Genomic DNA, 43,312 nt, shown 5'->3' on the forward strand with positions numbered 1-43,312 from the left:
GGCCTTAGGGCAGCCTTTTTTGTATCTGGAATCAAGAATAGAAATGCGATATGACGCTTCACCCATCTCAAGAACTACCCTGTATATGCTTTATAGCTTTATAGCTTTATAGCTTTATAGCTTTGTAGCTTTGTAGCTTTGTAGATTAGTAGCTAGTTAGCACGGAAGCCAAAGACACACTGGTTGAATGAGTTGGTGGAGAATGGTTGCGTACGACAGTACTGAAGGATTTTTTAAGTGCTAGCCCATAGTGATACGGTTTGCTGAAGTCGTTAGCAGATAACGCTTTGATTCGATAAAAAAAGAGTAGATACGAAAAAGCCCGTAACAGTTGTTACGGGCTTTTGTTTAACTCGGTGGTGATTAAGCGGTTAGGCCTAGAACCAAACCTGGAACCACAAGGAATACTAGAGCTAGATAACCGAACACAACACTCTTGTTTTTAATCGCTTGGTCAGAAATCCAATCAGCACCTTTCACTGGGATTTCACGTAGAACTGGAACACCGAAGATGAACACAGTTGCTAGAATGTTGAACACTAGGTGAACTAGAGCAATTTGCAGTGCAAATACTGCGAACTCACCAGATACTGCCGTTGCTGCGAGTAGAGCGGTAATACAGGTACCGATGTTTGCACCTACAGTGAACGGGTATACGTCACGTACTTTTAGGACACCTGAGCCTACAAGTGGAACCATTAAGCTTGTTGTCGTTGATGATGACTGAACCAATACAGTGACAACAGAGCCAGAGAAGATGCCGTGTAGAGGGCCACGACCAATTGCACCTTTTAGGATTTCACGAGCACGGCCAACCATTAGGCTCTTCATTAGCTTACCCATCACAGTGATAGAGATGAATAGCATTAGCACGCCAAGAGCAATCATAAGGCTGCCACCTACTTGTGGGCCGAAAGTCATCATTGGCTCTTTGATAGCACCAGCGACAGGCTTAGTCAGTGGACCGATTACGTCCATGCTCTTCATGCTTAGGTTACCCGTTGATAGGAACGGTGATACTAACCATTCTGAAGCTTTAGCTAGAACGCCAAACATCATTTCTAGTGGTAGGAAAATCGCAACCGCCAATAGGTTGAAGAAGTCGTGAATAGTTGCACTTGCGAAAGCACGCTTGAACTCTTCTTTATTACGGATATGACCAAGGCTAACAATAGTATTGGTTACTGTTGTACCAATATTTGCACCCATAATCATAGGAATAGCGATGGAAACCGGTAATCCGCCGGCCACAAGGCCAACAATAATAGAGGTTACCGTACTTGATGATTGGATCAGCGCCGTAGCAACCATACCGATCATTAAGCCAGCAACAGGGTGAGATGCGAAAGCGAATAGCTCTTTAGCGTGCCCACCGACAGAAACTTTAAAACCACTACTTACTAGTGAAACTGCAAGAAGTAGAAGATAAAGCATGAACGCCAAGTTAGCCCAGCGCAGCCAACGAGTAGTGCTCGAAATCGGTGCCGCTGTAGTAGTAGCTTGGTTCATAGTTGTTTTCTCCATGCGACCGTTTGAAATGTGTTTGGTCTGTTGTTGAATCTGGAGCCGATACTAGAGATGAAATATTTCAGTAATATGACAATCCTGTGTCATTCGTTTTTTTTTGCGGACCATAACTAAAGGGCGCTATTTGTATGCTTTTTTATTTAACTTAAGTTGTTGAATTTTATTGTTTTTTGTTGAGGTTTTGATGTTGTGAAGTTCCGCGGGTTTTTACGATTTTTTTCTCTAATATAGCGACTGGTTCATGAGAAATATGACACTCTGTAATAAAAGAAATCTAAACCTGTAGGAAATTACGAACTATACAATTGATAATTTCGTAAATACCGAACCTTTGAGCGATAATCAAAGTGTGATATATCTATCGGCTAATTTTCTAAAGCGGTAATTTACCCAAGTGGTCTGAAATTCATGTCTCATTTAAACTATAACCATCTCTATTACTTTTGGATGGTGTGCAAACAAGGCTCAGTAACAAAAGCGGCAGACGCGCTTTTCCTCACGCCTCAAACGGTCACAGGCCAGATCAAAGCACTTGAAGATAGAATGGATGGTAAGTTGACTAAGCGTAATGGCCGAAGCATTGAGCCAACGGAACTTGGCCAGCTCGTCTATAAGTATGCTGACCGTATGTTTGGTTTGAGCTATGAGATGCTCGATATCGTTAACTACAGCCAACGTTCCAACCAGTTGTTTGAAGTTGGTGTGGCTGATGCGCTGTCAAAACGTTTGGTGAGCAAGATTCTAATGACCACTGTGCCAGAAGATAACAGCATTCATCTACGCTGCTTTGAATCAACCCATGAGATGTTGTTGGAGCAGTTGTCACAACATAAGTTGGACATGATTTTGTCCGACTGCCCAGTGGATTCAGGTAAGAGCCCGGGTTTATACAGCAAGAAACTTGGTGAAAGCCGTATGAGTTTTTACTGCACAGGAAATATCGCCGAAGCGGATTTTCCCGCGATTTTAGAACAGCGTAAGTTACTTGTACCAGGAAGTCGCAGTGCGATGGGCCGTAAGGTATTCCAATGGTTTGACAGACAGGGCTTGCAGCCGAACATCTTAGGTGAGTTCGATGATGTTGCTTGATGAAAGCCTTTGCTCGCTACCACAAAGATGCGATTTTCTTAGCGCCTTCATTATATGTAGAAGAAGTCGAGAAAGACTTTCCTCTGCAGTTGATTGGTGACATCGAAGAACTGCGTGAAGAGTACTATGTGATCTTTGCTGAGCGCATGATTCAGCACCCTGCAGTAAAGAATGTTTGTGACGCGGATTTTACAGATCTGTTTCTATAGTGGCTATTTATTAACCATGAAATTAATATAAGTATATGAATGACTCGATTGTTGCGTGTAATCGAGTAAAATCAAACGATTATTGTTGTTCGATAAGGGTTGTTGATGAATCTGCAAGATATGGAAAAGAATTCAGCTGAAGCCGTCGTATTGCTCAAAGCAATGGCCAATGAAAGGCGATTGCAGATCTTATGCTTGTTACACAACCAAGAGCTTTCTGTAGGGGAACTGTGCGGAATGCTTGAGCTAAGCCAATCTGCTCTATCGCAACATTTAGCTTGGTTAAGACGAGATGGATTGGTGAATACTCGCAAAGAGGCTCAAACCGTTTACTACACGTTGAGCAGCCACGAAGTGCGCGCCATGATTGAGCTTCTTCATGGTTTGTACTGCGGCGACGAGTAATAGTCTAGTTTGATGATGTTTTAAAAAGATGCAGATATAAAAAAACCGGCAAAAGCCGGTTTTTTTGTTCTCTTAGAAATCGAAACTCTATTAAAGAGCTTTGATCGCTGCAGAGAAACGAGACTTGTGACGAGCTGCTTTATTCTTATGAATAAGGCCTTTAGTCGCCATACGGTCTAGTAGTGGTGTAACTGCAGCGAATGCAGCAGTTGCAGCTTCTTTGTCGCCAGCTTCGATAGCAGCGATAGTTTTCTTCATGTAAGTGCGCATCATAGAACGACGGCTAGCGTTGTGCTGGCGACGTTTCTCAGCTTGGATAGCGCGCTTCTTAGCAGATTTACTGTTTGCCAAGGGTCTAACTCCCAAAAACTTAGTTCGGTGACAATTTAAGGGCGAGGAATATCCCTCATTTGCGCCTTATTGTCAAATGATTTGTGCAAAAACCCATCTAAGCCAAACAAATTTTGGAATGAAAAGGTTATCGCGGTTAAGATGGCGTGGATTCTAACAGTATTTTTATACCAATGCTAATACTTATCTTATCTGTGGCTGACATTCTCTCAGGGATTAGAAAGATAATGATTGGATGTATGTGTCTACAGAGGTTTTTGTGAGTAAACGTCTTCTCAAGTCGGGCATGATTGTCAGTGCTATGACGCTGATTTCTCGTGTATTAGGTCTCGTTCGAGATGTGGTGGTAGCCAACCTAATGGGGGCTGGTGCCAGTGCCGATGTTTTTTTCTTCGCCAATAAAATCCCTAATTTTCTTCGCCGTTTATTTGCCGAAGGGGCTTTTTCTCAAGCATTTGTCCCTGTTCTAACAGAATATCACGCCGCTGGAGATATGAACAAAACTCGCGATTTAATCGCAAAAGCCGCTGGTACGCTCGGAGTCATAGTCTCTATTGTTACCTTATTGGGTGTTTTGGGCTCCGGGGTTGTTACCGCGCTATTTGGCTTCGGTTGGTTTTTAGATTGGATGAATGGCGGCCCTTCGGCTGAGAAGTTCGAACTCGCCAGCTTCATGTTGAAAATTACCTTTCCTTATTTATGGTTCATCACCTTTGTCGCCCTATCTGGCGCTATTTTGAATACCTTAGGTAAGTTTGCCGTTTCTTCCTTTACCCCTGTGTTTCTCAACGTGATGATCATTCTCTCTGCTTGGTTCATCGCTCCGCAGCTGTCTCAGCCGGAAGTGGGCTTGGCGATCGGGGTATTTCTTGGTGGTTTGGTGCAGTTCCTGTTTCAAATGCCTTTCCTTATTAAAGCGGGCGTCTTAGTAAAACCAAAGTGGGGATGGCGCGATCCGGGGGTCGTTAAAATTCGAACCTTAATGATCCCGGCACTGTTTGGTGTTTCAGTCAGCCAGATCAACTTGCTGTTTGACACCTTTATTGCCAGTTTTCTTGAAACGGGATCGATCAGTTGGCTCTATTACTCTGATCGTTTATTGGAGTTCCCGCTTGGGCTATTTGGTATGCTATCGCGACCGTTATTTTGCCAGCACTTTCTCGTAAACATGTCGATGCGCAGAGCCAAGCTTTGCCAATACTATGGATTGGGGCATAAAGGTTGTCACACTGCTGGGTATACCGGCAATGCTGGGATTAATGGTGTTGGCTAAGCCTATGCTAATGGTTCTATTTATGCGCGGTGAGTTTTCACCGCAAGATGTCCATTATGCTTCTTTATCTTTGCTGGCCTACGCATCCGGCTTACTCAACTTCATGTTGATTAAAGTGCTCGCGCCTGGCTATTACTCAAGGCAGGATACCAAAACGCCTGTTAAGTACGGCATCATCGCGATGGTGAGCAACATGGTATTCAATGCCATTTTCGCGTGGTTCTATGGCTACGTGGGGCTTGCAATGGCAACCGCTTTGTCTGCGTTGGTCAACATGGTGCTCTTATATCGCGGTTTGCATATTCAAAACGTCTACCGATTAACTCGTTCTACCTTGCTGTTTATTGTGCGACTGGTGGTTGCTGGTGGTGCCATGGTTGCAGCTATATTGTGGCAGCTTGAAGAGATGTCGGTGTGGCTGACTTGGAGCTTTATGGAGCGCGTCTTTACGCTAGCGATGTTGATCGGTTTCGGTGCTGTCGTCTATTTAGTCAGTTTGCTGGTTATGGGGATTCGTTTAAAAGACTTAAAAGCCGCGACAGAGTAATGCAGATTAGTATATAATCCGTCGGTTTCACGCTATTGACATTCGAGCTCGACAAGTATTTAGTGCATTCTAATGGAATTAATTCGCGGTATTCACAATATACATGCTAAGCATCACGGTTGTGTGCTTACCATAGGTAACTTCGACGGTGTTCATTTAGGACATCAGCAGGTACTCAATCAAGTATCTGAACAAGCAAAGCTTTTAGGTTTGCCGTCGGTAGTTATGACGTTTGAACCTCAACCATTAGAGTTATTTGCTCGAGATAAGGCGCCTGCTCGTTTAGCGCGCCTTCGAGATAAATACGTGCAGCTAGGTAAGCTTGATATCGACAGGTTGTTGTGTGTTAACTTCAATCGCCACTTCGCTGACTTGACCGCTGAGGCATTTATCTCTGAATTGCTGGTCGAAAAATTGGGTGTTAAATTCCTAGTCATTGGGGATGATTTTTGTTTCGGCAAAGGTCGAAAAGGCAACTTTGAAATGCTAAAACAAGCGGGTGAGAAGTTTGGCTTTGAAGTCGTGAGTACTCAAAGCTTCTGCCTGCAGCAGTTAAGAGTAAGCAGCACAGCAATTAGGCAGGCATTGGCCGCAGATAAACTTGATGAAGCGGCGTCGATGTTGGGGCGTGAATACAGTATCAGTGGCCGTGTGTCTCATGGCCGAAAGCTTGGGAGAACCATTGGGTTTCCTACGGCGAACATACCTTTAAAAAGGTGTGTGTCTCCAGTATCAGGTGTTTATGTCGTTAAAGCGCAAGGTATTGGAGAACAAGCGATTGGTGGCGTTGCGAATATAGGCCAACGTCCAACGGTGAACGGGGTTCGCCAACAGTTAGAAGTGCACCTGTTTGACTTTAAAGGTAACTTATATGGCAAACAGCTAGAAGTGTCACTTCTGCATAAGCTTCGCGAGGAGATTAAGTTCGAGTCGTTTGAAGCTCTGAAACAACAAATAGAATTGGATGCTGAAGCAGCAAGGGTGTGGCTGCGTCAGCTAGACTGAGTGGTTTAGTTCGCCACTTGGCATAATGTCTAACCGTCACCCAACACAACGGAATTAAGAATCGATGAGTGAGTATAAAGATACCCTGAACTTACCTGAAACAGGGTTTCCAATGCGCGGCAATCTGGCGAATCGTGAGCCAGAAATGCTTAAGCGTTGGTACAAAGAAGACCTTTACGGCGCAATCCGTGAAGCGAAGAAAGGCAAAAAATCTTTCGTTCTACATGATGGTCCTCCATATGCGAATGGTGACATCCATATTGGCCACGCGCTAAACAAGATTCTTAAAGACATTATTATTAAATCCAAAACACTTTCTGGTTTTGATGCACCATACATTCCTGGTTGGGACTGTCATGGTCTACCAATCGAACTAATGGTAGAGAAAAAGAAAGGCAAAACCAGGCCAAAAAATCTCTGCGGCTGAGTTCCGCGAAGAGTGTCGTAAGTACGCGGCAGGTCAGGTAGAAGGTCAAAAAGAGAGCTTCAAACGCCTTGGTATCATGGGTGAGTGGGACAAGCCTTACCGCACTATGGATTTTGCTACTGAAGCAAACATCATCCGTGCACTGGGTAAGATTGCTGACAATGGCCACTTGCTGAAAGGTTTCAAACCTGTTCACTGGTGTACAGACTGTGGTTCTGCACTTGCGGAAGCAGAAGTCGAGTACAAAGACAAAGTATCGCCGTCTATCGACGTTCGCTTTAAAGCAGCAGATGAATCTGCGCTTCTGTCTAAGTTCTCATTGAGCGACGGTCATGAAGGTGAAGGCGATATCTCAATCGTTATCTGGACAACTACACCATGGACTCTGCCAGCAAACCGCGCGGTATGTCTACGTGATGATCTAGAGTACGTACTGATTCAAGTAGAAGGTGAGACGAAAGAGCGTATCATCGTTGCTTCTGAACTAGCGAAAGATGTTATGGATCGTGCCGGTATCGAGCACTTCCATAACCTTGGCTTTGCGAAAGGTGCTGATCTAGAGCTATCTCAGTTCAACCACCCATTCTACGATTTCTCTGTGCCTGCGATCCTTGGTGATCACGTGACAACAGAATCTGGTACTGGTGTGGTTCATACCGCTCCTGGCCACGGTCAAGAAGACTTCGCTGTCGGTCAAAAGTACGACCTAGAAGTAGCGAACCCAGTCGGTTCAAACGGTGTTTACCTGCCAGATACTGAGCTATTTGCTGGTCAGCACGTATTTAAAGCAAACGATGTAGTTGTTGAGACGCTAAAAGAAAAAGGCGCGCTTCTTCACCATCACGCATACGAGCACAGCTACCCGCACTGCTGGCGCCATAAAACGCCAATTATTTTCCGTGCAACACCACAGTGGTTCGTATCAATGGACCAAGCTGGCCTACGTGCAAAAGCACTAGAGTCAATTAAAGGTGTTGAGTGGATGCCTGAGTGGGGTCAAAGCCGTATCGAAGGTATGATTGAAGGTCGCCCTGAGTGGTGTATCTCTCGTCAACGTACTTGGGGTGTGCCGATTGCTTTGTTCGTTCATAAAGAGACTGCAGAGCTTCATCCAAACACCATTGAACTTGTTGAGAAAGTCGCTCAGCTCGTTGAAGAAAAAGGCATTCAAGCTTGGTGGGATCTAGAAATCTCTGATCTTCTGGGCGAAGAAGCAGATAAGTACGAGAAAGTACTGGATACGCTAGATGTATGGTTCGACTCGGGTGTCACTCACTACTCTGTAGTAGACGCTCGCGAAGAGTATAACGGTGCGTCAGCAGACCTTTACCTAGAAGGTTCAGACCAACACCGTGGTTGGTTCCAGTCTTCACTGATTTCATCTATCGCGATGAAAGATGAAGCTCCATACAAGCAAGTGCTAACGCACGGCTTCGTGGTTGATGGTCAAGGCCGTAAGATGTCAAAATCTATCGGTAATGTGGTTGCACCAAAAGATGTCACTAACAAGCTAGGTGCTGACATCTTGCGTCTATGGGTGGCTTCAACTGACTACACGGGTGAAGTGGCGGTTTCTGATGAAATCCTAAAACGCTCGGCTGACGCTTACCGCCGTATCCGAAACACATCGCGTTTCTTCCTAGCGAACCTTAACGGTTTCAACCCAGAAACGGATTTGGTACCTGCGGATGAAATGGTTGCACTTGATCGTTGGGCAGTAGGTCGCGCATTGGCTGCTCAAGAAGAGATCATCAAAGCGTACGGCGAGTACAACACGCACGCAGTAACGCAGCGTCTAATGCAGTTCTGTTCAATTGAAATGGGCTCATTCTACCTAGACGTAATCAAAGACCGTCAGTACACAGCGAAACGAGGCGGCCACGCTCAGCGTAGTTGTCAATCGGCGCTTTACTACATCGTAGAAGCACTGGTTCGTTGGATGGCACCTATTATGTCTTTCACTGCAGATGAAATCTGGAACGAAATGCCAGCAACTCTGCCAAGTGGTGAAAGCCGTGATAAGTTCGTATTTACTGGTGAGTGGTACGAAGGCCTGTTCGGTCTTGCTGAAGGTGAAGAGCTAAACAACGAATTCTGGGCTCAAATCCAAACTGTTCGTGGTTCAGTGAACAAGCTTCTTGAAGATGCACGTAAAGAGAAGACTATTGGTGGCGCACTTCAAGCTGAAGTGGCTCTGTTTGCTGATGACGCATTAGCGGCAACTATCAACAAGCTAGAAGACGAGCTTCGTTTCGTTCTACTGACGTCAGCTGCAGTTGTGAAACCTTTAAGCGAGAAGTCAGACAGCGCACAAGCGACTGAGCTAGAAGGTCTATTCGTAGAAGTGAAAGCAACAGAAGCGAAGAAGTGTGACCGTTGTTGGCACCACACACCAGACGTTGGCACAATCGAAGGTCATGAAACTATCTGTGGCCGTTGTGTATCAAACGTAGATGGTGAAGGTGAGGTTCGTAAGTTCGCGTAATCTTACGTGAAATTGACTTCGACATACTGAACTTTTTATCAAGTTTGCAGCCCCAGTTATTACTGGGGCTATTTTTAGGTAAAGTAATGAGCAATCAAACGTTTACATGGAAAGAATCAGGCATTCGCTGGCTATGGTTAGCGTTCGTGATTTTTATCGCTGATATCGCTATTAAATTTTATGTATTGGAAAATATTGGTTATGGCTGGGCAAACCGCATCGAAGTCTTGCCTTTCTTCAACATTCTCCATGTACATAACTATGGTGCAGCATTCAGTTTTCTAAGTGAGCAAGCAGGATGGCAGCGTTGGTTCTTCACCGGTATTGCCTTTATTGTCACTGGATTACTGACTTACTGGATGAGTAAGTTACCCGCGAAAGAGAAGTGGAATAACCTCGCATATGCCATGATTATTGGCGGTGCGGTTGGTAATGTATTCGACCGTGTTGTACATGGCTTTGTTGTTGATTACTTAGACTTTTTCTGGGGAACCTACCATTGGCCTGCATTCAACTTGGCAGATTCAACCATCTGTATTGGCGCAGCAATGATCATCTTGGATGGTTTTCGAAAGAAAGAATCTGAAAGTTAGAGTCAGGTAGATAAACTGATAACCCTAAGAGCTGTCCGTTGATTCGGTCGGCTCTTTTTTATATAACGGTGTGTCAATAATGATAACTAGATTGCCGCATGGCAGCACAAGGAAGAATAAACGTGACAACAATAGCCCAAAACTCCGCAGTAACCCTACATTTTACGATTAAACTAAAAGATGGCTCAGTGGCGGATAGCACTCATAATATGGGGAAGCCAGCCAAATTCGTAATGGGTGATGGTAGCCTGAGTGAGAATTTCGAATCTTGTTTGTTGGGCCTGACTGTAGGTGACAACCAAGTGATTGAACTAAAAGCACAAGATGCATTTGGACTGCCAAATCCAGATAACATCCACCATATGGACAGAGCTAAGTTTGTGGGTGATGCGGAAGTGGAAGTCGGTACCATCATGGCGTTTTCTGGCCAGATGGCGCTGAAATTCCTGGCATTATTACTGAGGTCGCTGGTGATTCAGTCACTGTTGATTTCAATCACCCGTTAGCGGGGCAGGATGTCAGCTTTGAAGTTGAAATTTTGTCTGTCGACTAACTTGACGTAGAATAGCCGCCCAGCAAAGAACATACCTCACAGCAGCAAATAAAGAGCAGCAAAGTAAAGAGTAGTGAAATGAAAATCTTATTAGCCAACCCTCGCGGCTTTTGTGCAGGCGTTGACCGTGCGATTAGCATTGTTGAGCGTGCACTAGAGATGTACCAGCCCCAATTTATGTTCGTCACGAAGTGGTGCATAACCGTTTTGTTGTGGAAGGCTTAAAGCAGCGCGGTGCGATATTTGTTGAAGAGCTCCATGAAGTGCCTGACGACAATATTGTTATCTTTTCTGCTCACGGTGTTTCTCAAGCGGTAAGAAAAGAAGCCAAAGATCGCGACCTGACCGTATTCGACGCAACCTGCCCATTGGTAACAAAAGTTCACATGGAAGTTGCGCGCGCCAGCCGTAAAAATATGGAAGTGGTGTTGATTGGCCATGCGGGCCATCCAGAAGTGGAAGGAACCATGGGTCAATATGCCAGTAATGATGGTGGCATGTACCTTGTCGAAACACCTGCTGATGTTGAGCCTTTGAAAGCGAAAGTGAAGAACCCTGAAAATCTTCACTATGTAAGCCAAACCACGCTTTCTGTGGATGAAACGGCTGATGTCATTGATGAGCTGCGCCGAGTGTTCCCTGATATCCAAGGACCACGAAAAGATGATATTTGCTACGCGACGCAGAACCGCCAAGATGCCGTACGCGAACTGTCGAGTGATGTTGATGTGATGGTGGTTGTGGGTTCTAAAAACTCCTCGAACTCAACTCGTTTGAAAGAGCTAGCAGAGAAACTCGGCACGCCGGGTTACTTAACGGATTGTCCTGAAGACATCAAACCGGAATGGTTTGAGGGTAAGGTCAAAGTGGGTGTGACCGCAGGTGCATCGGCGCCAGAAGAGCTGGTTGACCAAATTCTTGAGCGCATCAAGCAACTTGGTGCAGACTCGGTCGAAAATGTTCTGGGCCGTGAAGAGAACATGTTCTTCGAAGTGCCTAAAGAGCTGCAAATCAAACAAGTCGATTAACGGGTTTGATACGTATTAATTAGCCTCATGCTTGGTAAAAGTGTGAGGCTTTTTTGTTTTGAGTAGAAGAAAATGGCATGGCTCTGATAGTGTTATCAGTTTCATAATTGGTAGTTATGGGTCGCATTTTTATTGAAATTTCACGGATGTTTCACAGTTGAGGTGAGCTAGCCGTTATAGTGCTCTAAGTTATTGGACTAGGAGATGTTCATGCAAGTAGCTAAAAAATGGCTTTTTTTATTTGTAGTACTACTTATTGTCGGCTGTAACACACAGCTGGACACCCCAATTCCAGAAGATGAAAACTGGACCCATCATCAGCTCGACAACGGGCTAAAATACCACCTATACCCAACCGACGATGACGAAATATCGATCCGACTGATGATTCATGCGGGCTCAATGCAGGAGTCTGAAGAGCAAAAAGGTTACGCCCACTTTGTTGAGCATATGGCATTTAATGGAAGCCGTAACTTCACTGGCAATGACGTCATCAAACTATTTGAGAAAACAGGTGGCAGCTTCGGCGCTGATATCAATGCATTCACGGGTTATCAATTGACCAACTACAAGATGGATCTATCTGACAAAGAACATCTTGAGTTAGCAATGACATGGATGCGCGACGTTGCTGATGGCATCGCGTTTGCTCCAGAGCAAGTAGAAAAAGAGAAAGGCGTGATACTGGGAGAGTTTCGATTCTCACGCCCAGAAGATAAGCCGCTATTTTTCAAAGCTTATGAAGCATCGGTTGAAGGTACGGTGCTAGAACACCTCGATCCACTGGGTACCAAAGAGTCTGTTCAGCAAGCAACGTCTGAGGGGCTGAAGGGCTATTATCACAAATGGTATCAACCACAGAATGCTGAGCTGATTATTGCAGGTAACATCAGCAAAGACGAAATTGCTAAGCTAATCGTAGCTCAATTCTCAAGCTGGAGAAACAGCGGAGATCCAGCAGTAGAGAAGCAGAGAACGACGGCTGTTAACAATGATTCTCGCTCATTACCTTCGGGTGATAAAGAGTCGCCGAGCCTACACTTCATCATTGATCGAGGCCAGATGGCGGTCAGAACGGTTGAAGACCAAAAGAAAAACTGGCGTGATGATGTTGCTCAGCAGTTGATCAACCAGCGTATTTCTGCGGTCTTTAACGATGCAGCTTTGGCTGTCCAGTATACTGGAGTCTACAGTCAATGGATTGAGTACAATCGATACGCAGTGGGGAGTATTGCTTTTTCTGCGGAACAAAGAGAAGTCACAGAGACGCTTTTCTTAGAAACGTTGAGCTCTCTGAGAGACCATGGTGTCAGTCAAAATGAACTTGATACCATCATGGCTGGTTATCAGAGTTTGTTAGCTAACCTAGATAGCGATTGGGATAAGCGTAAGCCAGCTCAAATTGTCGATCAAAAGGTCTTCTCAATTGAGCAAGCTATGCCTATGCAAAGTCGTGAGACTTCTCGTCAGGCGCTCACATCGTTCATTGCCAATGTTGATCTTAAAGGAATCAACAAAAACATTGATGACTTGCTGTCATCAGAAGTGAATTGGCTTCAGGCTACAGCGCCGATGAGTCACCAGAGGCGATGAAGCAGCGCTTGGCACAAATACCTCAGCTCTACTCACAAGAAGGGATAAAGCCACTAGCACTTGCGAGTGTAGCATCTGAGTTAGTGCAGCCGAGTAATGAAGGGGAGATTGTTGGTCGCACTCAGTATGATGAAAACATGACGGTCTGGCAGTTGAGTAACGGCGTTGAAGTTTGGTACCAACGCGATGCAAAAGCGGGCGAAAGAGCCTACATGGTTTATGCGAGTCAGGGCGGAAAAGCGGCTTTGGATCCCGATCTATTTGCCGCCAGTGATGTGCTTGTTCCTGCCGCCGCTCGTAGTGGGTTAGGGGAGTTCAGTGGCGCTCAACTTGACAGCTTCTTCAAGAAGAACGACTTGTTAGTTATTCCATTCGTTGGGCTCACTTATCATGGTATTGAGCTGAACAGTAAAATTGCAGAGCTCCCACTTGCTCTCAACGCGATTTTCAACATATCGACTGAAATCAATCTAGAGCTACGTCAGCTCGAAGCGGTGAAGCAAGAGTTCTATCAAAATAACTCGACATTCTTCAATTCACCGGAAGGCAAGTGGTACAAAGCGATCAATGCTGGTACGTACAAAGCAGACAGTAAGCACCGTTTTGTTATGAACTCAGATATGACGGGAGTTAACTCCGAGCAAGTCTTGCAGGTTCACAAGACACTGTTTGGATATAATCGGAATAATAAGCTTGTCATCATTGCAGATGTTGAGCCTGAGCAATTGGCTCCGATGTTACGCAAATATATTGCATCCATTACTTTTAGTGATTCTCAAACCGAAGAACTAAATTTGGACAATGGCTACATTCAAGCTATTGAACCGCAGGTGCAAGTCGCGGAAAGCAGTGAGTCGGGCATCACGCTGCTGACACGACTGGTTAACTCACAAGGAATGCCTAAGCTTGGCAAGGATGTGTTCGCTGAAGAAGTATTGCAGCGCATCGCAAGTGCACGATTACTTACAGAGGTCAGAGAAAATCGCGGTTTGGATTACTCTCCAGAGGTATTCCCTGTAACCCAGGATGGTGAGTTAGTATCCGATTGGTTTGTGACAGTTAAGGTGACCAAAGATGATTTGGACGAAGTGAACCAAGCGCTCGGGAAGATGTTCAATGGGTTAGCCACTTCGATTACCGAAGAAGAGGTTACAACGGCCGCGAAACAGTTGGCGACGGCGGTGAAACCAATCAATGATGACCCGGGTCAGCGAGCTTGGTTCTATAGTCGTTACTTGATTCATGGCTACGGAATTGATGCACTGATGGATATTGACGCGACGGCAAATAGCATCACACTGAAAGATATTCAGCAGCGCGCGGATTGGTCGTTTGGTGCTAATACACAGAAGATGATTGCAACGTTAACGCCGAAAAAATAGCGGGATAACCCCACTGTCTAACCGACACAAAAAAGCCAATCTAGATTAGATTGGCTTTTTTTTATTTTGTGCGACTCTATTTACTATGAAGAAGTAGCAACGGTTTCTGGTTTGTCTTCATCAGCGAGCTCATCTTCGCCTTTACCCTTTGAGCGTTTGATCACCAGTGCAGTTACACCCAGAGTGAAGATCATGCCTGCAATGGTTGAAACGTTCATTGGTAAGCCAAAGCCTAGTGTGCTGTTATTTAGGATAAAGGTGACGACTACCGTAGTCATGAACATTGCTGGAACCGTGGTTACCCAGTGCAGCTTGTTGTGACGTAGTAGGTAAGCAGACGCTGTCCACAGCATCATTACCGCTGTTGTTTGGTTAGCGAAACCGAAGTAGCGCCAGATAATTCCGAAGTCTACTTGAGTTAAGATGCCACCGATAACGAACAGTGGGATAGCCATCATTAGACGATTGCGCAGCGTGCGCTGTTCCATGTTGAAGTATTCAGCAAGGATTAGACGGCTTGAACGGAATGCAGTATCGCCAGAGGTAATTGGCAGGATAACCACGCCTAGGAAAGCGATGATGCCACCAAACACGCCTAGTAGGCCGAATGAAGCGCTGTATACCACGTTACCTGGGCCGCCGTTTGCTACCGCTTCACCAAGAAGTTCGATTGAACCGAAGAACGATAGCGCGATTGCACACCAGATAAGGGCGATAACACCTTCGCCAATCATTGCACCGTAGAATACGAAGCGGCCATTCTTCTCATTTTCCATACAACGCGCCATTAGTGGAGACTGAGTTGCGTGGAAGCCAGAGATGGCACCACATGCGATAGTGATGAATAGTGCAGGCCAGATAGGCATATCATTCGGGTTTAAGTTAGTGAACATGTCGCTGACTTGGAAGTCGCCCATTACCGTGTGCTCGCTTGAGAACGCAACAGCAGTAATTAGGCCAACTGACATGAAGATAAGCAGTGCGCCGAACAGTGGGTAGAAACGGCCGATGATCTTATCAACAGGTACGATTGTCGCGATGATGTAGTATCCGAAGATGATGGCAACCATAGTGCTCATGGTTACTGTCATGTTGGTTTGGTCGTTGATTAGGTTAGTAATCATGCCTGCTGGTGCAGATACGAATACAACGCCCACAAGAAGCAGCAAGACAATGGCAAAAATGTTCATAAAATGTTTGGCGCCTTTGCCTAGGTAACGACCTGTGATTGTTGGTACTGATGCGCCACCGTTGCGAACAGATAGCATGCCAGAGAAGTAGTCATGAACTGCACCCGCGAAGATACAACCAATAACAATCCATAGCATCGCTGCTGGGCCGTAAAGTGCACCCATGATTGGGCCGAAGATTGGACCCACGCCAGCAATGTTAAGTAGCTGAACAAGGTAAACCTTCTTGGTTGACATAGGTACGTAGTCAACGCCATCTGCTTTGGTATGTGCAGGTGTTTGACGCTTTTCGTTAATGCCGAACACTTTCTCAATGAAAGTACCGTAAATAAAGTATCCACCGATAAGTAGGCCGACACAGGTTAGAAACCACATCATGACTTCATTTCCTCTGGGTTAAATTTGTAATCTCATGGTGGATATTAAATAAGCGTGAGGCAACAAACATCCTGTTTTGGGGTGAGTGGTGATATAGAGAAGTAAACGGTTGCTATAGCTATTGAGTGGTTTGTTGATTAATTGAGTGGCACTGCGAAAAGGTCAGTGGTTTGAATAGCTATTGAGCGGTTGGAATCACATTTGAATGGTTGAATCGATAAGTGAGTGGTCAACTAAGACATTTAGTGGCATGGTGTATCTATTCCACATACGGACTTATGGACTTAAAAGAATGATAAAAAAACTGACTTTAGTACTGACTGCTGGTTTACTTTTTGGTTGTGCAAGTTCAACGGAACAATTGGCTGAGGATGGCAATTGGTATCAAATTGGCTATCAAGATGGTGTTGCAGGCCATACGCAACGTTCTCTGAAAGAGCTGAGTGAGCTAGGCAGCGTGGTGGGCTCGGATTACGATGCGGGCTACTTAGAAGGCGTTAATGAGTACTGTAATGCCGATTTTGCTTATCAAATGGGTCTGTCAGGACAATACTATGAAGGCGTTTGTGAGGGAACCGAAGAAGCTCAACGTTTTCGTATGGAATGGCAGCGCGGCTGGAACGAATACGCGAACTAACGCAAGTTCTTTTACAGAATAGCAATCGCAAGAATGAGTAAAGGGCTAACCCAATGATTGGGTTAGCCCTTTTTACATGAACCGTTTCTAGATAACTTACGGATGGTTGTGGCTAACTTGCTTCTGCAGCACTACGCAAAAAGCCTTTGTGTTCTTTAAGTTGGTTCTGCGCTTGTTGCTTCTCCAGTCCAGTTAAGAGCATCAGAATGGCGAGTTTTACATCATAGTCCGTTTGAGCGAGTACTTGTTTGGCTTGCTCTTCACTGCAGTCTGTCGCTTGAATGACGATTCTAGCGGCGCGAGCGACCAACTTCTCATTGGTGGCTTTTACATCCACCATCAAGTTCTGATAGCTCTTACCAATGCGAATCATACTGGCGGTCGTGAGCATGTTGAGCACCAGCTTTTGAGCGGTGCCCGATTTCAAACGGGTCGAGCCTGTCAGTGCTTCAGGTCCTACTACAGGGCTGATGGCGATGTCGGCAATATCGGCGATTGGAGAGTCTGGGTTACAAGACAGCGCAACAGTGGTGGCACCCACAGCATTGGCGTAGTTCAATGCACCTATTACGTAAGGTGTTCTGCCACTTGCTGCAATCCCCACAACCACATCTTGCTCAGTGAAATTGATCGCTTGCAAGTCAGCTTTACCCAGCTCTAAAGAGTCCTCTGCCCCTTCTTTTGCTTTTAGAATGGCTTCTGGGCCACCGGCGATGAGCCCAATTACCATCTTGTCTGATACGCCAAAAGTTGGCGGGCACTCAGAGGCATCCAATACCCCTAAACGGCCACTGGTGCCTGCGCCCATGTAAATAAGACGGCCTCCAGATTGAAAGGCCTCTGCTATCTTATCTACTGCTTTGGCTATCTCTGGTAGCACCTTTTCGATAGCTAATGGGACAAGAGCATCTTGCTGATTCATTTTGCGCACAATATCGAGCGCTGGCAGCAGATCAATATCCATGGTATCTGGGTTTCGCCCTTCAGAAACAAGCTGAGATAGGGTCGCAATCAAGGCATCTTTAGCCACAAGTAGTCCTTTTATTTTTAACTGTATTTTTTGTCTGCTGGGTAGATAACACCCAGAGAAACCGACTTACTGGCTCCAGTTACCTCGGGGAGGTTGCTCGGTAAGTTGTGTATTCGCCTGTAAGCCAACCATGCGAATGCCATCGCTTCCATGTTATCACTGTCTACGCCTTTGGAAGTGGTTGAGGTGACATTCCAGCGAGGAAGTAAATGGGAAAGACGTTCGACGAGTAATGGATTACGTCCTCCGCCTCCGCAAACCAGCAGTTCAGAGCCTTGTGAGCTAAAGTAACGGTCGACTTCGTTGGCTATAGTCAAAGCTGTGTACTCGCAAAGTGTTCGTTGTGTATCTTCAATCGACAAGTCAAACCCTTGCAGCTTGTCGTCTAGCCAAGACAGGTTGAACAGTTCACGTCCGGTACTCTTAGGAGGAGCTTTCATCAGGTATGGCTCTGCCATCAGGGTTGAGAGCAGTGCGTCATCGACAAAGCCTTTTCGAGCGAGCTGGCCGTTTTTGTCAAATCTGTCTCCAGTATGACGTTCATACCAAGCGTCCATCAACATGTTACCTGGCCCGGTATCGTAGCCAATCACCGGTTGATTAGGTCTAAGTACAGAAACATTGGCAATACCACCAATATTCAGTACGACCGTATTTTTGTTCAATGAGCTAAACAAGCCTTGATGGAAAGCAGGTACTAATGGTGCACCCTGACCACCAAGCGCCATATCGGCGCGTCGAAAGTCAGCAATGGTGTCGATACCTGTTCGCGCTGCAATAATATTGGCATCGCTAACTGCATGGTGAATGGAAAATTGCCAACTGGCTGGTGGAATACGGTTTGGCCGTGATTACCAATGGCAGTGATTTGCTCCGCTTGATGCGACGATTTGAAGAGTAACTCTAATACTGCGTCAGCGTATAAATGGCCAAGTTGGTGATCGATTTCACCCACTTCGTGCAGGTTAGTCTGCTGCCCGGCGGCAATGTCTAAGATTCGCTGCTTTAAATCGGATGGAATAGGGTGGTCGTAATGATCGATAAGCCTGACATGGCCATCCTTTATCTCAGTCAATGCGGTATCGACCCCATCTAAACTGGTGCCAGACATGATTCCGATATAAAGCTCTCTGATTTGATTCGGTTTTTTCATTGTTAATTCTTCAATACACACCGTTAAAGGCATTGTAATGCATATTTAAACGGAATAATCTCGTAACCTTAGCGAATTTTACAGTAGGCAGGAAGAAACATGGGACCACTTTGGGTAGATGTTGCAGGGTATGAGCTCAGCGCGGAAGATCGAGAAATATTGGAGCACCCAACGGTTGGTGGTTTGATTTTGTTTGCTCGCAACTACCATGATAGTGAGCAGTTGCTCGCCTTGAACCACTCTATCCGAAAAGCTGCGAAGCGTCCGATCTTGATTGGTGTCGACCAAGAAGGTGGCCGAGTCCAACGTTTTAGAGAAGGTTTCTCGTTAATTCCTGCTGCTCAGCGCTATGCGCAATTTGATAATGGCGAACAGCTTGCAGAGCTTGGCGGCTGGTTGATGGCGGCTGAGTTGATTGCTCATGATATCGACCTGAGCTTTGCACCTGTTCTGGACAAAGGTTTTGATTGTAAGGCGATTGGTAATCGCGCTTTCGGTGATGATATTGACACCATACTGCGTCACAGCACGGCTTACATGAAGGGCATGAAATCTGTCGGTATGGCTACCACAGGAAAGCACTTTCCAGGTCATGGTGGTGTGATTGCGGACTCTCACTTGGAAACCCCATTTGATAATCGCGAAACCATCTTTGAACAGGACATGGCGATATTTAAGGCCCAAATTGAGTCGGGGATATTAGATGCGATGATGCCAGCTCACGTCGTTTTCCCAAATTATGACGACCAACCTGCGAGTGGTTCGGAGTATTGGCTGAAGAAAATCCTACGTGAACAGTTAGGCTTTAAAGGCTTGGTCTTCTCTGATGATCTCACAATGGAAGGTGCTTCCATTATGGGTGGGCCAGCAGAGCGAGCGCATCAAGCTCTAGTCGCAGGTTGCGATATGGTGTTGGTGTGTAATAAGCGCGATGCACAAGTGGAAGTATTGGATAACTTGCCAGTGATGGATACGCCATTAGCGCAAGGTTTACTTAAAACCCAAAGCTTTTCGCTAGCCGATCTAAAGCGTAGCCAAGAGTGGAAGCAGGCTTCTGAAGCGATGAAGCCGCTCACCGAATCTTAAGCCGAAAACACCAATCACTTGCCACTGGTTACTCATCACAAAAAGAGCCACAATCAATGTGGCTCTTTTCTGTTGCTAGTCTTTTTATTTAGTGAAAGCCCAGCATCTCTTTCAGCGTTTTAAGATAGCGGCGACTGACTGGCACCACATGATCGCTCTGGGTGATGATTTCAGCTAAGCCGTTTTCTAATAGCTTGATCTCTTTGATGGACTTTATGTTAACCAAATATTGCCTATGGCAACGGATTAAAGGCGTTTTCTCTTCGAGCACTTTTAATGTCAACTGGCTGGTGGCCGACTGGTCATGAGTTTGAATCTGCACCCCGCTGATGTCGGTACAGGCAAACTCAATATCTGCAGTCGGGATGATAACGATTCTGTTAAGTCCGACGCAGGGCACTTGATCCAAAGATTGAGGCGCGAGGATATCCAACTTTGCTTGCTGTTCACGTTTGTCGGTTTTGACTAAACGCTTAATGGTCTTTTCTAGGCGGCAGGTATCGACAGGCTTTAGCAGGTAGTCGAAAGCATTGTCCTCAAAGGCTTGGATCGCATATTGGTCATAAGCGGTGACAAACACCACTTTTGGCATGGTATCGGGATCGAGCATACCAAGCAGCTCGATGCCTGTGATCTGAGGCATCTGGATATCGAGAAACACCACATCAGGTTTATGTAGGTTAATTTGCCTTAACCCTTCGATCGCGTTGGCCGCTTGAGACACCACCGAAATCTGCTCAGACTCTTCAAGAAGTTCAGACAACTCCTCACGAGCAAACAGTTCATCATCAATCACAATTGCATTTAGCATAACGATCCCTACGAATAGTCATTGGACGGAATGATGAAGCTCATTCGCGTGTATTGGTTTTTTTCAACGTCGATTTTCAGAGTCGACTCTTTTCCAAACAGGTTGGTTAGACGCTTATCTACTATCTGCATGCCCAATCCAGAGTGCCCTTCTTCTGGTGGTTGATAGTTGCCAGCATTATCCTCCACTATGATGCGCTGACCTTTTAGTGTTGGTTGGTTGTAGATCCTGACCTTGCCGGATTCGAACAGCTGTGACGTGCCGTGCTTAATGGCGTTTTCAACCAAAGGCTGCAGAGTAAAACTCGGTAGGTTCCGCTCAAGCAAGATGGAGTCGATGTTCACGTCCACATCTAAACGATCAGAAAAACGCGCTTTCTCTATCGTGAGGTAGGCGTTAACGTGCGCCAGTTCCTCTTTGAGAGTCACCGTCTCAATGTCTTTTTTGAGGTTGCTTCTGAAGAAGTGCGATAGGTGCTGAATCAACTCTCGCGCTTTGGTTGGATCGCGACGAATGACGGCACTTATTGTGTTAAGGGCATTGAACAAGAAGTGTGGATTGACCTGAGCATGTAACAACTTAATTTCGGCTTGAGAGAGCAACATCTGCTTTTGTTGATAATCACCATAGAGAATTTGGCTTGATAGCAGCTGCGCGATGCCTTGCGCCATCGACATATTAACGCGAGAAAATAGCTTACGTTTCGGCTCATACAGTTTAATAGTACCGATAGCCTTATCTCCAGCACGCAAAGGAATGATCAAGGCCGACCCTAGTTTACAATCCGGCGAGATAGAGCATTGATAAGGCCTGTCCTTACCGTCGAGGTAAATAATGTCGTTTTGGTGGATAGAATCTAAGGTGCTTTGCGATGAAATTGGCGTATTCGGTTTATGGTGATCATCACCAATACCAACGAATGCAAGAATCTTCTCATCATCGGTAATCGAGACTGCGCCAACGTTGGTTTCTTCATAAATAATACGAGCGATTTTTTCTGCATTTTCGCTGTTAAAGCCAGATGCCAAGATACCGACTGAGCGTTCGGCAATATTTAAGGCACGGCGCGAAAAGGTCGCGGAATACTCTTCGAAAATGGTTTTTCTGTCTTGAAGAATACTCATGAACAGAGCCGCACCGACTGAGTTGGCGATGATCATCGGCGCAGCAATGTCAGAGACCAGCGCGTAGGCCTGAACGAAAGGCTTTGCCACGATCAGTATGATCAGCATCTGGATGATTTCAGCGAATAGAGTAATTGAGAAAACAACCAATGGATTAAACAGCTGGCGGGCTTTTCCCCGCTGAATGAAGTAGGTGTGGAAAAGCCACCGATTATCCCTTCGGCAGTTGTAGAGATGGCACAAGCTAGATCAGTGAATCCCCCAAGACTGTAGCGATGTAGGCCCCCTGTTAAGCCGACAAAAAATCCCACCACAGGGCCACCAAATAGGCCGCCCATCACCGCCCCAATTGCTCTTGTATTGGCAATCGCATCATTGATCTGCAGGCCAAAGTAGGTGCCCATAATGCAAAACAGCGAGAACATCACATAGATCATGACCTTGTGATTAAGCCTGCTAGACATGCTAAACAGGGGCAAGAAAACCGGCGTCTTACTTAGCATATAAGCCAAAACTAAATAGACACACATCTGTTGAAGAAGGGGAGGATAAGATCCATAGTGATTTCCAAGGCGGTAACTTTCTTTATTTTAGAGAAGATAAACGGTGGAAAACATGGTTATGGCTCAATAATTTGGACTAAGGCAAAATAAAGGTATGTGTAAATTAAATCTTACATTAAATGTTTTTTAAAGTTTACGGTTGAAATGTTTTTTAACGCTGTTATCTTAGTGCCTATTGATTGCTGATGTCGTGTTGATGATTGGCTGTAAGTAATAATGTACGGATTAAGTTATGCAAAAAAGTGAATTAAGCAATATTAACATCAGTGATGAACAAGTCCTGATCACCCCTGAAGAACTCAAAGCTAAGTTACCGCTAAGCGACAACGCTCGTCGATTCATTCAAGAGTCTCGTGAAACCATCGCCAACATCATCCATAAGAAAGATCACCGTCTGTTGGTGGTATGTGGTCCTTGTTCGATTCATGATGTGGAAGCGGCAAAAGATTACGCAAAACGTCTTAAGGCTTTGTCTGAGCAACTGAGTGATCAACTGTACATCGTTATGCGTGTTTACTTTGAAAAACCACGCACAACAGTCGGCTGGAAAGGTTGATCAATGACCCGCATCTCGATGGTTCTTTTGATATTGAGCATGGTCTGCACGTTGGTCGTGAACTGCTTGTTGAGCTGGCGGAGATGGAGATTCCACTGGCAACAGAAGCGCTAGATCCGATCAGCCTCAGTACCTTGCAGATACGTTCAGCTGGGCAGCCATTGGTGCTCGTACAACTGAGTCGCAAACGCACCGTGAAATGGCAAGCGGCCTTTCAATGCCAATCGGCTTCAAAAATGGTACAGACGGCAACCTAGGTACAGCAATCAATGCGATGCAAGCTGCGTCTTCAAGTCACCGTTTTATGGGTATTAATCGCGAAGGCCAAGTAGCGCTTCTAACCACTCAAGGTAACCCGAATGGCCACGTGATTCTTCGTGGCGGTAAACAGACCAACTACGATTCAGTATCCGTGACGGAATGTGAGCAAGACATGGCGAAACATGGTCTGGATGCTTCACTGATGGTTGATTGTAGCCATGCAAACTCACGCAAAGACTTCCGCCGTCAGCCGCTTGTTGCAGAGGATGTGATTCACCAAATCCGTGAAGGCAACAAGTCTATTATTGGCCTAATGATTGAGAGTCACATCAACGAAGGTAACCAATCTTCCGACCTTGCTCTCAAGGATATGCAATACGGCGTGTCGATCACCGATGCATGTATCAATTGGGATTCAACTGAGGCACTATTACGTCATGCACACGAAGAGTTGGTGCCGTTTTTGGAAAACCGCCTAAAAGGATAATAAGGAAAGAGCATGGCCGTTGAACTTAGCGACTTACGCGATCAAATAGACAGTGTTGATAAACGAATTCTAGAGCTGTTATCGGAACGTCTCTCTTTAGTAGAGAAAGTTGGTGAAGTAAAAAGTGAACATGGCCTGCCAATTTATGCGCCGGATCGAGAAGCTGCAATGCTGGCTTCTCGTCGCCAAGAAGCGGAGAAGATGGGCGTCCCCCACAGTTGATTGAAGACATTCTGCGCCGCACTATGCGTGAGTCTTACGCCAGTGAAAAAGACTCTGGCTTTAAGTGTTTAAATCCAGAACTGAGCTCGGTAGTGATCGTGGGTGGTAAAGGTCAGCTCGGTGGTCTGTTTGGACGAATGTTCACGTTGTCTGGCTACGAAGTAAAAGTGCTTGGTAGCCAAGATTGGGATCGTGCTGATGAGATTCTTGACGGTGCAGGTCTTGTGGTCGTTACCGTGCCAATTCACTTAACCAATGGTGTGATTGAAAGACTCGGTAATCTTCCTGAAGACTGCATTCTTTGTGACTTAACCTCAATTAAATCAAAGCCATTACAGGCGATGCTCGATGTACACAAAGGCCCTGTTGTGGGTTTGCACCCTATGTTCGGCCCAGATGTCGCAAGCTTGGCTAAGCAGGTGATTGTTCACTGTAATGGCCGCGGCGAAGACAAATACCAGTGGCTGTTGGAGCAGTTTGGTATCTGGGGCGCGAGCCTTTGTAACATTGATGCCGCTGAACACGATCACGGCATGACGTTGATTCAGGCGCTTCGTCACTTCACGTCATTTGCTTACGGCTTACACCTGAGTAAAGAGAACCCGAATATCGACAAGTTACTTCAGCTAAGTTCGCCAATTTACCGATTGGAGCTTGCGATGGTAGGGCGTTTGTTTGGGCAAGATCCAAATCTATACGGTGACATCATTCTATCCTCACAAGAGAATATCGACATGATTAAGCGTTTCCACCATTGCTTTGGTGAAGCTCTTGAGATTCTTGAAGGTAAAGACAAGCAGGCGTTTGTACAGAGCTTTAATGAAGTGAGCGATTGGTTTGGTGATTACTCGACTCAGTTTATGAATGAGAGCCAGAATCTACTTAAGCAAGCGAATGATGCGATTCATCGTGGTTAGGTGAAATAGATAATCGTTTGAATGCAAAAAGCGGCAGTTTTACTGCCGCTTTTTGTTTTCTCTAGTTCGTCATCTGTGTGCTCTCAAGAGGCGCTGAATCTTTGTTAACTGTATCGACTGTATTATCGATGTATGGGTTGTGGGTTAGATTAACTTGCAAGCGCACTAAATCATCGACCATCTGTACCAGCGGTGCCCAGTTGACACGCTTTTCTTTTTCGAACATATAGTCAAAATTCTCTGGCGTCCAATCTATCGAATATTGTGGATTGAGGGCGCGACCTAAAAATCTGATTTCGTAATGAAGGTGAGGGCCAGTTGAGATGCCTGAATTGCCACAAGTTGCAATAAGATCTCCTTTGTTAACAAACTGACCACTACGCGCTTTGAATTGATGTAGGTGAGCGTAGCTGCTCATAAAACCGAACGCATGGCGAATGGTGAGGAAATTGCCAAAGCCCTTATCGCTTGGGCGAACAGTTTCAACGACACCATCGGCCGGCGCATAAATCTTTTCGCCAACAGGGCAGGTAAGGTCAATGCCGGTATGAGTATGACTTTTTCCCGATACAGGGTGAACTCGTCGGCCAAACGAAGAGGATACTCGCTCATACGACATCGGTGCGCTGTTTGGAATTAAACGAAACAGAGTGGCGCGAACTGCGGAGTCAACAGCGGCGACATCGATGCGTTGGGTCAGATCTTCATGGATTTCAAGCTCCTCGTCCGTGATTCCTAATACGGATTCAACGTCGTAAATGCGTTGCCCAAGAATGGCAAGCTTACTGCGTTTTTCTTCTAGCTCTTGCGCTAAGGTATGGGACTGGTCGAGCTGCTCATTGTAGCGAACTTCAAACTCAGCGCTTTGCTCCTCAGCCACATAAAGCTTGTTCATTAGCTGATTTAGTTTCAGCTCTTGCTGTTCTTGATTCTGATGGTTTTGCACAAACCAGGTGCCAAGGCCAACAGCGGCTACAAGCAAAGTGATAACCGAGAGTAGAATCGCTTTTTTACTCACGTAAAAAACACGATCCCCACCAGAGGTAGGGATCGATAGAGAAATTTTGTGTGACATAGTCTAGCTAGGTATGTTTACCCAAATCTGAGAGGTGTTCGAGTTCGCGGTGTAGCAAACTGTCGTCCCCAACATTTAATTCAACCAAGCGCTTTTAAGTGTCCAATACTCTCAATATCAATGTGATCGATTTGAGCTCGAATCACATCGCCTTCAACACTAATCAAATTAGCGGCAAGTTCAATGCTGACGTCACTGTCAGGAAGCGAAAACTGTATGATGGCCGTCTCTTCAAGGCTTAACTGCGCATCGGCTCCTTGAGCTTTAAGCAGGAGTCCTTGCAGGGACAAGTCTTGAATACTGGCAGACACGGCACGTTGCCCTTGCGTAATTGTCGCAGGCACTTGATAAATGATGCGTGAAAACCGTCGTCTTTCAGCCATAACCATCTCTCTATTGTTTGATGTCACTCACTACAAGCTTAGCAAATACGCGCAAAGCGAGTATCTGTAGGGGCTTAAAATGCAGAGTCGCTTGCAAAATAACCTTCAAGAGGTATCTATCTGCGAGCGTTAACATTAACCGCAAACAATAAAGGCCGCTAATAATAGCGGCCTTAGTACAAAATTCAAGCTGATTTACAGTGCTTTGCTTTTGCTTTATTTAGATACACGCTTGTACTTGATGCGGTGTGGTTCTGCAGCCTCTGGGCCGATCTCTTTCTTCAACCACTCCATGTACTCGTTGTAGTTGCCTTCGTAGAAGTTCACTTGGCCTTCATCACGGTAGTCAATGATGTGCGTTGCGATACGGTCTAGGAACCAACGGTCGTGCGAGATAACCATTGCACAGCCTGGGAATTCCAATAGTGCCTCTTCTAGAGCACGTAGCGTTTCAACGTCAAGGTCGTTGGTAGGCTCATCGAGTAGTAGTACGTTGCCGCCCGCTTTAAGTAGTTTTGCAAGGTGAACACGGTTACGCTCACCACCTGAAAGCTCGCCAATGATCTTCTGTTGGTCAGAGCCTTTGAAGTTGAAGCGAGAACAGTAAGCACGTGCTGGGATTTCGAAGTTGTTGATCTTGATGATATCAGCGCCTTCAGAGATCTCTTGGTAAACCGTCTTGGTGTCGTCCATCGCGTCACGGAACTGGTCAACAGACGCCAGTTTCACCGTTTCACCCATTTCAATCGTACCCGAATCAGGTTGCTCAGTACCGCTTAGCATCTTGAATAGGGTTGATTTACCTGCACCGTTGGCACCAATGATACCGACGATAGCACCTTTAGGCATGTTGAAAGATAGGTCATCAATCAGAACACGGCCATCAAATGACTTAGTTAGGTTATTTACTTCGATAACCTTGTCACCTAGACGCTCACCCGGCGGGATAAACAGTTCGTTTGTTTCGTTACGCTTCTGACGATCGCCGCTTTGCAGTTCTTCAAAGCGAGCCATACGTGCTTTCGACTTAGACTGACGACCTTTCGGGTTTTGACGAACCCACTCAAGTTCTTTCTCGATTGTTTTCTGACGAGCTTTCTCTTGAGATGCTTCTTGTTGCAGACGCGCATCTTTTTGCTCTAGCCAAGAAGTGTAGTTACCTTCCCATGGAATACCTTCACCACGGTCAAGTTCAAGAATCCAACCAGCAGCGTTATCTAGGAAGTAACGGTCGTGGGTAATCGCCACAACAGTGCCAGTGTAATCAACTAGGAAGCGCTCTAGCCATGCGACTGATTCTGCATCCAAGTGGTTGGTTGGTTCGTCAAGAAGCAGCATGTCAGGCTTAGAAAGAAGTAAGCGACAGATTGCCACACGGCGACGTTCACCACCCGAAAGGTGTTGAATCTTCTGGTCCCACTCAGGAAGACGAAGTGCATCGGCTGCACGCTCAAGTGCGTTCTCTAGGTTGTGGCCTTCTTTCGCTTGAATCAGCGCTTCAAGTTCGCCTTGCTCTTTTGCAAGAGCGTCGAAGTCTGCATCCGGTTCTGCGTAAGCTGCGTATACTTCGTCAAGACGCTTCATTGCACCAGCTACATCAGAAACCGCTTCTTCAACGATTTCACGAACCGTTTTAGATTCATCAAGCACAGGCTCCTGCGGTAGGTAACCTACATTTAGGCCAGGTTGTGGACGTGCTTCACCGTCGATATCGGTGTCGATGCCCGCCATGATGCGAAGAAGGGTAGATTTACCCGCGCCGTTTAGACCCAAAACACCAATTTTGGCACCAGGGAAGAAGCTAAGAGAGATGTCTTTAAGAATTTGTCGCTTTGGTGGCACAATTTTGCTCACGCGCGACATGGTATATACGTATTCAGCCATTGCCGATCGTTCCTAATTTTTTACTCATAGAAAACCCATATTTTATACCAAACTCACTCGTTTTGTTACCGTCAAATTTTAGGGCTAACAAGCAACTTTTCTGTGGTTTTAATTGTTCACTGAAGAACTGATGACATTAACGTCATGAAGCTATGGCAGTTTGGGATGATAAAAATTTAAGCAATGGCTAGCTTGTCATCACGATGAAAGCTATTGTGTGTGTAGTTGCTTAGTGTCGCGTTCGTATGAATCAATGAATATTTACATCTCTTCACTTTACTTTTACACCTAGAATTGGTGAAAGTAAGTCATACCGCGTCATATCGTTTCAAAAGGATCAGAGTCGATGAAGCCTAGTTTCTCATTTTCAAAATCGGTGCGTTTTCTGACTAGTGCACTGGCTGTTGGCGCCACTTCGTTTATCACATTCAGTGCTCATTCGAGTACGTCTACCTTATCTCAGCAAAGAGCTCTTTATGATGAGGCGCAAGATTTGCTGGATGAACGTAAGGTTAGAGAATATCAAGCAATGCGCGGAAAAATCGCGCAGTATCCCCTAACGCCTTATGTCGATTATCGAGCGTTCTTGGTTGATATCAATAAAGCTAAGCCAAGTGAGGTTAATGCATTTATTGACCAGCATAAGACTTTTCCCTTTTCGCATCGGGTTCGTGCGCCGTATCTCGATGAACTGGCCAAAAGCAAGCAATGGTCTCGATTGCTTGAGTTTCAAACAACAGAACCCAATGGTGAAAGATATCGCTGCCATTACTACACCGCTCATTGGCTCAAAGGCGACAAGGAACTGGCAAAACAAGGCGCCAAATCGTTGTGGCTAAGTGGAGAAAGTGTTGATGATGCGTGCGACACCTTATTCAGCCAGCTCGATAAAGCCGGATACAAGACCGATGAACTTGTGATTGAGCGTATGTTGCTGGCGTATGAGAAACGAAACTCTCGCATGATTAATTACCTTGCCAAGCAACTAGACAGTAAAGAGGCAAAGCAAACAGGCAGTCACATTAAGGCTGTTTACTCCAAGCCTGAAGACGTGGCAAAGTTTGCCAAGAAGCAGTACGTCACACCAGAAAATCAAACCTTGGCTCAACTTGGCCTGAAGAAGCTTGCACGCAAAGACATCAAACAAGCGCAGGCTTCCTATGACGCGGTGATCAAAGGCATGCATTTAGATAAAACCGCGGCTCAGGCTTTGGCGGATTACCTTGCGTTTCGAATGATTAATACTGACGACGAGCAACTTGTCGCTTGGCGTGACAAAAAAATAGCAACTTCAAATAGCGTAACGTTGCTGGAAAGAAGGTCCCGATTGGCGATTCAACATGCGGACTGGCAGGGGCTGAAAAGTTGGATTTCACTGTTACCAGAGAGCAAGCAAGAGAGCTTACGTTGGACGTATTGGAATGCTCGCGCTCAAATTGGAGTCGGCCAAGAGAGTGAAGGGAAGCAGCAACTTCAATCGATCATCGGCAAGCGTAATTTCTATAGCGTGGCAGCTGCTATGGAAATGAAGCAGTCGATAGATTATCCAACCACTACTGTGACTTTAGATAAGTCGGTTGTCTCACCGTACCAAGATGCGTTAGCGCGAATTGATGAGTTGATTGCGCGAGATAAGATTACCGCGGCCAAAAGTGAGTGGCGCTGGCTGTTAGGTCGGGTTGATAAAGCCAAGAAAGAGATGTTGGCCGCTTATGCTTCTGAGCAGAATTGGCATCATTTAGCGGTGACGGCATCCATTTCCGCAAAGGTTTGGGATAACACTCAGCTTCGTTTCCCAATTGCGCATAAAAATCTGTTTAGCCTGTATGGGGAAAAACACGATATCGACCCTATCACCTTGATGTCTTTAGCCCGACAAGAGAGTGGCTTAGATGCAGAGGCTCGCTCGCCAGTTGGCGCGAGAGGTATCATGCAGATCATGCCGAAAACAGCCAAGTACACCGCAAACAAGTTCCAAATCGAGTATGACGGCGCCCATGAGTTGTATGAGGTGGGGAAAAACATCGAAATTGGCAGCCATTACCTCAATAGCTTACTTGAGCAATATGATGAGAACCGAATTTTTGCTCTAGCGGCATACAATGCTGGCCCACATCGCGTTAAACAGTGGCGTGAGCGAACAGATGGTAAGTTGGATGCCTATGCATTTATTGAAGCCATTCCATTTAAAGAGACTCGTGGCTATGTTCAAAATGTATTGATGTTTGAGACATACTATCGTGACCTACTTGGGCAAAGTGGCGCCTTTTTGTCGCCGAGCGAGTTGATTACAAATTATTGATGTCATTAAAAAAAGAAATCCATACAATGGAGCCTTGCTTCATTATTGAGTCCAGATATGTCGTTAGAACCCGAGTATTCAGACTGGCAAGAGTTAGTCGACCTTATAAAACAAGCCGCAGACAGCGAGCAACATGAGCTATTGTTGACGACACTTCTTACTCCTGATGAGAGAGAGTCGTTAGTTGCCCGTGTTAATATCATGTGCGAGTTGTTGAAAGGGGACTTGTCCCAGCGCCAAGTGAGTCAAATGCTCGGTGTTGGCGTCGCCACGATAACGCGTGGGTCGAATGAGCTAAAAGCTAAGTCTGACTCGGAAAAGCAGGCGATAGAGAACTTGATACTGAAGAAATGAAGAGCGCTACCCATACGGTTATGTAGTAACTGTATGGGTAGCGAGTTTAGTCGAGATTACTAAGCTTTGGATATCTTAATTAACCCAAGTTTTTATAAGTTAGCAGGGAAGTGCTTGGGGTTGCTAAACGGGATCAGCGCGAGAATGAGAGCTTGATGATACACGCTACTGCGCGTGAGCTGATTCTGAGTAAGCAAACTTATTGCCCCACCTTTTTGCTTGATATTGTCCGTACCAAACACTTCATCCATAACATCACCTAGCTCATTCGCATGAGCCAACTTTTTAATCACTTGCGGCGGTAGCATTAAGCTGGCTGAGCGTGATTGCCCCCGATGAGTTTCGGATTCAATCACCATCCAGGCAAAGGTGACGTTTTCTTCTATACCAGCTTCTAAGCCGACATAGTAGTCTGCAGTCGGCTCATTTTGTTTTGCATTCCGAACTCGATTGAGTGCGCCTTGGTAGGTTTCATCGTTGGTCATTGGTTGGTCTGCAACGCCACTAGGCACACTCACACCTTCGAAGCTGAATACTTGCCCTGGGAAAACCGATTGAAAGGCACTTTTTACGGCATTAATTTTAGCGGGATTAAGCGAGGCTATGATCACTCTCTTCTGGCTCAAGTTCGACTCCTTTCTCTATGACTGGACTTTTATGCAATAAGTATGCAGGTAAAGGCTTACTGAAGAAATAGCCTTGCATCAAATCACACTTATAATCTTGCAGCCATTTATGCATCTCTTTGGTTTCAATCCCCTCCGCTGTGACTAACATGGATTGAGAGTGGCACAGCTCCACCAATGGTTTCGCCACTTTCTTATTGTCGGTTTTCATTAATGCTTCGAGGAAAGTTCTATCCAGCTTAATTTTTTGCACCGGATATTTCACGAGGTGAGTGATTGATGTATAGCCAGAGCCAAAGTCATCAATGGCTAGCTTGAAGCCCATTGAAGACAGTTTGTGCAGCAGAGGGAAGCCTTGCGAGTCGGTAGCAAAGGTCTCAGTTATCTCGAAATCTACGAGTGTCGGTGGCACATCATACTCGGCCGACTTCTGCGCGATATATTGTGCAAGCTGCGTGGAATCTAGTTCCGCTGAAGAGAGATTAATAGACAGCTGAACTTCGGAATCAAACTGAGCTTGGATAGTTGCAAACTCAGAGAAAGCACGATTGATTACCCAGCGATCGATTTGCCCAAATAGACCGGTTTGTTCGGCTATCGGGATGAACTCTTGCGGGGAAACATCGCCAAGTTTTTTTGAGCTCCAACGAAGTAACGCTTCACACCCGACAACGTTCTTACCTGCACTGTCGAAGTATGATTGATACACTAGGTAGAACTCTTTATCGAAGTTACAACTGCGCAGCGCACGCTCAATTTGCGTTCGACGTTTAACCACTTTATCCAGATCGCGAGAGTAGTAAGCCACTTGGTTTTTACCTGCTTTCTTCGCTTGATACATGGCAGCATCGGCGCTCGATAACAGTGAGGCGATATCATTACCATCTTGAGGGTAAGTAGCGATTCCCACGCTAGCAGTAATTGGGTAGTTGCTCATTGGAGAGTTTAGGTTACTTTGCAATGGTAAAAGCAACTGTTTGGCGTACTCATCAATGATGTAGGTCTGCTCTTGATCCTGCTTTGAAGATAGAAAAACAGCAAACTCATCGCCGGACAGGCGCGATGCAATACAACGAATACCATAGTTGGCTTCAAACTGTTTTCCTAGCTTGCGAATATGTTGAGCAAAGTCGATTAACAAGCCATCACCAATTTGGTGCCCGTACTTGTCATTAACGTATTTAAAGTTGTCGAGATCGAGATACAAAATCCACACTTGTTTATGAGTCAGTGTGTTAGCCAAAGCGCGTTGGATGCGCTGCTGAAAATGGTATCGATTTGACAACTGAGTTAGGTGATCATTTTCCGCCAAAGCTTTGGTTTTTTGGTAGGTCGAGTCGAGCTCTTTGTACATGTCATGGAAGCGACAAGATAGTCGACCAATCTCATCGTTGGTCTTGAGAATGTCGATGTTCTTACGCTCCAAATTCTCCACTTGTTGGAGCTGTTCATCCAGACGAGTGATTGGCTGTGTGACGTGCTTTCTCAGTAGCGCCATTAGAATCAAAACAGTAAGTAGTGAGGAGCAGATGAACGATAGGCTAAGTTGTTTGTGGATATCGTCGATCTTCGCTTCAATTAAGAAATAAGCGGGGTCGAGGGTCGCGAAGAAATTCTCTTTTAACTTAACCGTTTGAGTTAGGTTGGACGGTCTAGGATCTAGGCTATCTGTGTTTTCAGTGAAAAATATCGAACTCTTGTTATCGAACTCGATGATTTTTCGCAATGCATTGAACTGCGTAAGTTCAACAGAGACCACCACAAAGAAACTGTGTTGTGGATCGAATAGAACTGGGTTGGTTAGCGTAACGGTATCAAGTACATCGTAACGGATTAATACACCTTGCCCTTGCGCATTTTGAGTGTATCCGGTGTGAGAGTATTTACCCGTCTCCTCGAAAACCCACATAGCGTATTCTTGCAAGGTTGGATCGAAGTTGTTTAGAGGATCGTTGGTGCTATCGGCGTAGTACTTATTGTTCTGGTTGCCATCGAGCACGCTGATACTGGTAAAGTCGCGCTCCGGTGTTTGAAGATTTGAAATGGTTTTTTTCAGATGATCGGTCAGTCTTAGCTCTTGAAATTGATTGACTTGCTGGTCGGCATATAGGCGAATGGCATCGCTCTTGATAAGAGTGAAAGAGTAACTGTTTAAGATAGAAAGCGACTGCCTAAAATGCCCGGCCAGCTTTTCCATGCTGAGTTGCAAATAGCTGTCTTCTCGTTTGAGAAGAATCTCTTTTTGACTTGAGAAAATGGTGTAGGTGGATACTGCAGCACTGAAAAGGATAACAGGAGCGATAAGAAAGAGGATTCGACTATTGAGCTTCATGGTGTCACCGACTAGCCGCGTTTAAGTGCGCACTGCACTCGAGTGAAGTCAAAGTTGAAAGGGGGTGGCTATTGAGAGTTGTCCGTAACGCCATGTCGCTCATCGAGTCCGTTTTAATCGTTAATTTACATTAATACAGCGGAGCGTTAAGGAATAAAGCAACACTCTTAGTTATGCAATTGAATGAGAATTGTATGAATTGTTACTAAGAGTGTCAGCTATCGAGTTCGAAATATATGAGTCAGTTAATATTATTGAAGCTTAACTTGCGTCGCCTTAACGTTCTCACTTGGGTAGCAACCCAGCACTTTAAGATGCTTAGTGATTTTGGTGAGTTCGACAATAGATTGCTGCATTGCGTCAGAATCAAGGTGAGCTTCAAGGTCAACATAAAACATCTCTTCCCAAGGGTTCCCCATGATTGGACGAGATTCTAGCTTAGTCATATTGATGCCATAACGCTGCAGAACCAGTAGCGATTCAACCAGTGAGCCAGCTTCTTGAGACGTTGACATAATCAAAGTGGTTTTCGCTGGGATTTGAGCAGAAACTTCAACAGGCTTACGAGCAACGACGATGAAGCGAGTATGGTTTTCTGTCTGGTTTGCGATGTTGCCTTGAATCGGCTGCAGGCCGTAAAGCTTGCCGCTGGAAGCATTGCCGATAGCTGCCACATCATCACGGTCTAGCTCTTGGACTTTTTGCATCGCATCCGCGGTACTTGCGCAAGACTCTAAAGTCACACCATCCAATCGGCTTAAAAACTCACTGCACTGTTGATGAGGTTGTGGGTGAGAGTAAAGCGTTTTAATCTTCTCTAAACGGATGTCAGACTTGGCGACTAAACAGTGCTCGATAGGTTGGGTAAGTTCACCAACGATGTAGAGCGTTGTATGTTGCAGCAGGTCGTAAACTTCATTGATTGAACCTGAGCTCGTATTTTCAATGGGTAGGACACCATAATCAGCATGACCAGATTCAACGGTATTGGCGACTTCTTTGAAGTGCTCACAGTTGAGCTCGATAAGTTCGGTGTTCTTACGGCTAAAGAATTCGCGGCTGGCTAAGTGAGAGTAAGAACCTTTAGAACCTAAGAAAGCAACACGCGCCAGAGGCTTTCTGCTTTGCGGGTTTGCGAGGTTTTGCAGGTAAGACTGTTGCAGCAGAACAGAATCTTCAATAATGGTGTGAAATAACTTAGTGATGTACTGAGCATCTAAGTCGTACTTCTCTTTACCATTATTGATGAGCTTCACTAGAAGTTGTTGTTCGCGGCTTGCATCACGCACTGGTTTAGAGGTTTCTACTTTGCTTTTAGCCACCTCAATGCTCATGCTTCGACGCTCAGAGAGCAGTTTAAGCAGTTGGTCATCTAACTCGTTAAGTCGGATGCGAATTTCATCTAGTGAATATTGTCTGTCAGCCATAAATGTGTCCTTATAAAAAAGCCTCCCATTTGGGAGGCTTTCTGTTCGTTTTTGACTTGTCTTTTTACAAACGAATGAGCCCCCAAGGTTATTGGAGAAAAAAGAAGTCAAAAAAGAACAGGTTAGTTAGATGCATAAATCTTTAGGTTTCAGTGAATGTTTAAACACAATAAGCAAGCTAGGGTAGAGCGTCAAGCAAAAAAATAGCGCCTTGCGGCGCTATTTTTCGAATCCTCTTTTACTCGGTCTCTTCTAGTTCTGGTTTTTCACTGCGGCGAGCTTCAGGTTTGTGTCTTAGTTTGTTTAGCTGACGTTCTAGTTTCTGTTCTACCTCGTTAACGGCAGCGTATAAATCTTCATGTGTTGCGGAAGCTACGAGTTGTCCTTTCGGTACAGTAATAACGGCTTCAAATTTTTTCTTCTTGTTCGGCTCTTCGCAGAAAGTGGCTTGGCATCCGATGATGTCTACTTGCCATTTTTCTAGTTTTTTAAACTTGCTCTCTATGTGCGAACGGATTGCAGAGGTGATGTCGATATTTTTGCCAGTGATGTTTACTTTCATAGATGTTTTCCTCTGTTGCATCCCTTATGGGTTAACTCCAGATTACTCATCCACTGAAGAAAAAATGTGATTCAAATCACTTTTTGGTGTGGGTTTTTCGGCTTCGAAACTAATTGTGATCTTACGCAAAGAGTGTGCGATTTAAACTCAAAAATAACTTGTTATTCCATGAAATCTCTTTAGATTGAAAGAGGTAGCGCGCTAAAATTCATTCGTATTTTAGGGACGTCTTACAGCCTGATATTCCTACTGAGTAATTCTTAAACACTACTAAAGTGTGATCTCTATCCCTTCTCTGTTTGCTCAAACTCCAACTTGTTTCGTTCACCCAATGATTTGACTTGCTTATTCTACTTGCATTGACAGTAGTGGTATTGGAGATAGCTGCGCGCTTTTCGCTGCTTCACTCTGCTTGAGCAGCGATAACTGCTTATATATAACAAAGTAACGATTAATGTTCGCGACGTAATGAACAGGTTCTCTACCAATATTTCGGCGAGTAATAATCTCGACGTTTTTGAACCAAACATTGGGGTCATAACCATGCTTAGTGGCTAATCGACGCATTTTCCGAATGTTCGCGGGGCCTGCATTGTAGGCGGCTAGGGTGAAATACACTTGGTCGTCTGGCTTGATCTCTTCATCATCAAAATATCGGTCTTTGATAAAGCGCATATATTTGATGCCCGCATGGATGTTGTTTTCGACTTTGTAGATGTCTGGAATGTTGACGTTAGGATCTTTCGCCGTGCTTGGCAGAACCTGCATCACACCAACAGCACCCTTGTGCGACACTTTTGATTGGTCTAACCCAGACTCTTGAAAGCCCTGAGCCGCCATCATGAGTGAATCGAACTCGTACTGATTGGAATATTCACTGAATATGGAGGAGAGTGATTCGAGTTTAGCTATTTGGTCAGGGTTGAGCGCCCGTTTTAGCCAGCGAGTATCGGTGATGTATTTACCATAGATGACATTGCCCAGTAATGTTCCTGATTTTGCACTGCGTAGGTAGTCATTGACGGTTTTCTGAAGTTTTGGTGTTTCCTTGCGCATTGCCCACGCAATTTGACCACCGGTACGTAAGGGTAAATCTGTGTGCGCTTGGATATCTTCCATTACATTGAGCCACAGCTGTGCTTTGTGATCGTCGAGTACTGTTGCGCCAATATGGCCTAAATTGACCATCTCGATGAGTTCATAATCTTGCAGTGTTTCTTCGATGAAATTGATTATGGCTGGTGGGTAACCAAGCTCATTAAGCTGAGCGTTCACTTTCTGCAGGCTTTCAAAGTAACTCGAACTTGCTCGTACCCAGAACTCCTTGCCACTCAGCTGTTCAATAGTCTCTATCGGCTCGTGGTCTTTGCTGGTGATGATCAGCTCTTTTGCCCCATCAATAACAGGTCGGCTGAAGTCGACATATTGCTTGCGTTTTTCCGTAATGGTGAGGTTAGCAACGGCAAGATCACCAAAGCCTTTGGCAAGTGATTCAAATAGATCATCGCGGTGAATTGGGATGATTTGGATGTTTAGGTAAGGGGAGTCTTTCTTTAATTCTTTTTCGAAATGATAAAGAAGTTCGGCAATGATGCCTTTTGGTCGCCCGCCTTCTATATAGTAGAAACCCAAATCGGCAGAGACCAAAACGCGAATAACGCCTTTGGTCTTGAATACTTCCATATCACCGCTGTAGGGTTCCTTTTGCAACGGCGACAGAGAAAGCCCCAACAGCTTGAAGAGATGAGTAAAAGTAGTAGGGCAATCCCCCAATTAACCTGCGCAAAATAACAACTCCTTTTGTTATTATGTTACTAAAGGTTAATGTTAATTTGCTGTTTGAGCAAGAGACACAAAAAAGCCGCTAGTGATTAGCGGCTTTTCGTATGTGTAAAATCGTGTTCGATTAGCTAGGGTTCAAGTCTATTAACTGGCGCGTACGCTCTGCTTGCTCTTCTAGGCCAAGTTGCTCATAGGCTTCGAGCTGAATTTCAAGAGATTGGCGCGCGGCTTCCGTATCAGGGAAGGTTTTTTGTAGTTCTTGTGCTCGGTTAATCGCAGCAATCCAAGCTTCGCGACGCAGGTAAAAGTCAGCAGTCGCTAAGTCGTAAGCAGCAAGGCGGTTCTTGAGTGCGAACATACGCTTCTTCGCATCGGCAGCGTAAGGACTGTTTGGGTAGCGTTCAAGTAGACGCTTGAAGTCGTTAAATGCAGAAATCACTGGTTCAGGATCACGATCGCTACGGTCCATGTTGAAGAGATCGTGCATGAAGTTACGATCTTGCGCCATGTGAGTCAAACCGCGCATGTAAAGCACCCAATCGAGTTTATCGTGAGTTGGGTTGAGGCGATTAAAGCGCTCAATCGTCGCTAAACCAAGAGCGAGGTCGTCGTTTTTGTAGTAAGCGTAGATGAGATCTAGCTGAACTTGTTCAGAGTAAGCACCAAACGGGTAGCGCGAGTCGAGAGCTTCCAGTCTTTCAATTGCGGTTAACCAGTTACCACCTTGTAAAGACTGTTGAGCTTCAGAGTAGAGCTCTGAAGGCGGAACATCAGGAACTATCTCTTCACTGCTGGAACAGCCAAACAGTAATGATAACGCCAGTAAGCCTGATAAAGTGTGCTTGTTCATGTTAGGAGCCGCTTCCTTGAATCTAAATATTTTGTCTGCTTCCGTTACTTTCTAAGTCGTAACAGATACAATGATGCAATAGTCTATTTTTCCACAGTAGTGAGCATTAGTCTCACAGTTTTTAAAAAAGTTCGATATGGCACAGCAGATTCAATTAACAAATACCGTAAAAGATAGTCAGTTAGGTCAAAGATTAGACCAAGCTGTGGCCGAGTTATTCGGTGATTTTTCCCGTTCACGCATAAAAGAGTGGTTACTTGAGGGGAAAATTGCCGTCAATGGAACTGTTGTAACTAAGCCTCGCACAAAAGTCATGGGCGGTGAAGAGATCACCGTTCAAGCTGAACTGGAAGATGAAGAACGTTGGGAAGCACAAGACATCCCTCTAGACATCGTCTACGAAGACGATGATCTATTAGTTATCAATAAACCTCGTGATTTCGTTGTTCACCCTGGAGCAGGTACGCCAGATGGCACTGTGCTGAACGCATTACTGCATCATTACCCGGCAATCGCAGAAGTGCCACGTGCAGGTATTGTTCACCGTCTCGATAAAGACACAACTGGTCTAATGGTTGTTGCGAAAACGGTACCGGCTCAAACACGCTTGGTTCGCGCTCTGCAAAAGCGAAATATTACGCGTGAATATGAAGCGATTGCGATCGGTAAAATGACAGCGGGTGGTAAGGTTGAACAACCTATTGGTCGTCACTCGACGAAGCGGACTCTGATGGCAGTTGCGCCATTAGGCAAACCAGCCGTAACCCATTACCGCGTTGCAGAGCATTTCCGCGAGCACACTCGTATTCGTCTTCGCCTAGAAACAGGCCGTACGCACCAAATCCGTGTTCATATGTCTTACCTGCAGCATCCACTGTTAGGTGATACAGCATACGGTGGCCGAGCGCGAATCCCGAAAGGTGCGACTGAAGAGTTGACTGAGATGATTCGCAGCTTTGATCGTCAAGCCCTGCATGCTGTGATGTTGAGATTTGATCATCCTGTAACAGGTGAGCAGCTAGAGTTCCATGCACCTGTGCCAGATGACATGGTCGAAATGGCAGAAGCACTGCGTGAAGATGCGAAGCTAAATCACTCTGAAGATTTCTAACTGAGCTCATAAATACCGAGTGCTGACTATGATCATCCCAAACTGGAACGCCCCAAAAAACGTTAAAGCCTTTTGCTCGACGCGAGTTGGTGGCTTTTCTTTGCCTCCCTATGATGGGTTAAACCTAGGCAGTCATGTTGGGGATAATCTCGCAGCTGTAATGCGAAATCGTGAATGGCTAGAGCAGCAGTCTCAAATGCCATCTTCACCAATTTGGCTCAATCAAACCCACTCAACCGTTGTCGTTAAACAAGATTCACCAACGCTTGAAGTGGTGGATGCAGACGGTTGCTATACAACGAAACAAGGTGTTGTTTGCAGCGCAATGACCGCCGATTGTCTGCCCGTATTAATCGCGGATAAAGCCGGCACTCAGGTAGCGGCGGTTCATGCAGGCTGGCGCGGGCTAGCTGATGGAATTGTCGAGAACGCCGTTAAATTGTTTGATGGAGAGGTGATGGTTTGGCTTGGCCCTGCCATTGGCCAGAAGCATTCGAAGTTGGAGACGAAGTGGTTGAGGCATTTTGCCGTTATCTCCCCGAAGCTGGAACTGCATTCGTGAAATCTTCCGTTGAATCCAAGTGGTACGCGAATATGGAGCAGCTTGCTTCGCAAAGGCTTAACCATCTCGGTGTCGAAGACATTACTTGTAGCAGCCTTTGCACCTATCAAGATGCTAACCAGTTTTATTCCTATCGCCGCGATGGCGTGACAGGACGTATGGCAAGCTTTATTTGGCTGGAGTAGTTATAAGGCTTCTTGCAGATAACTGTTTGTCCTCCCCTTGAAAATCCCCTCATCCGTATCCATCTTTCTAACATAAACGTCATATCGTATTTTTAGGTTAGGGAGATAGTTATGCGTCTTGACCGCTTTACTAGCAAGTTTCAAATTGCTATTTCTGATGCTCAATCATTAGCTCTCGGGCGTGATCATCAATATATTGAACCCGTGCATCTTATGGTCGCTTTGCTCGACCAGACGGGAAGTCCTATTCGTCCGCTACTGACTTTGCTGAATGTGGATGTGACACATCTTCGCTCGAAGCTTGGTGAGATCTTAGATAAGTTGCCAAAAGTAAGCGGCATTGGTGGTGATGTTCAGCTATCAAGTGCGATGGGCACTTTGTTCAATCTTTGCGATAAAGTGGCTCAAAAACGTCAGGACAGCTATATCTCCTCAGAAGTCTTCCTACTGGCAGCTTTAGAAGATCGTGGCCCGTTAGGTGAACTATTAAAAGAATTGGGTTTAACCGAAGAGAAGTTATCTCAGGCGATTGAAAAAATTCGTGGCGGTCAAAAAGTGAATGACCCGAATGCCGAAGAGATGCGTCAGGCGCTTGAAAAGTTCACCATTGATCTGACCGAACGCGCAGAGCAAGGCAAGCTAGACCCTGTTATTGGCCGTGACGACGAAATCCGCCGCACTATTCAAGTGTTGCAACGTAGAACCAAGAATAACCCTGTCATTATTGGTGAGCCCGGAGTGGGTAAAACCGCCATAGTAGAAGGACTCGCGCAGCGCATTGTAAATAATGAAGTACCTGAAGGCCTTAGAGGGCGCCGAGTGTTGTCGCTCGATATGGGCGCACTTGTAGCGGGTGCGAAATATCGTGGTGAATTTGAAGAGCGCTTAAAGTCGGTACTGAATGAGCTATCTAAAGAAGAAGGCAACGTCATTCTGTTTATCGATGAGATCCATACTATGGTTGGCGCGGGCAAAGGCGAAGGTTCGATGGATGCGGGCAACATGCTTAAACCTGCTTTGGCGCGTGGCGAGCTTCACTGTGTTGGTGCCACTACGCTTGATGAATATCGTCAATATATAGAGAAAGATCCTGCCCTTGAGCGCCGTTTCCAAAAAGTGCTGGTGGATGAGCCTAGTGTGGAAGATACCGTGGCGATACTTCGTGGCCTCAAAGAACGCTACGAACTACACCACCATGTAGAGATTACTGACCCTGCGATTGTTGCAGCCGCGAGTCTGTCACATCGTTACGTCTCTGACCGTCAACTGCCTGATAAAGCGATTGATTTGATTGATGAGGCTGCATCGAGCATTCGAATGCAGATCGATTCAAAACCTGAGTCCTTAGATAAACTCGAAAGAAAAATCATTCAGCTTAAGATAGAGCAACAGGCGCTAAGTAATGAGCACGATGACGCTAGCGAGAAACGCCTTAACAACTTAAACGAAGAGCTTAAAGAGAAAGAGCGTGATTTTTCTGAGCTTGAAGAAGTCTGGAATGCAGAAAAAGCGGCGCTATCGGGGACGCAACATATCAAAGGCGAACTTGAACAAGCGCGAATGGATATGGACATAGCTAGACGTGCTGGCGATTTAAACCGTATGTCAGAGCTTCAGTATGGCCGTATCCCTGAGCTAGAAAAGCAGCTCGACTTAGCAACTCAAGCGGAAATGCAGGAAATGACGTTGCTTAGAAACAAAGTGACGGATGCTGAGATCGCTGAAGTGCTTTCGAAGCAGACAGGAATTCCTGTATCCAAGATGCTAGAAGCTGAGAAAGAAAAGCTGCTTCGTATGGAAGAAGTGCTTCACAAACGTGTGATAGGACAAAAAGAAGCGGTTGAAGTTGTTTCAAACGCGATTCGGAGAAGCCGCGCAGGATTATCGGATCCAAACAAGCCAATTGGTTCGTTCCTATTCTTAGGCCCTACTGGCGTGGGTAAAACCGAACTGTGTAAAACCTTAGCTAGCTTCATGTTCGATAGTGAAGAAGCGATGGTACGCATCGATATGTCGGAGTTTATGGAGAAACACTCTGTAGCTCGACTGGTGGGTGCGCCTCCTGGTTATGTTGGTTATGAAGAGGGCGGCTACTTAACGGAAGCTGTACGTCGCAAACCGTATTCGGTGATTTTGCTAGATGAAGTCGAGAAAGCTCATCCAGATGTGTTCAATATATTATTGCAAGTATTGGATGATGGTCGCCTTACCGATGGGCAAGGTCGAACCGTCGACTTCCGTAACACGGTCGTTATCATGACGTCGAACTTAGGCTCCGCTCGTATTCAAGAGAACTTTGCCACTTTAGACTATGAAGGCATTAAGAATGAAGTGATGGAAGTGGTGACGAAACATTTCCGTCCAGAGTTCTTAAACCGTGTTGATGAAAGTGTGGTATTCCATCCACTAGGAAAAGAACATATTAAGTCGATTGCCTCTATTCAATTAGATCGTCTAGGTAAGCGAATGGAAGACAGTGGCTATGAACTCGAAGTCTCAGATAAAGCGTTAGAGCTGATTGCGCAAGTTGGGTTTGATCCAGTTTATGGTGCAAGGCCACTTAAGCGAGCAATTCAACAATCCGTAGAGAACCCATTAGCTAAAGCTATCCTAGCTGGAAAAGTAGACCCAGAGAAGAAAGTTCAGCTATTGGTAAACAACGACAGAATCATAGCTCATCAAGCTTAATGTGAAGTAGTTGAATGAAAAGAGGAGCGTTTGCTCCTCTTTTTTATTAACTTTTGAGCGTTTTGATGGCTTTTTAGACGAACGATTCAAACTTGGCGATTTTATTTAATTTAGGGGTTGCCATCATTTGGGAACTCCCTATAATGCGCCTCCGTTGTCACGGCAAAGCAGTGAAAACGAAACGGTCCAGTAAGCAGGAATGTTTGCAAAGAAAGAATGAGAAAAGTGGTTGACACAATAACTTATCTCGCTAAAATGGCCGTCCGCTTTGAGAGAAGCTCTTAAAGTCCTCCCTTTTAGGGAATAG

At 45.5% G+C, this 43,312-nt stretch carries 24 protein-coding genes, 11 pseudogenes and 1 other annotated feature; of the genes and pseudogenes, 19 read left to right on the forward strand and 16 right to left on the reverse strand.

Annotation, left to right across the window (positions count from 1 at the left end; translation table 11 throughout):
* Positions 1-363: 363 nt before the first annotated feature.
* Positions 364-1,509, reverse strand: a complete 1,146-nt coding sequence (locus UA76_RS10190; protein ID WP_047045616.1) for a Na/Pi symporter — start codon at positions 1,507-1,509, stop codon at positions 364-366.
* Between the two features lie 426 nt (positions 1,510-1,935).
* On the opposite strand from UA76_RS10190, the pseudogene nhaR reads away from it, so the two are divergent.
* Positions 1,936-2,825, forward strand: a pseudogene (nhaR, locus tag UA76_RS10195) (transcriptional activator NhaR).
* A gap of 105 nt (positions 2,826-2,930) precedes the next feature.
* Complete coding sequence (locus tag UA76_RS10200) at positions 2,931-3,230, forward strand: ArsR/SmtB family transcription factor (RefSeq protein WP_047045618.1); 300 nt, start codon at positions 2,931-2,933, stop codon at positions 3,228-3,230.
* 90 nt (positions 3,231-3,320) lie between these two features.
* Here UA76_RS10200 and rpsT read toward each other — a convergent pair whose 3' ends face one another.
* Positions 3,321-3,581 carry a 30S ribosomal protein S20 gene (gene rpsT, locus UA76_RS10205; RefSeq protein ID WP_047045621.1) on the reverse strand — a complete coding sequence of 87 codons (261 nt, stop codon included), beginning with the start codon at positions 3,579-3,581 and terminating at the stop codon, positions 3,321-3,323.
* 259 nt (positions 3,582-3,840) lie between these two features.
* Between rpsT and murJ the strand changes: the two are divergent.
* The 8 genes and pseudogenes from murJ (at position 3,841) to UA76_RS24630 (ending at position 14,467) form a co-directional block, all read left to right on the forward strand.
* A pseudogene (gene murJ / locus UA76_RS10210) lies at positions 3,841-5,401 on the forward strand (murein biosynthesis integral membrane protein MurJ).
* Positions 5,402-5,473: 72 nt separating this feature from the next.
* Complete coding sequence (gene ribF / locus UA76_RS10215) at positions 5,474-6,406, forward strand: bifunctional riboflavin kinase/FAD synthetase (RefSeq protein ID WP_047045624.1); 933 nt, start codon at positions 5,474-5,476, stop codon at positions 6,404-6,406.
* Between the two features lie 64 nt (positions 6,407-6,470).
* Positions 6,471-9,318 (forward strand): annotated as a pseudogene (ileS, locus tag UA76_RS10220) (isoleucine--tRNA ligase).
* An 86-nt stretch (positions 9,319-9,404) separates the two neighbouring features.
* Positions 9,405-9,911, forward strand: coding sequence for a signal peptidase II (gene lspA, locus UA76_RS10225; protein WP_047045626.1), 507 nt, complete (start codon positions 9,405-9,407; stop codon positions 9,909-9,911).
* Positions 9,912-10,033: 122 nt separating this feature from the next.
* Positions 10,034-10,464 (forward strand): annotated as a pseudogene (gene fkpB, locus UA76_RS10230) (FKBP-type peptidyl-prolyl cis-trans isomerase).
* 78 nt (positions 10,465-10,542) lie between these two features.
* A pseudogene (gene ispH / locus UA76_RS10235) lies at positions 10,543-11,492 on the forward strand (4-hydroxy-3-methylbut-2-enyl diphosphate reductase).
* Between the two features lie 210 nt (positions 11,493-11,702).
* Positions 11,703-13,085, forward strand: a complete 1,383-nt coding sequence (locus UA76_RS24625) for a M16 family metallopeptidase (RefSeq protein WP_238322249.1) — start codon at positions 11,703-11,705, stop codon at positions 13,083-13,085.
* Positions 13,043-14,467, forward strand: coding sequence for a M16 family metallopeptidase (locus UA76_RS24630; protein ID WP_238322250.1), 1,425 nt, complete (start codon positions 13,043-13,045; stop codon positions 14,465-14,467). The genes UA76_RS24625 and UA76_RS24630 overlap by 43 nt, the downstream gene beginning before the upstream one ends.
* An 83-nt stretch (positions 14,468-14,550) precedes the next feature.
* On the opposite strand, the gene UA76_RS10245 is transcribed toward UA76_RS24630, so the two are convergent.
* The gene (locus UA76_RS10245) at positions 14,551-16,035 is read right to left on the reverse strand and encodes a carbon starvation CstA family protein (RefSeq protein ID WP_047045629.1); all 1,485 of its coding nucleotides are present in this window, start codon (positions 16,033-16,035) and stop codon (positions 14,551-14,553) included.
* 295 nt (positions 16,036-16,330) lie between these two features.
* On the opposite strand from UA76_RS10245, the gene UA76_RS10250 reads away from it, so the two are divergent.
* Positions 16,331-16,672: a DUF2799 domain-containing protein gene (locus UA76_RS10250; RefSeq protein ID WP_047045674.1), complete on the forward strand. Its 342-nt coding sequence runs from the start codon at positions 16,331-16,333 to the stop codon at positions 16,670-16,672.
* A 112-nt stretch (positions 16,673-16,784) separates the two neighbouring features.
* Here the strand turns inward: UA76_RS10250 and murQ are convergent, their stop codons facing one another.
* Together murQ and UA76_RS10260 are read right to left on the reverse strand one after the other, a co-directional pair.
* Positions 16,785-17,702: an N-acetylmuramic acid 6-phosphate etherase gene (gene murQ, locus UA76_RS10255; protein WP_047045631.1), complete on the reverse strand. Its 918-nt coding sequence runs from the start codon at positions 17,700-17,702 to the stop codon at positions 16,785-16,787.
* Positions 17,703-17,719: 17 nt separating this feature from the next.
* Positions 17,720-18,888 (reverse strand): annotated as a pseudogene (locus tag UA76_RS10260) (anhydro-N-acetylmuramic acid kinase).
* 66 nt (positions 18,889-18,954) lie between these two features.
* Here UA76_RS10260 and nagZ point away from each other — a divergent pair.
* Positions 18,955-19,941, forward strand: coding sequence for a beta-N-acetylhexosaminidase (gene nagZ, locus UA76_RS10265; protein ID WP_047045633.1), 987 nt, complete (start codon positions 18,955-18,957; stop codon positions 19,939-19,941).
* Between the two features lie 88 nt (positions 19,942-20,029).
* Here the strand turns inward: nagZ and btsR are convergent, their stop codons facing one another.
* Both btsR and UA76_RS10275 read right to left on the reverse strand, forming a co-directional pair.
* On the reverse strand, positions 20,030-20,752 hold the full coding sequence (gene btsR, locus UA76_RS10270) for a two-component system response regulator BtsR (protein WP_047045636.1): 723 nt from the start codon (positions 20,750-20,752) through the stop codon (positions 20,030-20,032).
* A gap of 8 nt (positions 20,753-20,760) precedes the next feature.
* Positions 20,761-22,435, reverse strand: a pseudogene (locus UA76_RS10275) (LytS/YhcK type 5TM receptor domain-containing protein).
* A 236-nt stretch (positions 22,436-22,671) separates the two neighbouring features.
* Between UA76_RS10275 and UA76_RS10280 the strand changes: the two are divergent.
* Both UA76_RS10280 and tyrA read left to right on the forward strand, forming a co-directional pair.
* Positions 22,672-23,743: pseudogene (locus UA76_RS10280) on the forward strand (3-deoxy-7-phosphoheptulonate synthase).
* Between the two features lie 12 nt (positions 23,744-23,755).
* Positions 23,756-24,882 (forward strand): annotated as a pseudogene (gene tyrA, locus UA76_RS10285) (bifunctional chorismate mutase/prephenate dehydrogenase).
* 61 nt (positions 24,883-24,943) lie between these two features.
* Here the strand turns inward: tyrA and UA76_RS10290 are convergent.
* The 3 genes and pseudogenes from UA76_RS10290 to ettA all read right to left on the reverse strand — a co-directional run bounded on the left by UA76_RS10290 (position 24,944) and on the right by ettA (position 28,224).
* Positions 24,944-25,957, reverse strand: a complete 1,014-nt coding sequence (locus UA76_RS10290) for a M23 family metallopeptidase (RefSeq protein WP_047045639.1) — start codon at positions 25,955-25,957, stop codon at positions 24,944-24,946.
* A 7-nt stretch (positions 25,958-25,964) separates the two neighbouring features.
* Positions 25,965-26,340 (reverse strand): annotated as a pseudogene (locus UA76_RS10295) (PilZ domain-containing protein).
* Between the two features lie 216 nt (positions 26,341-26,556).
* Positions 26,557-28,224 (reverse strand): energy-dependent translational throttle protein EttA, encoded by a 1,668-nt coding sequence (gene ettA, locus UA76_RS10300; protein ID WP_047045641.1) that lies wholly within the window; start codon positions 28,222-28,224, stop codon positions 26,557-26,559.
* A gap of 346 nt (positions 28,225-28,570) precedes the next feature.
* On the opposite strand from ettA, the gene sltY reads away from it, so the two are divergent.
* Both sltY and trpR read left to right on the forward strand, forming a co-directional pair.
* Entirely contained in the window at positions 28,571-30,526 is a 1,956-nt protein-coding gene (sltY, locus tag UA76_RS10305; protein ID WP_047045645.1) for a murein transglycosylase, read from the forward strand.
* A gap of 57 nt (positions 30,527-30,583) precedes the next feature.
* Positions 30,584-30,880 (forward strand): trp operon repressor, encoded by a 297-nt coding sequence (trpR, locus tag UA76_RS10310; protein ID WP_047045650.1) that lies wholly within the window; start codon positions 30,584-30,586, stop codon positions 30,878-30,880.
* A gap of 92 nt (positions 30,881-30,972) precedes the next feature.
* On the opposite strand, the gene yjjX is transcribed toward trpR, so the two are convergent.
* The 6 genes from yjjX to UA76_RS10340 form a co-directional block, all read right to left on the reverse strand.
* The gene (gene yjjX / locus UA76_RS10315) at positions 30,973-31,506 is read right to left on the reverse strand and encodes an inosine/xanthosine triphosphatase (RefSeq protein ID WP_047045651.1); all 534 of its coding nucleotides are present in this window, start codon (positions 31,504-31,506) and stop codon (positions 30,973-30,975) included.
* On the reverse strand, positions 31,472-33,838 hold the full coding sequence (locus UA76_RS10320; RefSeq protein ID WP_047045654.1) for a putative bifunctional diguanylate cyclase/phosphodiesterase: 2,367 nt from the start codon (positions 33,836-33,838) through the stop codon (positions 31,472-31,474). The genes yjjX and UA76_RS10320 overlap by 35 nt, the downstream gene beginning before the upstream one ends.
* 251 nt (positions 33,839-34,089) lie before the next feature.
* A complete protein-coding gene (pheA, locus tag UA76_RS10325) occupies positions 34,090-35,265 on the reverse strand; it encodes a prephenate dehydratase (RefSeq protein ID WP_047045656.1) in 1,176 nt (391 codons plus the stop codon).
* An 11-nt stretch (positions 35,266-35,276) separates the two neighbouring features.
* Positions 35,277-35,399, reverse strand: a sequence feature (Phe leader region).
* Between the two features lie 104 nt (positions 35,400-35,503).
* On the reverse strand, positions 35,504-35,827 hold the full coding sequence (gene hpf, locus UA76_RS10330) for a ribosome hibernation-promoting factor, HPF/YfiA family (protein ID WP_047045659.1): 324 nt from the start codon (positions 35,825-35,827) through the stop codon (positions 35,504-35,506).
* A 345-nt stretch (positions 35,828-36,172) separates the two neighbouring features.
* On the reverse strand, positions 36,173-37,600 hold the full coding sequence (locus tag UA76_RS10335; RefSeq protein ID WP_047045662.1) for an MltF family protein: 1,428 nt from the start codon (positions 37,598-37,600) through the stop codon (positions 36,173-36,175).
* 133 nt (positions 37,601-37,733) lie between these two features.
* Positions 37,734-38,459 (reverse strand): outer membrane protein assembly factor BamD, encoded by a 726-nt coding sequence (locus UA76_RS10340; protein WP_047045665.1) that lies wholly within the window; start codon positions 38,457-38,459, stop codon positions 37,734-37,736.
* A 136-nt stretch (positions 38,460-38,595) separates the two neighbouring features.
* Between UA76_RS10340 and rluD the strand changes: the two genes are divergently transcribed.
* The 3 genes and pseudogenes from rluD (at position 38,596) to clpB (ending at position 43,005) form a co-directional block, all read left to right on the forward strand.
* Positions 38,596-39,570, forward strand: coding sequence for a 23S rRNA pseudouridine(1911/1915/1917) synthase RluD (gene rluD / locus UA76_RS10345; protein ID WP_047045668.1), 975 nt, complete (start codon positions 38,596-38,598; stop codon positions 39,568-39,570).
* Between the two features lie 22 nt (positions 39,571-39,592).
* A pseudogene (gene pgeF / locus UA76_RS10350) lies at positions 39,593-40,317 on the forward strand (peptidoglycan editing factor PgeF).
* Positions 40,318-40,428: 111 nt separating this feature from the next.
* Entirely contained in the window at positions 40,429-43,005 is a 2,577-nt protein-coding gene (gene clpB, locus UA76_RS10355; RefSeq protein ID WP_047045671.1) for an ATP-dependent chaperone ClpB, read from the forward strand.
* Positions 43,006-43,312 lie beyond the last annotated feature (307 nt).

It is taken from the genome of Vibrio mexicanus (assembly GCF_001012815.1).
Classification (GTDB): domain Bacteria; phylum Pseudomonadota; class Gammaproteobacteria; order Enterobacterales; family Vibrionaceae; genus Vibrio; species Vibrio mexicanus.

Excerpts from the sequence above, each read along its gene's own strand:
- UA76_RS10190 (WP_047045616.1), bottom strand. The coding sequence starts at position 1,509 with ATGAACCAAGCTACTACTACAGCGGCACCGATTTCGAGCACTACTCGT.
- UA76_RS10200 (WP_047045618.1), top strand. The coding sequence starts at position 2,931 with ATGAATCTGCAAGATATGGAAAAGAATTCAGCTGAAGCCGTCGTATTG.
- ribF (WP_047045624.1), top strand. The coding sequence starts at position 5,474 with ATGGAATTAATTCGCGGTATTCACAATATACATGCTAAGCATCACGGT.
- lspA (WP_047045626.1), top strand. The coding sequence starts at position 9,405 with ATGAGCAATCAAACGTTTACATGGAAAGAATCAGGCATTCGCTGGCTA.
- UA76_RS24625 (WP_238322249.1), top strand. The coding sequence starts at position 11,703 with ATGCAAGTAGCTAAAAAATGGCTTTTTTTATTTGTAGTACTACTTATT.
- UA76_RS10245 (WP_047045629.1), bottom strand. The coding sequence starts at position 16,035 with ATGATGTGGTTTCTAACCTGTGTCGGCCTACTTATCGGTGGATACTTT.
- nagZ (WP_047045633.1), top strand. The coding sequence starts at position 18,955 with ATGGGACCACTTTGGGTAGATGTTGCAGGGTATGAGCTCAGCGCGGAA.
- btsR (WP_047045636.1), bottom strand. The coding sequence starts at position 20,752 with ATGCTAAATGCAATTGTGATTGATGATGAACTGTTTGCTCGTGAGGAG.
- UA76_RS10290 (WP_047045639.1), bottom strand. The coding sequence starts at position 25,957 with ATGTCACACAAAATTTCTCTATCGATCCCTACCTCTGGTGGGGATCGT.
- ettA (WP_047045641.1), bottom strand. The coding sequence starts at position 28,224 with ATGGCTGAATACGTATATACCATGTCGCGCGTGAGCAAAATTGTGCCA.
- sltY (WP_047045645.1), top strand. The coding sequence starts at position 28,571 with ATGAAGCCTAGTTTCTCATTTTCAAAATCGGTGCGTTTTCTGACTAGT.
- trpR (WP_047045650.1), top strand. The coding sequence starts at position 30,584 with ATGTCGTTAGAACCCGAGTATTCAGACTGGCAAGAGTTAGTCGACCTT.
- UA76_RS10320 (WP_047045654.1), bottom strand. The coding sequence starts at position 33,838 with ATGAAGCTCAATAGTCGAATCCTCTTTCTTATCGCTCCTGTTATCCTT.
- pheA (WP_047045656.1), bottom strand. The coding sequence starts at position 35,265 with ATGGCTGACAGACAATATTCACTAGATGAAATTCGCATCCGACTTAAC.
- hpf (WP_047045659.1), bottom strand. The coding sequence starts at position 35,827 with ATGAAAGTAAACATCACTGGCAAAAATATCGACATCACCTCTGCAATC.
- UA76_RS10340 (WP_047045665.1), bottom strand. The coding sequence starts at position 38,459 with ATGAACAAGCACACTTTATCAGGCTTACTGGCGTTATCATTACTGTTT.
- rluD (WP_047045668.1), top strand. The coding sequence starts at position 38,596 with ATGGCACAGCAGATTCAATTAACAAATACCGTAAAAGATAGTCAGTTA.
- clpB (WP_047045671.1), top strand. The coding sequence starts at position 40,429 with ATGCGTCTTGACCGCTTTACTAGCAAGTTTCAAATTGCTATTTCTGAT.